This window comes from Variovorax defluvii (assembly GCF_039541515.1).
In the GTDB taxonomy this organism is placed as follows: domain Bacteria; phylum Pseudomonadota; class Gammaproteobacteria; order Burkholderiales; family Burkholderiaceae_C; genus Variovorax; species Variovorax defluvii.
In genome coordinates this window covers 1-56431 of record NZ_BAABGJ010000058.1, presented here as the reverse complement: position 1 = coordinate 56431, position 56431 = coordinate 1, and the positions used below count along the sequence as shown (strand labels likewise).

At 68.4% G+C, this 56431-nt stretch carries 51 protein-coding genes and 1 pseudogene (1 of these 52 cut by a window edge); 32 read left to right on the top strand and 20 right to left on the bottom strand.

The window, feature by feature from the left end; all coding sequences use genetic code 11:
* From ABEA07_RS18125 to ABEA07_RS18070, 12 genes are all read left to right on the top strand, one after another.
* A protein-coding gene (locus tag ABEA07_RS18125; RefSeq protein ID WP_345539590.1) for a GntR family transcriptional regulator crosses the window boundary here: on the top strand, window positions 1-28 show its 3' end. 875 nt of this gene lie to the left of the window's left edge; the window shows 28 of its 903 coding nt (coding positions 876-903); its start codon lies beyond the left edge, outside the window; the stop codon is at window positions 26-28.
* Between the two features lie 99 nt (window positions 29-127).
* Window positions 128-1495 carry an MmgE/PrpD family protein gene (locus ABEA07_RS18120; protein ID WP_345539588.1) on the top strand — a complete coding sequence of 456 codons (1368 nt, stop codon included), beginning with the start codon at window positions 128-130 and terminating at the stop codon, window positions 1493-1495.
* A gap of 5 nt (window positions 1496-1500) precedes the next feature.
* Window positions 1501-2046, top strand: coding sequence for an acetyl-CoA carboxylase biotin carboxyl carrier protein (locus tag ABEA07_RS18115; protein ID WP_345539586.1), 546 nt, complete (start codon window positions 1501-1503; stop codon window positions 2044-2046).
* Entirely contained in the window at window positions 2043-3518 is a 1476-nt protein-coding gene (locus tag ABEA07_RS18110) for a carboxylase (protein ID WP_345539585.1), read from the top strand. The genes ABEA07_RS18115 and ABEA07_RS18110 overlap by 4 nt, the downstream gene beginning before the upstream one ends.
* A gap of 22 nt (window positions 3519-3540) precedes the next feature.
* Complete coding sequence (locus ABEA07_RS18105) at window positions 3541-3837, top strand: hypothetical protein (protein ID WP_345539584.1); 297 nt, start codon at window positions 3541-3543, stop codon at window positions 3835-3837.
* A 13-nt stretch (window positions 3838-3850) separates the two neighbouring features.
* Window positions 3851-4714, top strand: coding sequence for an amidohydrolase family protein (locus tag ABEA07_RS18100; RefSeq protein WP_345539583.1), 864 nt, complete (start codon window positions 3851-3853; stop codon window positions 4712-4714).
* Between the two features lie 8 nt (window positions 4715-4722).
* Window positions 4723-5784 (top strand): SDR family oxidoreductase, encoded by a 1062-nt coding sequence (locus ABEA07_RS18095; RefSeq protein WP_345539582.1) that lies wholly within the window; start codon window positions 4723-4725, stop codon window positions 5782-5784.
* A gap of 8 nt (window positions 5785-5792) precedes the next feature.
* Window positions 5793-7163 (top strand): acetyl-CoA carboxylase biotin carboxylase subunit, encoded by a 1371-nt coding sequence (accC, locus tag ABEA07_RS18090; RefSeq protein ID WP_345539580.1) that lies wholly within the window; start codon window positions 5793-5795, stop codon window positions 7161-7163.
* A 9-nt stretch (window positions 7164-7172) separates the two neighbouring features.
* Window positions 7173-8708 carry an acyl-CoA carboxylase subunit beta gene (locus tag ABEA07_RS18085; RefSeq protein ID WP_345539578.1) on the top strand — a complete coding sequence of 512 codons (1536 nt, stop codon included), beginning with the start codon at window positions 7173-7175 and terminating at the stop codon, window positions 8706-8708.
* A 15-nt stretch (window positions 8709-8723) separates the two neighbouring features.
* Complete coding sequence (locus tag ABEA07_RS18080) at window positions 8724-8945, top strand: biotin/lipoyl-binding carrier protein (protein WP_345539577.1); 222 nt, start codon at window positions 8724-8726, stop codon at window positions 8943-8945.
* A complete protein-coding gene (locus tag ABEA07_RS18075; RefSeq protein ID WP_345539576.1) occupies window positions 8945-9670 on the top strand; it encodes an acetate--CoA ligase family protein in 726 nt (241 codons plus the stop codon). Before ABEA07_RS18080 ends, ABEA07_RS18075 begins: the two co-directional genes overlap by 1 nt.
* A gap of 3 nt (window positions 9671-9673) precedes the next feature.
* The gene (locus tag ABEA07_RS18070) at window positions 9674-11119 is read left to right on the top strand and encodes a CoA-binding protein (RefSeq protein ID WP_345539575.1); all 1446 of its coding nucleotides are present in this window, start codon (window positions 9674-9676) and stop codon (window positions 11117-11119) included.
* 2 nt (window positions 11120-11121) lie between these two features.
* Here ABEA07_RS18070 and ABEA07_RS18065 read toward each other — a convergent pair whose 3' ends face one another.
* Genes ABEA07_RS18065 through ABEA07_RS18025 form a run of 9 tightly spaced genes read right to left on the bottom strand, consistent with a single transcriptional unit; the run spans window position 11122 to window position 22188 of the window.
* A complete protein-coding gene (locus ABEA07_RS18065; protein WP_345539574.1) occupies window positions 11122-11856 on the bottom strand; it encodes an N-acyl homoserine lactonase family protein in 735 nt (244 codons plus the stop codon).
* The gene (locus tag ABEA07_RS18060; RefSeq protein ID WP_345539573.1) at window positions 11853-13073 is read right to left on the bottom strand and encodes an MFS transporter; all 1221 of its coding nucleotides are present in this window, start codon (window positions 13071-13073) and stop codon (window positions 11853-11855) included. Before ABEA07_RS18060 ends, ABEA07_RS18065 begins: the two co-directional genes overlap by 4 nt.
* A 14-nt stretch (window positions 13074-13087) precedes the next feature.
* Complete coding sequence (locus tag ABEA07_RS18055; RefSeq protein WP_345539572.1) at window positions 13088-13831, bottom strand: SDR family NAD(P)-dependent oxidoreductase; 744 nt, start codon at window positions 13829-13831, stop codon at window positions 13088-13090.
* A gap of 24 nt (window positions 13832-13855) precedes the next feature.
* Window positions 13856-15898, bottom strand: a complete 2043-nt coding sequence (locus ABEA07_RS18050; RefSeq protein WP_345539571.1) for a hydantoinase/oxoprolinase family protein — start codon at window positions 15896-15898, stop codon at window positions 13856-13858.
* Window positions 15895-17907 carry a hydantoinase B/oxoprolinase family protein gene (locus ABEA07_RS18045; RefSeq protein WP_345539570.1) on the bottom strand — a complete coding sequence of 671 codons (2013 nt, stop codon included), beginning with the start codon at window positions 17905-17907 and terminating at the stop codon, window positions 15895-15897. Before ABEA07_RS18045 ends, ABEA07_RS18050 begins: the two co-directional genes overlap by 4 nt.
* A gap of 43 nt (window positions 17908-17950) precedes the next feature.
* On the bottom strand, window positions 17951-19285 hold the full coding sequence (locus ABEA07_RS18040; protein WP_345539569.1) for an aspartate aminotransferase family protein: 1335 nt from the start codon (window positions 19283-19285) through the stop codon (window positions 17951-17953).
* A gap of 22 nt (window positions 19286-19307) precedes the next feature.
* Window positions 19308-20594: a TRAP transporter large permease gene (locus ABEA07_RS18035; protein ID WP_345539568.1), complete on the bottom strand. Its 1287-nt coding sequence runs from the start codon at window positions 20592-20594 to the stop codon at window positions 19308-19310.
* A 13-nt stretch (window positions 20595-20607) separates the two neighbouring features.
* Complete coding sequence (locus ABEA07_RS18030; protein WP_345539567.1) at window positions 20608-21162, bottom strand: TRAP transporter small permease; 555 nt, start codon at window positions 21160-21162, stop codon at window positions 20608-20610.
* A 21-nt stretch (window positions 21163-21183) separates the two neighbouring features.
* The gene (locus ABEA07_RS18025; RefSeq protein ID WP_345539566.1) at window positions 21184-22188 is read right to left on the bottom strand and encodes a TRAP transporter substrate-binding protein; all 1005 of its coding nucleotides are present in this window, start codon (window positions 22186-22188) and stop codon (window positions 21184-21186) included.
* Window positions 22189-22432: 244 nt separating this feature from the next.
* On the opposite strand from ABEA07_RS18025, the gene ABEA07_RS18020 reads away from it, so the two are divergent.
* The 6 genes from ABEA07_RS18020 to ABEA07_RS17995 all read left to right on the top strand — a co-directional run bounded on the left by ABEA07_RS18020 (window position 22433) and on the right by ABEA07_RS17995 (window position 28680).
* Window positions 22433-23161 (top strand): GntR family transcriptional regulator, encoded by a 729-nt coding sequence (locus ABEA07_RS18020; RefSeq protein ID WP_345539565.1) that lies wholly within the window; start codon window positions 22433-22435, stop codon window positions 23159-23161.
* A 101-nt stretch (window positions 23162-23262) separates the two neighbouring features.
* Window positions 23263-24234, top strand: coding sequence for a tripartite tricarboxylate transporter substrate binding protein (locus ABEA07_RS18015; protein ID WP_345539563.1), 972 nt, complete (start codon window positions 23263-23265; stop codon window positions 24232-24234).
* A gap of 13 nt (window positions 24235-24247) precedes the next feature.
* Window positions 24248-24982 carry a GntR family transcriptional regulator gene (locus tag ABEA07_RS18010; RefSeq protein ID WP_345539562.1) on the top strand — a complete coding sequence of 245 codons (735 nt, stop codon included), beginning with the start codon at window positions 24248-24250 and terminating at the stop codon, window positions 24980-24982.
* Complete coding sequence (locus tag ABEA07_RS18005; RefSeq protein WP_345539561.1) at window positions 24979-26679, top strand: thiamine pyrophosphate-binding protein; 1701 nt, start codon at window positions 24979-24981, stop codon at window positions 26677-26679. The genes ABEA07_RS18010 and ABEA07_RS18005 overlap by 4 nt, the downstream gene beginning before the upstream one ends.
* A 1-nt stretch (window position 26680) precedes the next feature.
* Window positions 26681-28297, top strand: coding sequence for a GMC family oxidoreductase (locus ABEA07_RS18000; protein ID WP_345539560.1), 1617 nt, complete (start codon window positions 26681-26683; stop codon window positions 28295-28297).
* Window positions 28294-28680 carry a carboxymuconolactone decarboxylase family protein gene (locus tag ABEA07_RS17995; RefSeq protein WP_345539559.1) on the top strand — a complete coding sequence of 129 codons (387 nt, stop codon included), beginning with the start codon at window positions 28294-28296 and terminating at the stop codon, window positions 28678-28680. Before ABEA07_RS18000 ends, ABEA07_RS17995 begins: the two co-directional genes overlap by 4 nt.
* Window positions 28681-28743: 63 nt before the next feature.
* Here ABEA07_RS17995 and ABEA07_RS17990 read toward each other — a convergent pair whose 3' ends face one another.
* Window positions 28744-29475, bottom strand: a complete 732-nt coding sequence (locus tag ABEA07_RS17990; protein WP_345539557.1) for a GntR family transcriptional regulator — start codon at window positions 29473-29475, stop codon at window positions 28744-28746.
* Window positions 29476-29752: 277 nt separating this feature from the next.
* On the opposite strand from ABEA07_RS17990, the gene ABEA07_RS17985 reads away from it, so the two are divergent.
* The 11 genes from ABEA07_RS17985 (at window position 29753) to ABEA07_RS17935 (ending at window position 40866) form a co-directional block, all read left to right on the top strand.
* Window positions 29753-31078: an aromatic ring-hydroxylating dioxygenase subunit alpha gene (locus tag ABEA07_RS17985; protein ID WP_345539556.1), complete on the top strand. Its 1326-nt coding sequence runs from the start codon at window positions 29753-29755 to the stop codon at window positions 31076-31078.
* Between the two features lie 11 nt (window positions 31079-31089).
* Entirely contained in the window at window positions 31090-32532 is a 1443-nt protein-coding gene (locus tag ABEA07_RS17980) for a glutamine synthetase family protein (RefSeq protein ID WP_345539555.1), read from the top strand.
* 2 nt (window positions 32533-32534) lie between these two features.
* Window positions 32535-32858, top strand: coding sequence for a 2Fe-2S iron-sulfur cluster-binding protein (locus ABEA07_RS17975; protein WP_345539553.1), 324 nt, complete (start codon window positions 32535-32537; stop codon window positions 32856-32858).
* On the top strand, window positions 32858-34123 hold the full coding sequence (locus tag ABEA07_RS17970; RefSeq protein WP_345539551.1) for an NAD(P)/FAD-dependent oxidoreductase: 1266 nt from the start codon (window positions 32858-32860) through the stop codon (window positions 34121-34123). The genes ABEA07_RS17975 and ABEA07_RS17970 overlap by 1 nt, the downstream gene beginning before the upstream one ends.
* Window positions 34124-34144: 21 nt before the next feature.
* Window positions 34145-35329, top strand: coding sequence for an ABC transporter substrate-binding protein (locus tag ABEA07_RS17965; protein WP_345539550.1), 1185 nt, complete (start codon window positions 34145-34147; stop codon window positions 35327-35329).
* Window positions 35330-35374: 45 nt separating this feature from the next.
* Complete coding sequence (locus ABEA07_RS17960) at window positions 35375-36235, top strand: branched-chain amino acid ABC transporter permease (protein WP_345539548.1); 861 nt, start codon at window positions 35375-35377, stop codon at window positions 36233-36235.
* The gene (locus ABEA07_RS17955; protein WP_345539546.1) at window positions 36232-37197 is read left to right on the top strand and encodes a branched-chain amino acid ABC transporter permease; all 966 of its coding nucleotides are present in this window, start codon (window positions 36232-36234) and stop codon (window positions 37195-37197) included. Before ABEA07_RS17960 ends, ABEA07_RS17955 begins: the two co-directional genes overlap by 4 nt.
* Window positions 37194-37967, top strand: a complete 774-nt coding sequence (locus ABEA07_RS17950) for an ABC transporter ATP-binding protein (RefSeq protein WP_345539544.1) — start codon at window positions 37194-37196, stop codon at window positions 37965-37967. Before ABEA07_RS17955 ends, ABEA07_RS17950 begins: the two co-directional genes overlap by 4 nt.
* Window positions 37960-38679 (top strand): ABC transporter ATP-binding protein, encoded by a 720-nt coding sequence (locus ABEA07_RS17945; RefSeq protein WP_345539543.1) that lies wholly within the window; start codon window positions 37960-37962, stop codon window positions 38677-38679. The genes ABEA07_RS17950 and ABEA07_RS17945 overlap by 8 nt, the downstream gene beginning before the upstream one ends.
* Window positions 38680-38780: 101 nt before the next feature.
* On the top strand, window positions 38781-40451 hold the full coding sequence (locus tag ABEA07_RS17940) for an amidohydrolase (RefSeq protein WP_345539542.1): 1671 nt from the start codon (window positions 38781-38783) through the stop codon (window positions 40449-40451).
* 34 nt (window positions 40452-40485) lie between these two features.
* Window positions 40486-40866: a 5-carboxymethyl-2-hydroxymuconate Delta-isomerase gene (locus ABEA07_RS17935; protein ID WP_345539540.1), complete on the top strand. Its 381-nt coding sequence runs from the start codon at window positions 40486-40488 to the stop codon at window positions 40864-40866.
* Between the two features lie 15 nt (window positions 40867-40881).
* On the opposite strand, the gene ABEA07_RS17930 is transcribed toward ABEA07_RS17935, so the two are convergent.
* Window positions 40882-43236 carry a cytochrome P450/oxidoreductase gene (locus tag ABEA07_RS17930; RefSeq protein WP_345539538.1) on the bottom strand — a complete coding sequence of 785 codons (2355 nt, stop codon included), beginning with the start codon at window positions 43234-43236 and terminating at the stop codon, window positions 40882-40884.
* Window positions 43237-43322: 86 nt separating this feature from the next.
* On the bottom strand, window positions 43323-44291 hold the full coding sequence (locus tag ABEA07_RS17925) for a Bug family tripartite tricarboxylate transporter substrate binding protein (RefSeq protein ID WP_425584152.1): 969 nt from the start codon (window positions 44289-44291) through the stop codon (window positions 43323-43325).
* 111 nt (window positions 44292-44402) lie between these two features.
* On the opposite strand from ABEA07_RS17925, the gene ABEA07_RS17920 reads away from it, so the two are divergent.
* A complete protein-coding gene (locus ABEA07_RS17920) occupies window positions 44403-45227 on the top strand; it encodes an IclR family transcriptional regulator (protein ID WP_345539537.1) in 825 nt (274 codons plus the stop codon).
* Between the two features lie 25 nt (window positions 45228-45252).
* Here the strand turns inward: ABEA07_RS17920 and ABEA07_RS17915 are convergent, their stop codons facing one another.
* Window positions 45253-45420: a hypothetical protein gene (locus ABEA07_RS17915; protein WP_345539536.1), complete on the bottom strand. Its 168-nt coding sequence runs from the start codon at window positions 45418-45420 to the stop codon at window positions 45253-45255.
* A 242-nt stretch (window positions 45421-45662) separates the two neighbouring features.
* Here ABEA07_RS17915 and ABEA07_RS28660 point away from each other — a divergent pair.
* Window positions 45663-45836, top strand: a pseudogene (locus tag ABEA07_RS28660) (VWA domain-containing protein); the annotation flags it as partial.
* Window positions 45837-45876: 40 nt separating this feature from the next.
* Here the strand turns inward: ABEA07_RS28660 and ABEA07_RS17910 are convergent.
* The 7 genes from ABEA07_RS17910 to ABEA07_RS17880 all read right to left on the bottom strand — a co-directional run bounded on the left by ABEA07_RS17910 (window position 45877) and on the right by ABEA07_RS17880 (window position 52040).
* Window positions 45877-46872, bottom strand: coding sequence for an ABC transporter substrate-binding protein (locus ABEA07_RS17910; protein ID WP_345539534.1), 996 nt, complete (start codon window positions 46870-46872; stop codon window positions 45877-45879).
* Window positions 46869-48074, bottom strand: a complete 1206-nt coding sequence (locus ABEA07_RS17905; RefSeq protein ID WP_345539533.1) for a PP2C family protein-serine/threonine phosphatase — start codon at window positions 48072-48074, stop codon at window positions 46869-46871. The genes ABEA07_RS17910 and ABEA07_RS17905 overlap by 4 nt, the downstream gene beginning before the upstream one ends.
* Window positions 48075-48078: 4 nt before the next feature.
* The gene (locus ABEA07_RS17900) at window positions 48079-48573 is read right to left on the bottom strand and encodes a Rab family GTPase (protein WP_345539532.1); all 495 of its coding nucleotides are present in this window, start codon (window positions 48571-48573) and stop codon (window positions 48079-48081) included.
* 43 nt (window positions 48574-48616) lie between these two features.
* On the bottom strand, window positions 48617-50497 hold the full coding sequence (locus tag ABEA07_RS17895) for an OmpA family protein (RefSeq protein WP_345539531.1): 1881 nt from the start codon (window positions 50495-50497) through the stop codon (window positions 48617-48619).
* Window positions 50498-50534: 37 nt separating this feature from the next.
* Window positions 50535-51152 carry a hypothetical protein gene (locus tag ABEA07_RS17890; protein ID WP_345539529.1) on the bottom strand — a complete coding sequence of 206 codons (618 nt, stop codon included), beginning with the start codon at window positions 51150-51152 and terminating at the stop codon, window positions 50535-50537.
* Between the two features lie 91 nt (window positions 51153-51243).
* Entirely contained in the window at window positions 51244-51687 is a 444-nt protein-coding gene (locus ABEA07_RS17885) for an ATP-binding protein (RefSeq protein WP_345539528.1), read from the bottom strand.
* On the bottom strand, window positions 51687-52040 hold the full coding sequence (locus ABEA07_RS17880) for an STAS domain-containing protein (RefSeq protein ID WP_345539527.1): 354 nt from the start codon (window positions 52038-52040) through the stop codon (window positions 51687-51689). The genes ABEA07_RS17885 and ABEA07_RS17880 overlap by 1 nt, the downstream gene beginning before the upstream one ends.
* A 241-nt stretch (window positions 52041-52281) precedes the next feature.
* Between ABEA07_RS17880 and ABEA07_RS17875 the strand changes: the two genes are divergently transcribed.
* A complete protein-coding gene (locus tag ABEA07_RS17875; RefSeq protein WP_345539525.1) occupies window positions 52282-56097 on the top strand; it encodes a GAF domain-containing protein in 3816 nt (1271 codons plus the stop codon).
* The last annotated feature ends 334 nt before the right edge of the window (window positions 56098-56431 follow it).

The following is a 56431-nucleotide window of genomic DNA, read 5'->3' as shown; positions in this document are numbered from 1 at the left end:
GGACGAGACCGGCGGTTCGCGCAGCTAAGCCGGGCCCCACCTCGGCACGAACGTTCGCCGGGTTATCCCTTGCTATTTTCAAACATATATATGAGTCATACTATTCCGAAATCATGCAGGAGACAGCGTGCGAATCACTGAAGGAATAGCGGAGCGCGTCGCGGCCACGCGCATCGAGAACTTGCCCAAGGAGGCCGTCGACTACTCGGCGACCCTGGCCATGAGTGCACTGGGCGCGATGGTGTCCGGCCACCGCTGCACCGGCGGAGCGGAGGCCATCCGCTATGTCAGGCGCCAGGGCGGCGAGCCGCAGGCCACGGTGTTGGGCGCCGGCCTGCGGACGTCGGTCGAACTCGCGGGCTTTGCCAACGGCACGTTCGCGCATGCCACGGAGTACGAGGACGACAGCTTCCCCGAGGCGGTTTCGAGCTACACGCTCTTCCCACCGATCTTCGCGCTCGCCGAGCACCTGCACTCGCCGGGCTCGCGGGTGATCGAAGCCTTCGTCGCCGGCTATGAAGCGCAGGCGCGCATCGGGCTGGCCTGCCGCGAAGCCCGCAGGATCGGCTACATGGTGCTCAGCCTTGCGGGCTCCATCGGCGTGGCGGTCGCGGCGGCAAAGCTGCTCGGCCTCGACGCGAAGCAGACGGCCGACGCGATCAGCATCGCGGCCTCGCAAGGCGGCGGTATCGGCTACCAGACGGGCACCGCCGCGCACATCGTCGAGATGGGCTTCTCGGCGCGCAACGGCATTGCCGCGGCCTTCATGGCCAAAGAGGGCATGAACGGGCAGTCCGACGTGCTCGAAGCGCCGCGCGGGCTGATGAACATGATCACCGGCGGCAAGGTCCAGGCACCGGAGAAGATCCTCTCGGAGTGGGGCAAGCCCTACCGCATCTTTGAAGTCGGGATCAAGTCGTACCCGTGCTGCTACCACCTGCAGCGCATGATCGAAAGCGCGCAGGATCTCACGCGCGAGCGCCGCCTGGGCGCCGATGACATCGCGAAGGTCGAAGTGGAGGTGAACGCCTTCTTCCCCACCGTCGTGCAGCACCCCGAGCCGCGCAACGAGATCGAGGCGCAGTTTAGCCTGCCGCACGCGGTGGCGCTGGGCGTACTCGAAGCGCACATCGGCCCCGCGAGCTTCTCGCGCGAACGCATCGAGGACGAGCGCTTCCGCCGCTTCCGCCCGAAGGTCAAGACGATCGTGCGCGAGGAGTGGGGCTGGACGCCGACCGGTTGGGATCCGCGCATCACCTACACGCTGGCCAGCGGTGAAGTGATCGTGCGCGAGCCGAAAACGGCCAAGGGCCAGCCGCCCGCGCTCTACAGCTTCGACGAGTGCGCGCCGAAGTACCACGGCTGCGTGGACGACCTGCTGACCCCCGACCGGGTCGCAAGCTCCATCGAGATGCTGCGCCATCTTGCAACCCTGCCCGACGCGGCGGCGCTCGTCGCCGAAGTGGCGGCGATCACCCCCTACAAGCAAAGCTGATCCCCGTGAAGTCCATAGCCGATCTCAGCCAGACCGAAGTCGAGCGCATCCTCGACATCGTCGACCGCCTGAACGACATCGAAGTGCGCCTCGAAGTGGGCGACATGAAACTGCACGTGCGCAAGTTCGGCGACCCCTCGCTGGCGTGCGCCGGCACGTCGCACTTCTCGCCCGCGCAAGCGCCGCAACCCGCGCAACCCGCACCGATGCCGGCCCCGCAAGCGGCCGCGTCGGCACCGCCTGAGCAAGCGGCTCCCGCGCGGCCGGCCGCGAAGCCCGCGGCGGCATCCGGTACATCTGCCGAGGCCGGCCTGGTCGACGTGCGCGCGCCCATGCTGGGCCGCTTCTACCGTGCGTCCTCGCCCAGCGAACCGGCGTACGTCGATGTCGGCTCGAAGGTGCGCGCCGAAGACACGATCGGCGTGATGGAAGTGATGAAGCTGTTCAACACCGTGCCCGCCGGTGTGAACGGCACCGTCGTGGAGATCGTCGCCGAGAACGGCTCGATGGTGGAACATGACGCGGTCCTGGTCCGCGTGAGGCCGGAATGACGCGCCCCATCGGCATCATCGACACCACGCTGCGCGACGCGCAGCAATGCCTGTGGACGACGCGCATGACGGCGGCCATGATGGACCCGATCGCCGACCAGCTGGACAACGCGGGCTTCGACATGATCGACTTCATGGCGCCCGTGCAGTTCGACGTGTGCGTGCGCTACCTGCGCGAAGACCCGTTCGAGAAGGGCCGCTACTTCCGCTCGCGATTCAGAAACACGCCGCTGCGCGGCTACTGCCGCAGCAAGAGCCTGGTCGGCTTCAGCATGGCGCCCGACGACATGGTGGAGCTGTGGATCGAGCGGCTGGCGGCCAACGGCTTCCGCGTGGTCGGCACGCTCGACTCGCTGCTCGACACGGACAACATGTCCGTGAGCATCCGCCACGCCAAGAAGGTGGGCATCCAGTCGATCGGCGCGCTGGTGTTCTGCGAAAGCCCGCTGCACACCGATGAACTGTACGCACGGTCGGCGAAGAAGCTCGTGGAGCTGGGCGTGGACGGCATCATGCTGAAGGACTCGGGCGCGCTGCTCACGCCCGACCGCATCCGCACGATCGTGCCCGCGCTCAAGGCGGTGATCGGCAAGGTCCCGCTGGAGGTGCACACGCACTGCAACACCGGGCTCGCGCAGCTCGTGTGCCTCGAAGCGGCGCGCCTGGGCGCCGACCAGATCCACACCTCGATCGCGCCGCTCGCCAGTGGCCCCGCCCAGCCGTCGACGCAGGGCATGGTGAAGAACCTTGCGCACGCCGGCTTCGCCACGCGCCTCGACATGGCCCTCATCGACGAAGTCAGCGGCTACCTCGAACAGCTCGCCGAGCGCGAGGGCTTCCCGCGCGGCGAGCCGATGGAGTACGACCTCTTCCACTACAAACACCAGATGCCCGGCGGGATGATGGCCAACTGGCGCTTCCAGCTGAAGCAGTCGGGCCTGGAGGACCGCTTCGACGAGATCCTCGAGGAGATCGCGCGGGTCCGCCAGGACCTCGCGTGGCCGATCATGGTCACGCCGTTCTCGCAGATCATCGCCGTGCAGGCCATGCTGAACGTGGTCAACGGAGAGCGCTACCGCGTCGTGCCCGACGAGGTGAAGATGTATGCGCTGGGCCACTTCGGCAAACTGCTCGGGCCGGTGGACCCGCAGGCGCTGGACCGCATCGTCGCCAACGGTTCGCCGAAGATCCCGCTCGAGCGAGAGCCGATGGCCCCGGCCTTGCCGGGTCTGCGCAAGGCGTACCCGAACGCGAGCGACGACGAGCGCCTGCTGCGCTACATGTTCCCCGCCGACGACGTCGACAAGACCTTCGCGGCCAAGCCTCTGAAGGTCTCCGTGCCCCCGAACGGCGCCGTGCCGCGTCTCGTGGAAGAACTCGCCAGGCGGCCGGGGCTTGCGATTTTCGAGCTGGAGCGCGGCAACTCGCGCCTGAGCATCACGCGCCACGCGCCCGCGCGCGCGGCGATCTGAACACCCACCCGAAGAGACCTGCATGCGCAACAAAGGCACCGTGATCGTCATGTACGACGCCCCGTCCGAGGCCGACGCCTGGATGCACGGACCGCACTATGACGAGGTCCTGCGCACGCCGGGCGTGACCGAAGTGCGTCGCTACGAAGCGGTTGCGGGGCCCGAAGGCTGCAGAAAGTACATCGCGCTCATCGACAGCGACGACATCGACGCGACGCTCGCATGGCGCGACAGCGCCGAAGGGCAGAGGTCGCAGGCCGAAGCCAATGAGCGAGGCGTCGACAACCGCTACGCGATCGTCGCGAAACGCATCTACTGAAGGAGAGAGATCCATGCAGATCATCGACATGCGCTTGCGCCCGCCCGTCGAGGCGTGGACGAAGGGCTCCGTCTTCCGCACCGCCATGCACTACCCGCGCAAGTGCATATCCTTCAAGGGTGCGCGCTCGGCGTGGCTCGAAGACGTCGACATCCTCTTCGAGGAAATGGATTCGGCCGGCGTGAAGTGGGGGGTGGCCATGGGTCGTGCCTCCAGCGGTGCGGGCAACCTTGGCGGCGTCTCGAACAAGGAGATCGTGGACCTGCTTGAAACGTATCCGAAGCGCTTCGTCGGCTTCCTCGGCGTGGATATGGAAGCCATTCCCGAAAGCCTCGCCGAGATCCGCGAACTGGCGCATTCGCGCGGCGTGAAGGGCATCTCGATCGAGCCTGGCTCGGGCAAGGTGCCGCGCTGGTCGAACGATCCATCGCTCGATCCGGTGTACGAGCTGGCGCTGGAGCTGAACCTGCCGGTGTCCATCTCGCTGTCGGGCCTGCTCTGCGCGCTCGCGGGCCACGAGATCACCTGGTCGCGCCCCACGTCGATCCAGATGGTGGCGCAGCGCTATAAGGCGCTGAAGATCATCGTGTCGCACGCCGCATGGCCGTACGCCGATGAGATGGTCGTGGTGGCGCTCGCTTGCCCGAACATCTATGTGTCCCCCGACCTGTACGCGAGCACGGCCGGAATGATCTGCGCCGAGAGCTACGTGAAGGGGGCGAACCTGTTCCTGGAAGACCGCACGCTTTTCGGCACGGCCTACCCGGTGCGCGACATACAGGATTCGGTGCGCGACTTCCTCGACCTGGGCTGGCGCAAGGACATCATCGACAAGGTGCTGTTCGACAACGCGGCCAAGCTGCTCGGCCTGGCCTGAGGCGCGCGGTGGCCACGAAGACCGCAGTCATCGCGGGCGCACTGGGCATCGTCGGGCGCGCGCTGGTCGACCAACTGCGCGCCAGCGGCGGGTGGGACATCGTCGCGCTGTCGCGGCGCACGCTCGACCTCGGGCCCGGCGTTCGCCAGGTGCAGGTGGACCTTCTCGATGCGGACAACACCCGCAAGGCTCTGCGTGAACTCGATGGCGCCACGCACGTCTTCTACGCCGCCTATGCGGCGCGTGCGGCGGCTGCGGAAGAAGTGGCCCCCAATCTGGCGATGGTGGTGCACCTCGTCGAGGCGCTGGAAGCGGCAGCCCCGCGTCTGGCGCACGTGCAACTGATGCAGGGCAGCAAGTGGTACGGCAATCACCTCGGTCCTTACCGCACGCCAGCCCGCGAGGATGATGCGCGCCACATGCCGCCCAACTTCTACTACGACCAGCAGGACTGGCTGGCCGCACGGCAGCGCGGCAAGCGCTGGAGCTGGTCGGCGCTGCGTCCGCACTGCATCTGCGGCTTTTCCGTCGGCAGCCCGATGAACCACCTGATGGCGCTGTCGATCTACGCGACGATCTCACGCGAGCTCGGCCTGCCCCTGCGCTTCGCCGGCAACGCGCAGGCGTTCTGCGCCCTTTACCAGTTCACCGACGCGCGCCTGCTGGCCCGCGCAATGGAGTGGGCTGCGACCACGCAGGCGTGCGAGAACGAAGCGTTCAACATGACCAACGGCGAGCCCGAGCGCTGGAAGAACATCTGGCCGGCCATCGCGCAGACCTTCGGCATGGAGCCCGGCGAGCCGCAGCAGGTCAACCTGGTGCGCACCATGGCGGACAAGGAGCCGCTGTGGGCCCGGATGCGCGAAGAGTACGGGCTGAAGCCCTACACGCTCGACCAGCTCGTCGGGTGGCCATTCGCCGACTGGGCCTATTCGGCGCCCTACGACCAGGTGTCGAGCCTTGCGAAAGCCCGGCGCGCGGGCTGGACCGAGGTGCTCGATGCCTCCGACATGTTCCGTGACCTCATCGGCGGCCTCGTGCAGCAGCGCGTGATTCCGCCACCTCCATGAGCAGACCCATGACCTTGAAAAGTGTCCTCGTCGCCAACCGTGGCGAAATCGCCCTGCGAGTCATCCGCGCCTGCCGCGAGCTTGGCATCGAAGCCGTGCAGGTGTATTCCAGCGCCGACAAGGATTCGCTGCCGGTGCGCCTGGCCGACCGGTCCATCTGCATCGGTGGCGCGACGCCCGCCGAGAGCTACCTCAATCGCAACGCGCTGATCCAGGCTGCGCAGATGGCGAAGGTCGATGCCGTGCATCCCGGCTACGGCTTCCTGTCGGAGAACGCCGAGTTCGCCGAAGCGGTGATCGCCGCGGGCCTCACCTACGTCGGGCCCGATCCGCAGGCGATCCGCCTGATGGGCGACAAGGCCGCCGCGCGCAAGCTCGCGATGGAAGCGGGCGTGCCGGTGGCGCAGGGCTCGCCCGACCCGGTGGCCGACGTGGAAGAAGCGGTGCGCCTTGCCAATGGCATCGGCTACCCGGTGCTCGTGAAGGCGTCGGCCGGCGGCGGCGGCCGCGGCATGCGCGTGATGGAAAGCGAGAAACAACTGCGCGAAGGACTGGAGCGCGCGTCGTCCGAAGCGGCCGCGGCTTTCGGCAGCGGCGCGGTCTACATCGAGCGCTACATCTCGCCCGTGCGCCACGTGGAAGTCCAGGTGGTCGGCGACGGCAAGGACGTCGTCCACTTCGGCGAGCGCGATTGCACCATCCAGCGCCGCCACCAAAAGCTGCTGGAGGAAAGCCCCTCGCCCATCGTGACGCCGCAGCTGCGCGAGCGAATGACGAAGGCAGCCTGCGACCTGGCGCGCTCCGTGAACTACCGCAGCGCCGGCACGCTGGAATTCATCGTCGATGCGGCGCGCCAGGAGTTCTTCTTCATCGAGATGAACACCCGCATCCAGGTCGAGCACCCGGTGACCGAGGCGGTCACGGGCGTGGACCTCGTGAAGCTGCAACTTCGCATCGCGGCCGGTGAGCCGCTGCCGATGAAGCAGGCCGACGTGAGGTTCCACGGCCACGCGATCGAATGCCGCATCAATGCAGAGGATTCCGAGAAAGGGTTCCTGCCGCGCCCCGGAAAGATCACCGAACTGGTGTGGCCCGCCGGCCCGGGCGTGCGCGTGGACTCGCACGCTTTCGCCTCGTACGAGCTGCCGCCGTACTACGACTCGCTCGTCGCGAAGCTCGTCGTTTGGGACGACAACCGTGACGCGGCCATCGCCCGCATGCGTCGCGCGCTGGCCGAGCTGCAGCTGTCGGGCGTCAAGACCACGCGTGAATTCCACCAGCGCCTGCTGGACGAACCTGCCTTCGCGGCGGCCGACGTCAGCACGCAATTCGTCAAGGACAAAATGTACGCGCAGCATCCGATGCGCCACATGCTCTAGGAAACAGATATGGCACACGAGAAGATGCTCGCCGCGTTCGAGCAGGCGAAGCAGAAGGCGCTGGGCATGGGGGGCCCCGAAAAGCTCGCCAGGCGCAAGGCCGAGGGGCACATGAACGCGCGCGAGCGCCTGGGCGCGCTGCTCGATGCGGACAGCTGGATCGAAAGCGGCCTGTTCGCCACCTCGCATCGCCCCGAGATGCGCGAGCGCACGCCCGCCGATTCGAAGATCGCGGGCTTCGGCGAGGTGGAAGGCCGCCCCGTCGCGGTGGTGTCGAACGACTTCACCGTGCTCGGCGCATCCAGCTCGGTGGTCAACGGCAAGAAGATCCGCCACATGCGCGAGGTCGCGTCGAAGTCCGGCATGCCGCTCGTGATGCTCGGCGAGTCGACTGGCGCGCGCATGCCGGACCGCATGGGCGCCGAAGGCCGCGCCATTCTCGGGCAGGACCCGCACGAATACCGCCGTCTGCGCGAATCGCCGTGGGTGAGCGCGCTGCTCGGCGCGTGCTACGGCTCGTCCACCTGGTATGCCTGCCTGTCCGATTTCGTCGTGATGCGGCGCGGCGCGACGATGGCCGTGGCCAGTGGCCGCGTGACGTCGGCGGCCATCCGCCAGGAGATCGATTCGGAAGAACTCGGCGGCTGGAAGATGCATGCGGAGACCTCGGGCCTGGTCGACGCCGTGGTCGAGACGGATGACGAGGCGCTCGCCCTGATCCGCAGATGGCTCGGCTACCTGCCGAGCCACCACAACGAGGCGCCGCCCGTGCACGAGGTGCCCGCGGGCAGCGAAGGCCGTGGCAGCCGCATCCTGGAGCTGATGCCCGAGGATTCGTCGAAGGTCTACGACGTGCGCAAGATCATCGAGACGGTGGTCGACGTGGGCAGCATGATGGAGCTGAAGCCGAAGTTCGGCCGCTCGATCTGCACGGCGTTCGCGCGCATCGAGGGCCGCTCCGTCGGCATCCTGGCGAACAACCCGCTCTTCAAGGGCGGCGCCATCGACGTCGATGCGTGCAACAAGGCCATCGGATTCCTCGTGCTGTGCGACTCGTTCAACATCCCCATCGTCTTCATGGTGGACCAGCCCGGCTTCCTGATCGGCGTGGAAGGCGAGCGGCGTGCGGCGCCCGGGCGCATCATGAACTGGATGAATGCGCTGGCGCTCATCACGGTGCCCAAGATTTCGCTGATCATGCGCAAGAGCTACGGGCAGGCCTACCTGAACATGGGCGGCGGCCGCAATTCCGACGAGGTGATCTGCTGGCCGACGGCCGACCTGGGCTTCATGGCGCCGAACGTGGGTGCGAACGTGCTCTTCGGCGTGAAGGAGGAAGACGATCCCCAGCGGTACCGTGCGCTCGTCGAGGAGCTGTCGCGCGACACCTCCGGGTACCGGCTCGCGTCGCTGTACGAGACGCAGGCCGTCATCGACCCGCGCGACACGCGGCAGACGCTCGCGCGCCTGCTCGAAGTGCACCGCACGCGGCTGGGCAGCGGCGTCGGCAAGCATCTGCTGGCCAACTGGCCCACGACATATTGAGAAGGAGGTACTGGAATGGCGCAGACGAACGTGCTTTCGGACATGAACGGGTCCGTGTGGAAGATCATGGTGAGCGAGGGCGATTCGGTCGCCGAGGATGACACGCTCGCGGTGCTCGAATCGATGAAGATGGAAATCCCGGTGCTTGCGCCGGTGAGCGGGACGGTCGAGAAGATCCTCGTCACCGAAGGGCAGCCGATCGCGGAAGGCGCGCCGATCATGAGCCTGAGCAGCTGATGGCCAGCCCGATGCAGGATGAATACGTCGCCACGCTGCGCGCGGCGCGCGCGCAGGGCGCGCATGCGCTCGACGAGCCCGCCGGCAAGACGATCCTGGAGGCAGCGGGCATCCGCGTGCCGCGCTCGGTGGTCGTGAAGGCGGGTGAGGACGTCCGCGCCGCCGCCGCGACGCTGCAGGCGCCGCTGGTGCTCAAGCTGGTGGCCGAGGGCGTTTCGCACAAGAGCGACGTGGGCGGCGTGCGGCTGAACCTGCGTTCGCCCGACGAGGCCGCCTCGACGGCACGGGAGCTCGCGGCCACGCTGCGCTCGCGCGGCATCGAGCCGCAGGCATGGCTGGTGGAGGAGATGGCGCCGCGCGGCACGGAGGTGGTCGTCGGCGGCACGATGGACCCGGAGTTCGGCCCGCTCGTCATGGTGGGCCTGGGCGGCATCTTCGTCGAAGTGCTGAGGGATGTCGCCTTCCGCATCTGCCCGATCACGCGCAGCGATGCGCGTGACATGCTCCAGGAGCTCAAGGGCTCGGCCCTCCTGCACGGCGCGCGCGGCGGTGAAGCCGCGAACGTGGACGCCATCGTCGACGTGCTGATGCGCGTCGGCGGCGAATGCGGCCTTCTCATGCGCGGCGAGGGCGAACTCGCCGAGATCGACATCAACCCGCTGATCGTCTCGCCGGCCGCCGCAGTGGCGGTCGACGCGCGCTTCATCCTGAACGCCAACACCTGACGCATGGCCATCCTCGAAGAATTCGGGCATTTGTTCCGCCCCTCCTGCATCGCCGTCGTCGGCGCATCGGCCACGTCGGTGAGCGGGGGCAACCGCTTCATCCGCCATCTGCGCAACTTCGGCTATGCCGGGCGCGTCGTCCCGATCCACCCCACCGCACCCGAGGTCGAGGGCCTGTCTGCCTGCAAGTCGCTTGCCGACGTGCCGGAGGCCGTCGACTACGCGTATGTGGCGGTGGCCGCCCGCAACGCCCCCGATGTGCTGCGCAGCGGGCGCGGCAAGGTGCGCTTTGCGCAAGTGATGTCCAGCGGCTTCGGCGAGACCGGGGGCGGCGCCTCGCTGGAGCGCGAGCTCGCAGCCGCCGCGCGCGAAGCAGGCGTGCGCCTGATCGGCCCCAATTGCCTGGGTGTGTATTCACCCGCGGGGCGCGTCACCTTCACGGAAAAGACGCAGCCGGAAGCCGGCCCCGTGGGCATCGTGTGCCAGAGCGGCGGGTTGGGCATCGACATCATCCGGCGCGGCCAGAGCCGCGGCCTGCGCTACAGCGGGCTCGTGACCATCGGCAATGCCGCCGACGTGGCCGCTTCGGAGCTGATCGAGTATTTCCTCGAAGACGACAACACGCGCGTGATCGGCCTGTACCTGGAAAGCACGCGCGAGGGCCGCAGGCTGTTCGATGTGCTGCGCCGCGCGAAGGCGCGCAAGCCGGTGGTGCTGCTCAAGGGCGGTCGCACGAGCCAGGGGCAGCGCGCGGCCGCGTCGCACACCGGTGCGCTCGCGGGCAGCCAGCGGGCGTGGGATGCCCTCGGCCGGCAGACCGGCACCCCCATGGTCGACACGCTCGATGAATTCCTCGACGCGCTGGCGACGCTGCAATGTCTTGCGCCGCGCGCCACCGCATCGACTCGCGCCGTGCTCTTCGGCAACGGCGGCGGCACCAGCGTGCTGGGCAGCGACGCGTTCGACCGCGCGGGCTTTTCCATCGCCGCCTTCGATGCGGCGACCTTGCAGCAGCTGGAGGCCTTCGAGCTGCCGGCGGGCTCGTCCGTCGCCAACCCCATCGACGTGCCCGCGGGCGCATTGCAGCAGGACGAAGGCCGCGTGGCCGAACGCATCATCGCCACCGTGGCCGCGAGCAGCCATGCGGACGCGTTGGTGATCCACGTCAACATGACCGTGATCCTGGGCTTCCGACACGTGGACATGCTGGGCAACATCATCCGCGCCGTGCTGCGCGTGCGCGAGTCCGACCGCTCGGGCCTGCACGTCGCGCTGGTGCTTCGCTCCGATGGCGACGCCGAAACGGAGCAGCGCAAGCGCGACTACTGCGCGCAGGCGATGGCCAGCGGCGTGCCCGTCTTCGACGAACTCGCGCAGGCCGCGCGAGGCCTGGCCGCGCTGCGCACGATCGAAGCGCATCGCGCCAGGCTGGCGGCGCCGGCGCATTGATGTCATGCGGGCCGCAGGCTGGGTTCGAGGTCGTGGCCCGTGTAGATCTCCACCGGCTTCAGTTCGCGCACCACCTTGAGCGCGGCGACGGCATCGACCACGTTCACCAGGATGCCGTTGGGCACGAAGTCGGTGAAGTTGCGGTTGAGCGGGATGGCATCGGCGGCGATCACCGCCAGACCGTCCTCGCGCTGCACGGTGACGATCTGCGAGCCCGGCGTATGGCCGCCCACGTGGCGCAGGCGCACGCCGTCGCGAAGGTCGCGCTCGCCGTCGACCGGGTCCACGCGCCCCGAGTCGAGCAGCGCCGTGAGCATCTGCCGATGGCTGAAGAAGCGCGACGTGGCGGGGTGATCGTGCGCCTGCCCTCGGAAGAAGTCGATCTCGCTGCGCTGCACATGGAAGCGCGCATGCTCGAACAGGTCGGCCGATGCCGCATGGTCCCAGTGCAGGTGGCTCAGAACGACGTCGCGAACCTGTTCCACCTCCACCCCTTGTTGGCGCAGCGCGGCGTCGACTCGCACCGTGTCGCGCAAGCCGCGCTTTCGCGCTTCGTCCAGCGGCGGGCCGGTGTCCACCAGGATGCAATCGTCTGCGCGGCGTACCAGCCACGCGCGGTACGCGATCTCCTGCGGGCCCGAGTCTTCGGAGAGATAGAAGAACCACGCCCGGTGCGCGGTGCGGCGGCCCAGCGCGAGCGGTTCGATGCGCCAGTGCGCGCTGGTGCCATTGGTCATTGCGATGTCCTCACGGGGGCGAAATCACGGCGCCGCGCCAGCAGGATGGCGGGCCCCACTGCCGCCAGCGATGCCATCACGAGAAAGGAGGCGTCCCATTGTCCGCCGCGCCAGTCGCGCAGCGCGCCCACGAGCCAAGAGCCCGTGCCCGCGCCGAAGAAGCCCAGCAGGTACAGCTCGGAAAGGCGGCGGCCGGCCTCCCGCGCCGGAAAGATGCCGCGCACCAGCGAGCCGAACGCGGGCAGGTAGCCGCCGAAGCCCAGCCCCATCGCCAGCAGGCCGACCACCAGCGTGGCGGGAGAACCCGACGAAAAAACGATCCATGTGCCGGCCATGTGCAGCAGCGACATGGCGACGATGACGCGGAACACGCCGCCGCGCGCCAGGAACGCGCCGACGCCCAGCCGCGAGAACAGGGTGATGCCGAACAGCGCAGACATCAGCGCGCCCGCCGCGGCAGGCCCCATCCCGACGCCTTCGCCGTACGCGACCATGTGGCTCGCGATGCCGAAGAGCGCGGTGTTCGAGCAGTAGAGCGCCGCGCCCAGCAGGAAGGTGATGCCGCTGCGGTGCGTGGGCCTGGCAGGGCCGTGGCCTCCGTCGGGTGCGGCATGTGAAGGCGGATGCGACGGCAGATAGAACGCGGCAGCGGCGAGCATGCAGCCGGAGCAGATCAGGCCATAGCCTTGCAGCGCGCTGCGCCAGCCGTGGTGCTCCGCCGCGACGCGCAGAAGGGGCGGGATCACGAGGCCGCCCACGCTCTGGCCGCACAGCGCGATGGACACCGCCACGCCGCGATGCTTGTCGAACCAGTGCGAGACCGCTGCGGCCAGCGGGCTGAAGAACGCACCTTGCCCGAGGCCTCCCACGAGCAGGCCGAAGGCGAGCGCCATCTGCCAGAACGAGCTCGCGTGGCTGGCCAGCACCAGGCCTGTCCCCGTCGCGATCGCCGCGGACACCGCGATCGGGAAGAACCCGCGCCGGTCGAGCAGGCGCCCGAGCACGATGGAGCCCAGCCCCGCGCAGGCCATCGCGGCGGTGTGCACCAGCGCCACGCGGCCATGCTCCCAGCCGAAGTCCTGCGCGATCAGGCCGAAGAGGATCGGTACCGACGTGACTGCGCCGAAGCTGAGCGACGCCATCGCCAGCGTGGCGAGCGCCACGGCCCAGCTGTAGGCGGAGTCGACCTGGCGCGCGTTCGGGATCGATGCGAGCAAGCCTGGCGTCCTTCCTAAAGCGCGCGGTGCATGCCGCCGTCGACGTACAGACGCTGCCCGGTCACGTAGCGCGCGCGCTCGGAGGCGAGGAACGTGACGACGTTCGCCACGTCCTCGGGCTCGCCGAAGTAGCCGGCGGGCACACTCGCGCGGATGAAGGCCTCGCGGGCCTCCTCGGTGGGGTACATGCGCTCGTCGATCTGCTCGCTGTGGATGCGCCCCGGCATGATGCAGTTCACCGTCACGCACTGCGCCGCCACTTCGCGCGAAAGGCCCTTGGCCCACGCATGCACGCCGGCCTTCGCGATGTTGGCGCCATTGACCGTAGGCGGCTCGAACGAGCCGGTGATATTGATGATGCGGCCCCAGCGCTGCTGCAGCATCGACGGCAGCACCGCGTGGCCCAGCCGCCGCAGCGACGTGAGGTTCAGCGTGATGGCCTCGTCCCATTCCTCCTCGGTCGACGAGATCGTCAGCGGGCGTGAGCCGCCCGCGTTGTTCACGAGGATGTCCACGCGGCCGAAGGCGTCGAGCACGCGTCCGGCCAGCCCGGCGGGCGCATCGGGCTGCGTGAGATCGGTACAGATGACCATCGGCGCCGCCGCGCCGGTTTCCTCGATCTCGCGGCTCAGGCTCTCCAGAAGCTCCTTGCGGCGCGCGACCACCACCGTCGTGGCGCCTTCCCTGGCCAGTGCCTTCGCAGTGCCGCGTCCGATGCCGGCGCTGGCGCCGGTCACGAGCGCGACCTTCCCCTGCAATCCAAGATCCACCTTGCTTTCCCTTCAATCGTTGTCCAGGCGTGTGTACGTGCACAGCATCGACCCGCTTTCATGCACGCGAATGTCCCAACCCGGCGGCACCACCGAAGTGCCGCCCGCTTCCGTCACCACCGCCGGCCCGCTGAAGCAATGGCCGGCGGGCATGCGTTCGCGCTCGTGGATCGTGCAGTCGACCCATCCGTCGAACCACACCGGCCGGTTGCCGGTGCGCGGCCCGCCCGCCGCTTCCTGCGTGAACCGCAGCTGCGGCTTGTCCACGAGGCCCAGCGATACCAGGCGCAGGTTCACGATCTCCACGTCGGTGTCGCGCGCGGCATAGCCGAAGGTTTCCTCGTGGCGCCTGTCGAATGCTTCGCGCAGCAACGTCCAGTCCTGCGCCGGTTCGTAAGGGACCTGCAGCGTGAACGACTGGCCGCGGTAACGCATGTCGAGGCGGGCGGCGTGCCGCTGCCGCTGGGGCGGCATGCCATCGCGCTCCAGCTGCGCGGCGGCTTCGGCCCGCATCGCACCGATCTGTTCGTCGAGCAACGCCGGCTGCAGCTGCGAAAGACGACCGCCCCACACGCGCACCGAATCGCGGCGCAGATCGGCCAGCATCTGGCCCAGCGCCGAGAGGTGCCCCGGAAAGCGCGGGATCACCACGGTGGAGATTGCGAGCTCCTGCGCCACTTCGAACACGTGCATCGGCCCCGCGCCGCCATAACCCAGGAGCACGAAGTCGCGCGGATCGAAGCCGCGGTGGACCGACACCTCGCGCACCGCGCCGGCCATCTTCGCTGTCGCGACCCGCAGCGCGCGTGCCGCGAGTTCATGCAGGTCGGTCTCGCCGAGCTTGTCAGCCACGGCGCGGAAAGCCTGCTCCGCGAGGTCCAGCCTCAGGCGCAGCCCGCCGCTCAGCAGGTGGTCGGCGGGCAGGCGGCCCAGCAGCAGGTTCGCGTCGGAGATCGTGGGCTCGGTGCCGCCGCGGCCATAGCAGGCCGGCCCGGGCAGTGCGCCCGCGCTGCCCGGGCCGATCTGCAGCGTGCCGTCGGGGCCCACCCACACGAGCGAGCCGCCGCCTGCGCCGATGGCGTGGATATCCAGCTGCGGCATCAGCAGCGGATACGCGTCGACCTGGTTGTCGTAGGACATGCGCGGCTCGAGCTGGTGCACCAGCGCGACGTCGGTGCTGGTGCCGCCCATGTCGAGCGTGATCACGTCCTCGATGCCGAGCATGCGCGCGATCTGCACGGCGCCGTTGACGCCGCCCACGGGCCCGGACAGGAAGGTCCCCGACACGCGGCGCGCGGCCGCGGCCAGCGTCATGGCGCCGCCGTTGGAGCCCATGATGTTCACCGGCGCGGCGACGCCGCGCGCGCGCAGCTCGCCCTGAAGGCGCTCGAGGTACTGCGCCATCATCGGCGTGAGGTACGCATTGAGCACGGCCGTCGATGTGCGTTCGAACTCGCCGCGGGCGCTCACCAGCTGCGCGGACGTGGTGACCGGCATGCCGGGCAGCAGCTGGCGCAGCGCCTGCGCCGCGTGCGCTTCGTTGGCCGCGTTCACGTAGCTGTTCACGAAGGCGATCGCGAGCGTCTCGATGCCGGCCTCACGCAGTGCGCGGGCCAGGGGCGCCGCATCGAAGCCTTCCAGCGAGCGCAGCACCGTGCCGTCGGCCGCCACGCGCTCGGGTGCCTCGAAGCGCAGTTCGCGCGCCACGATCGGCGCGGGCTTCTGCCAATCGAGTTCGAAGAGGCCGCCGATGAGCCGGCGCGCCTTGCCGATCTCCAGCAGGTCGCGAAAGCCCTCGGTGACCAAGAGCGCGGTCGCGGAGCCCTTGCGTTCGAGCAGCCCGTTGGTCGCGATCGTCGTGCCGTGCACGAACGCGCGAATGTCGGCAGGCGAGATGCCCAGCTCCTGCAGCGCATCGAGCACGCCGCGCCATTGCGCGCCGGGCATCGACGGCACCTTCGCCGACATCAGCTTGCAGTCGGTGGGTTCGTAGGCGAGCACGTCGGTGAACGTGCCGCCCACGTCGATGCCGATCAGGTAGCGGGCGCGGCTCATCGGTCAACCTCCTGCGCGGCGGCGCGCACTTCGACGGAATCGCCGTCGCGCAGGCCGAGGATGGCAGTGGCAATGGGGCCGAGCGCGAGCTTGTGCTCCTGCGTATCCTGCGTGCCGACCCACGCGCGCAGGGCGCTGCCCGCGGCGGCGGTGTTCAGCTCGACCAGGTCGCCGGGCGCGATGCGCAGCCGCCTTCGCACGTCGGCCGGCAGGTTGATCGTGCGCCGCGGGCCTTCGAAGGTGTCGGTGCCCGGGGCCACGGCCAGGCGCGTGCGGCCGTCGCGCAGGCCCGCCCGCGTCTCCCGCGTGGCGTCCCGGTCGGGCGTGCCGTCGGCCGCGAGCTCCACGCCGTACCGCGCACGCGCCTGCTGCGGCGAGAGGTAGCCCCGATGCACGTCCGCGGCGACGAGGGCGGCGTCGCGCCCGAGCGGGTCGCCCCAGCCGCCACCGCCTGCGGATTCGATGCGCACGATGTCGCCGGCCTGCAGGATGAAGCCGCCGACCTTGCCGGGAATCGACGAAGGCTCGATGACTTCGGTTCCGCGGAGGACGACGAAGCGGTTGCACGCGCCGCTGCCGCCGCCGGCCACGCCGTAGGGCGGGATGATGTTCTTGTCCGACAGCACCGAGAGGCTCGCACCGCCCGCCAGCACCTTCAGGTCGCGGCGGATGCCGCAGCCGCCGCGGTGTTCGCCCACGCCGCCCGAGCCTTCGCGGATGCCGTAGGCAGCCACCTGCACGGGAGCCTGCGCTTCGAGCACCTCGGCGCCCCATACCGCGTTGAAGTCGCCGTCGGGCCAGGCGCGGGTGCCGTGGTTGCCGTCGGTGTTCGCCGTCGCGCCCGTGCCGCCGGCCGGGTATTCGTAGAGCAGGAACATGTCGCCCGCGTCGGTGCGGCCGGAGATGTACACGTGATTGGCGCCGCCCTTGAGATCGCCGGCGCGCCGCTGCGGCATCGCCTGGCCGAGAGCGGAAACGAGCACCGACACCATCACGGCGCGGCACTCCACCATCCCGCCGCAGGGCGCGGGCAGCGTCGCGTTGAGGAAGCTTCCGGGCGGGTTGATGATCTGGAGCGGCTCGAACGAGCCGTGGTTCACCGGCGAATGCGGGTCGAGGAAAGACTTGACGGTCAGCGCGAGCGCGTTGAAGGCCATCGCAGGGCCCACGTTGGTCGGGCCCGCCGTCTGCGGCGACGAACCGCTGAAGTCCGCGATCACGCGGTCCTCCTCGATGGTGAGCTTCAGCCGCGCGATGAGCGGCTCGTTCTCGTGGCCGTTGTTGTCGAGGTAACCCTCGGCGTAATAAATGCCGTCGGGCACGGCCGCGATGCGCTCGCGCATCACCCGCTCGGCGCGCTTCATCAGCTCGCCGATCGAGCCTTCGATCGCTGCCGCGCCGAAGCGGCGGTACAGGCGCTGCACGTGCTCGGCCGCCTTGCGCGACGTGCCGAGCATGGTGCGGAAATCGCCCTCGCGCTCCTGGCGGATGCGCATGTTCGCGAACAGCAGCTCGAGGAAGGCCTCGTTCATGCGGCCGCGCTCGCAGATGCGCGTGGGCACGATGCGCATGCCTTCCTGGTAGATGTCGCGCACACGGCCCGAAAGGCTGCCCGGCGTCATGCCGCCGACGTCGCCCCAGTGGCAGCGCGCGGCGGCGAACATCACGAGCCGGCCTTCATGGAAGACGGGATACAGCATCAGCACGTCGTTCAGGTGCGTGCCGCCCGTATACGGGTCGTTGTGCAGGAAGATGTCCCCTTCCTGGATGTCGCCCGCGAAGGCCTCCAGCACGCGCGCGGTGGAGTAGGGCACCGCGAAGATGTGCAGGGGGTTGTCGTCCAGCCCCTGCGCCACCAGCTTCCCGTCGGCGCTCAGCAGCGCGCAGGAGAAGTCGTGGCCCTCGTAGATGATCGACGAGTACGAGCTGTGGATGATGTTCGCGCGCATCTCGTTGACGACGGCGACCAGCGACTCGCGCACCAGTTCCACATGCTTGTTCGTGCTCATGGCGATGAGCCCGGCGCGAAAGCCGGGCGGTGGTGGGTTGGCGTCAGGTGCACACGATGCGGCCCGCGTCGAGCAGGTCCTGCACCGCGCCCTCGAAGGCTTCGAGCGTCGGCGGAACGTCCTCGTCGCGATGCGCGAGCGAGGTCATGCCGCCTGTGAAGGACATGTTGTCCACGCCGCGCCTGCGCAGGCCGTTCGTGTAAATGTCCAACGAATCGCGGTTCAGACTGCCGCGAATCGCGGCCGGGGAAATCGACGCGAGCGAACCGCGCCGCGCACCCTTGGCGAAGTACACCGTGAAGGTGGACGACTCACCGTACACCAGCGCGTCCACGCCGAGTTCATCGATCATCTGCTGCATGCCGGCGCGCAGCTGCTTCGCGACGCTGTCGGCCTGCCGCTGCGGCTCGCCGGTGCGGATCACCTTCAGCGCCGCGACGGCGGCGGCGCTCACGATCGGGCTGGCGTTGTACGTGCCCTTGTGCGCGACGGCGGGCTTGTAGCGCTTGTACTCGACGTTCGGGTCCAGCAGCCGCATGATCTCCGCCTTGCCGCCGACAGCGCCGCCGGGCATGCCGCCGGCAACGATCTTGGCCATGGTCGTCATGTCGGGCGTGATGCCCAGAAGCTTCTGCTTGCCGCCGGGGCTCCAGCGGAAACCGGTGATCACCTCGTCGAAGATCAGCACGCAGCCGTAGCGGTCGGCCAGCTTGCGCAGGTCCCGCAGAAAGTCGTCGCTGATCGGGACGCTCCCCCAGTTCGCGCCGGACACCTCGCAGATGATCGTGCCGATGGCGGGGTCGGCCTTGAGCATTTCCTCGACGCGGTTGGCGTCCTGCGGGGCGACGGCGGCCGTCGAGCGCAGTTCATCCGGGATGCCCAGGCTAGGCCATTCGTCGAAGGGCGCCTTCATCCCGAGCAGCACGCCGTCGTGCCAGCCGTGGAAGTGGCCCTCGAAGCGCAGGAGCTTGGGCTTGCCGGTGTAGGCGCGCGCGGTGCGGATGGCGAGCAACGTCGATTCCGTGCCGGACGCGGTGAAGCGCACGCGCTCGGCGGAAGGAATGAGTTCCTGTACGAGCTCGGCCCATTCGATCTCCAGCGGATGCACGGTGGCAAAGAAGGTGCCCAGTTCCATCTGCGCCTGCACGGCCTTCACGACGTCGGGATGCGAATGCCCGAGCATCATCGCGCCGCTGCCCACCGCGTAGTCGATGTACTCGCGGCCTTCCACGTCCCACTTGCGCGCGCCCTTGGCCCGCGCGAAGTAGGTGGGATGCGGCGGCAGGAAGCGACCATCGTGCGACACGCCGCCGGGCATGGCCTTGAGCGCGCGTTCCCAGAGTTGGGCGGAGCCGGAAGAGGCCAGTTCGCCATTCATGCCTGCTACTCCTGGACGAAGGTCAGTATGTGAGTTCCATCGCCTGCGGAAGGGCGGTGGAGAACCACGGGACGAAGATGACCACCGCGAGCCCCGCGAGCAGCAGGAGCAGGAAGGGGATCAGCGGCTTGATCATCTGGTCCATGCGCACCTTGCCGACGCTGCAGGCAACGAGCACCGCGAGGCCGGTGGGCGGCACGAAAAGGCCGATGCCCGATGCGAGCACGACGACCGTGAGCCAGTGGACGATGTCGATGCCCAGCGAGCGCACGACGGGCAGCAGGATGGGCACGAAGATCAGCACGGCCGGCGCGCCTTCGAGCACGGCGCCGACGAACACGAAGATGATGGCCGTGATGACGAGCACGCCCCAGGCGGGAATCTCGGCCGCCTTCATCCAGCTCGCGACGGCCTGCGGCACGCCTTCGGTCGCCAGCAGGTAGCCGAAGATCATCGCGAAGCCCATCAGCATGGTGATGACGCCCGTGGACACGCAGGTTTCCACCAGCGCGTCGTAGATGCGCCGCCAGCTCAGGCGCCGGTAGACGAGGCCGCCCACGACCAGCGAATAGAGGACGGCGATCGCGGCCATCTCGGTGACCGTTGCCACGCCGGCACGGATGCCGCCGAAGATGAGGATCGGCACGCCCAGCGCGAGCAGCGCGTTCCAAAAGCCCTTGGCGACTTCGGCGAACGAGGCCTTCTCGCCGGCGGGCCGATTGTGGATGCGCGCCTGGACGTGCAGGAACGCCAGCATCATCGCGCCGATCAGGATGGACGGAACGATCCCCGCAGCGAACACGGCGACGACCGAGGTGTTGGCCACTGCGGCGACGATGACCATCAGGATGCAGGGCGGGATCAGGATCGCGAAGGCGCACGACGAGCCGATGACCGAGAGGCTGTACGGACGCGAATAGCCTTCCTTCTCCAGCGGCTCGAGCGTCATCGCGGACATCGCCGACACGTCGGCGACGGTGGAGCCGGAGATGCCCGACTGCAGCATCGTCGAGCCCACGACCACCATGGGCAGGCCGCCGCGGAAGCGCCCCAGCAGCGTCTGCGCGAAGCGGACCAGCTTTTCGGAGATGCCGCCTTGCTCCATGATCGTTCCCGCGAAGATGAACAGCGGGATGGCCAGGAGCACGAACGAGTCGACGCCCATCAACGTGCGGTGCACGATGAGGTTGTAGGGCAGCTGCCCGTGGAAGAACAGCGCCACGAGCGACGAGATGCCCATGGCGAAGCTGATCGGGATGCCGACCAGCACGAGCAGGATGAAGGCGAGGGTGAGGACGATGATGGTCATGCGGGACGCTCCGTCACTCGGCCCGCATCATTTCCGCCTCGATGTGGGAGACGGGAATGCGCCCTTGGAGGGTGTCGATGAAGTTGGCGAGCGCGTAGATGATCATCAGCACGCCGCCCGCGAGGGCGCTGCCGTACATCCACGCGATGGTGATGTCGAGCGCCGGCATGCGCTGCATCATGGAAAAGCCCACCGTGACCCACGCTTCCCAGGTGAAGAACATCGAGAAGGCAAGCACGATGAAGTCCTGGACCATCGCCACGGCAAGCCGCCCGCGCCGCGGCAGCTTGTTGACGAGCCAGTCCACGCCCACGTTCGCGCGATGGCGCACGGCGATCGCGAAACCCACGAGCACGATCCATGCGAAGAGCAGGCGCGCGAGTTCGTCCGACCATGGCAGGCCCACGTCGATGGCGTAGCGGCTGACGACCGAGATCACGAGGAAGAGCACGAGCAGCCCCAGTGTCGCCGCGCTCAGGCACTCGGGGATGAAGAGGGCGAGCTTGAGGATGCGGGAAGGCCGGCGCGCCTCGCGCGCCGGCTGCATCTCTCCGATCGGGATGGCCATGTCAGTCGATTGCACCGTGGGTCAACCCTTCGACTGGCTGTCCAGGACCATCTTCAGCAGGTCCTTGTCGACCTTGCCTTCGAATTCCTTCCACACGGCGCGGCCCGTCTCGCGCCACTGCTTCATTTCCTGCTCGTCCGGCGCGTACGTCTGCACGCCCAGCTTCGCGGCATACGCACGGGCCTTGTCGGTCAGCTCCTGATCGATCTTGTTGCCGTAGTCCTCGGCTTCCTTCGCGGAATCCATGACCGCCTTCTGCACGTTCGGCGGCAGCTTGTCGAAGCGGTCCTTGCGCATGGCGAGCGTCTGGATGCCGATGACCGCGCGGTTGCGCGTGGCGTACTTCAGCACCTCGTAGTGCTTGGCGGTGGCCAGCCACGTGGGCATCACGAATTCGCCGTCGACCACGCCCGAACTGAGGGCGTTGTAGACCTCGGCCCAGTCGATGGCGGTGGGGATCGCGCCCCAGTGGCGGAACATCGCGATCTCGACCGGCGACGCCGTCGTTCGGAACTTCAGGCCCTTCAGGTCGGCGGGCGTCTTGATGGCGCGACGGTTGTTCACGATGTCGCGGAAGCCGCCGTTGTCCAGGATCATGAGCAGCTTGAAGCCGTCCTTCTCGAAGCGCTTGCGGATCTCTTCGCCCACCTGGCCGTGCATCACGCGCTTGAACGCGGCCTCGTCGTTGATGACGTAGGGCAGGTCCATGAAGATCAGCGTGCGCGTGAAGGCCGCCCAATTGGCGTTGGATGCGCCGCCGAAGTCGATGGCACCGTTCACGACGGCCTCCAGCGAGGTGCGCTCGTTGTAGAGCGAGCCCGCCAGGTGGACTTCGACCTTCGCCGCGCCGTTGCTCTTCTGTTCGACAAGCTGGCCGAATTTCTGCATCGCCATGCCGATCGCCTGGTCGGCCGTCGCGCCATGAGCGAGCTTGAGGGTCATGCCCTGTGCGAACGCGGGCGCGCTCATGGCGAGGCTCGCCGCGGCCGCCGCGGAGAGCACGAGTTTCAGGAATCCAGCTTTCATGTGATGTCTCCAGGGGAAAGCGCGTTTGACAAGGCCTGCGGGTCGCACCCGTTTCGCGGACGCGGCGAGCCTGCCGGCGAAAAGCCAAACCCTTGCTGCCCGCGTCGCCCGCTGGGTATGATCCGCGCCGTTCGGCGGGAATGCGGGCCCAGGGCCGCAGGCATCTGGTTTTTGACTAACTGTCGACATTTTGAAGATTCGCGCACGCCGCGGCATACAGGGTTTTCCTTGAGGGAGATCGTTCTTGCGTGACCGTTTTTCACCCGCACCGCTGACTTTGACCCTGCCCCTGCAGATAGCCGACCGCATGGCCGAGGCGATCGTGGACGAGCGATTCGCGCCGGGCGAGCGGCTGAAGGAAGTCGAATTGGCCGCCAGCTTCGACGTCAGCCGCGCGACGATCCGCGAGGCTTTGCGGATCCTGGAGCGGCGCGGTCTGGTCGTCATCGTCCCGCAGCACGGCGCGCAGGTCGCCAAGCTGTCGCGCCAGGAGCTGGAGGACATGTTCGACATCCGCGTGATGCTGCTGGGCCTTGCGTCGCGCACGCTCGCGCGGCGCATCACGCCCGAGAAGGAAAGGCAACTTCAGGCGGGCCTCGCGCGGCTTGTCGCTGCGAAGGAGAACGCCGACGCCTACTTCCACGTGAGCGCGGAAATGGCCCTGCTCGTCGCCGACCTGGCCGGCAATGCGCTGCTGAGCGAGCAGCTTCGCTCGTTCGCGCAGCACATCGGCCGCTACGCGCGGCTGGGCTTCATCACGTCTGCGCGGCGCGAGCAGTCGCTTCGCAATTGGCGCAAGCTGATCAAGGCCATCGCCTCGGGCGACGACGCGACCGCCGAGGCGCTGCACCGGACCATGTCCCAGGAGAACCGGGTCGCTGCGCTGGCGGCCCTCGACCAGCGGGCGGCCGAGGAGGCGGTGGCGCGCGAGAGCCAGGCGCCGGCAGGCCCGCCATCCGCGCGGCGCGCCTGAGGCAGTCCTTCATAGCATCCAATCCCGCGGCGAGTGCTTGACGTCCCGCGGCGTGCGTCGCTAGAATTTGTCGACATTTCGTCAATCAGACAAACTAGCTCGTGAACAATCGACGCAGAACCCTGCTGCTGGCCGCGGCCGCCGCGGCCTTGCCCGCGCCTTTCCTCCATGCCCAGCCGTCCGGCGGCAAAACAGTGCGCATCGTGGTGCCTTTCTCCGCCGGTGCGCTGACGGACATCATTGCCCGCATCTACGCCGAGAAGCTCACGCCGCTGGTCGGCGAGCCGGTCATCGTGGACAACAAGCCCGGCGGTGGCGGCGTCACCGCGTCGCAGTACCTGCTCACGCAGCCGGCGGACGGCAAGACACTCCTCTTCGTCTCGTCCGCGCACGCGGTGAACCCGGCGCTGCGCAGCAAGCTGCCTTACGACACCGAAAAGGACTTCGCGGGTCTTGCGCTGATCGCCAAGTCGCCGAGCGTCGTGGCGGTGCCCGGCGACCACCCCGCCCAGACGCTGGAGGACCTGATCCGCATGGGCAAGCAGAAGCCCGGCTCGCTCACCTACGGCAGCGCGGGCGTGGGCGCCGCCACGCACCTGGCCGGCGAATACTTCCGCACCGAGGCGGGCCTGCAGATGGTGCACGTGCCTTACAAGGGCGTGCAGGAGGCGGTGAGCGCGGTGGCGGGCAAGCAGCTCGACCTGGCTTTCCCGCCGATCGCCCTTGCGCTCCCGCTCATCAGGGCGGGCCGCATCCGCGCGCTGGCGGTGACGAGCCCGCAACGCGTTCCCACGATGGCCGATACGCCCACCGTGGCCGAGAAGGGCTACCCTGGTTTCGACTCGAGCATCTGGTATGCGCTCGTCGCGCACGGCGCCACGCCGAAGCCCGCGATGGAGTCGCTCGCGCAGGCCGTGCTCAAGGTGTCCGCGATGCCCGATGTGGCCGAAAAGCTTCGCTCCCAGGGCCTTGTGCAGGAAAAGCTGACGCTCGCCGAGTTCGACCGGTTCATCGCCACGGAGGTCCGCACGCTTGGCAAGCTGGTGCGGGACAGCGGCATCACCCCCGAGTGACGCGGTTGCCCCGATGCCACTGACGACGCCCCAGCCGCTCCTGCACACGCTGCCTCTTCAGGTGGCGGAGCATCTCGGGGCGCGCATCATCGAAGGCGCGCATGCGCCGGGCAGCCGCCTGCGCGAGATCGAGCTGGCCGAGTCTTTCGACGTGAGCCGCGCGACGATCCGCGAGGCGCTGCGCCTGTTGGAGCAGCGTGGCCTCGTGCGCATCCTGCCGCAGCGCGGCGCGCACGTGACGCAGCTTTCGGCCAAGGAGCTGGACGACCTTTTCGAGGTGCGGGCCTCGCTGCTGGCCACCGGCTCGCGCATCGTCGCGGAGCGTTGCACCGCGGCGGAGGCGGCCACGTTGCGTTCCGTGCTCGAACGCCTGCGCCAGTGCGTGGACGACGTGAACAGCTACTCCCGCACCAGTGCGGAGCTCGTGCACATCCTCGTCCACATGTCCGGCAACGAGGTGCTCGCCAGTTATTGCGACGACTTCGCGCTGCGCATCGGCCGCTACGCGCGCATGGGCCTGATGACGGCCGCGCGCAGGCGCCGCTCCATCTCGATCTGGTCGAAGCTCATCTCGGCGATCACGCACCGCGACGGCGCAGCCGCCGCGGCGCTGCATGCGCAGCTGTCGCTCGAGAACCGCACGGCGGCGCTCGACGAATTCAAGAAATCCCAGGCCGGCGGGCAGCAACCCCCCAGCCCCCCTGTTCGGGGCCCGAGAAAGCCCCTTTCCACGGAGTACGCAACATGACAAGAATGACTGGTGGCCAGGCCGTCGTCGAATCCCTGAAGGCGGAGGGCGTGTCGCACGTTTTCGGCCTCATCGGCTCGGCCGGCATGGAGATCTTCGATGCGCTGTTCGACGCGAAGTCGGTGCGCTTCATCGGCGTGCGCGACGAGCGCACCGGCGTGCACATGGCCGACGGGTATGCACGCGCATCGGGCCAGGCCGGAGTGTTCCTCGCAGGCCAGAACGGCCCCGGCGCGACCAACCTGGTGACCGGCCTCGCGCAGGCCTACGCGGCCTATTCGCCCGTGGTGGCGCTCGCGGGCTCGCTGTCTTCCGCGCACATCCACCGCGACGCTTTCCAGGAGGTAGACCAGCAGTCGCTCTTCAAGCCGATCACCAAGCGCACGATGATGCTCACGCAGACGGCGCGCGTCCCCGAGATGGTGCGCGAGGCCTTCCGCGTCGCGATGAGTCCGCGCCGCGGGCCCGTGCTGGTCAACCTGCCGCGCGACCTGCTCGCCGACACCGCCGAATTCGCAGAGATGCCGTCCACGCGCGGCCGGCAGTTCGAAGGCGGCTTCACCGGATCGCGCGATCTGCTGGAGCAGGCCGCGAAGCTGCTCAAGGGCGCGAAGCGCCCGCTGATCCTCGCCGGCGGCGGCGTGAAGAATTCGCGCGTGCACGAAACCGTGATCGCGCTGGCCGAGGCGCTGCAGGCGCCGATCGCGATGTCGCCGGGCCACGGCGATGCGATCCCGTGCACGCACCGCCTTTACGCGGGCCAGGTCGGGCCCCGCGGCAATGCCGTGGCCTCCGACCTGGCGAAGCGCGCCGATGTGATCCTCGCGCTCGGCACGCGCCTGGGCTTCAACACGACGTTCTATTCGTACGACAACCTGAACAAGGACGCGAAGATCATCCAGGTCGAAGCCGAGCCGACCGCGATCGGCCGCTTCTTCCCCGTGGAGGTGGGCGTCGTCGGCATGGCCGGCGAAGTCTCGACGGACCTGCGCGTGCTGCTGCAGGGCCACGCGCCTGGCAATGAAACGCGCGACTGGTGCGAAGCCTTCGTTCAGGCGCGCAAGGCCTTCCTCGAAAAGCGGGATGCCGACGCGGGCGAAGGCAGCGATCCGCTGCAGCCGGGTTTTCTCTTCAAGACGCTGCGTGACGTTCTGCCGGACGACGCGATGTACACGATGGATGCCGGCACGCTGTGCCTGCAGGCCACCGACAACATGCGCTATGCGCAGACGCCCGCGCTCTTCACGCCGCTCGATTTCGGGCTGGTCGGTTTCTCCTATGCGTGCGGCCTGGGGGTGAAGCTCGCGCAGCCGAACCGCACCGTGATCAGCTTGATGGGCGACGGCGGCTTCGGCATGGCGCACAGCGAGATCGGCACGGCCGTGGAAAACGGCATCAACACCGTGTGCATCGTGATGAACAACGGCTGCTGGGGCGCGGAGAAGGCCTACCAGCGCGACTTCTTCGGCCAGCGCTACATCGGCGCGGACGTGCCGAACCCGCCGTACGACAAGCTGGCCGAGCTCTGGGGCGCGCGCGGTTTCCGCGTGGACCGCGCGGCTGATCTCGCGAAGACGGTCGCCGAGGCGGTCGCTTGCGGCAAGCCGGCGGTCGTCGACGTGAAGGTGGACCCGGCGGCGCTCTACAGCTTCCGTCGCGATTCGTTCAAGCACAGGGCACAGGACAACAAGGGTTGAAGTGGAGCAATTCGATTTCATCGTGGTCGGCGCAGGCTCGGCCGGATGCGCGGCGGCCAGCCGCCTGACCGAGAACGGGCGCCACCGCGTGCTGCTGCTGGAGGGCGGCGGGCCGGACCGCAACGTGTGGATTCACGTGCCGCTGGGCGTGGGCAAGCTGCTCACGAACGACCGCTATGCGTGGAGGTTCGAGACCGAGCCGCAGACCACGCTGCAGGGCCAGCGCGTCTACTGGCCGCGCGGCAAGGTGCTGGGCGGATCGAGCGCGCTCAATGGCATGGCGTACGTCTGGGGCGATCCCGAAGAATACGACCGCTGGGCGCGGATGGGCGTCACCGGCTGGTCGTTCAGGGAACTGCTGCCGTACTTCAAGCGCCTCGAAAGCAACGTGTTCACGCACAACCCGCTGCGCGGGCGGGACGGGCCGGTGCGCATCACCGACCGCGGCGTGGCCGACAGGGACCGCATCTCCGATGCGTGGGTCGAGGCGTGCCGCGAACTCGGCATCGCCGAGACGCCCGACTACAACGCCGTGAAGTACGAAGGGGTGCGCTACCTGGAGCAGACGGCGTGGAAGGGGCGGCGCTGGAGCGCGGCCGTCGCTTACCTGCGCGAGGCGCGCAAGCGCCCGAACCTCGACATCCGCACGGGCGCGCTGGTGCGGCGCGTCGTGCTGGAAGGCACTCGCTGCGTGGGCGTGGAATACGAGCTGGACGGACAGGTGCGCGTGGCGCGCGCCGGGCGCGAAACGGTACTGTGCGCGGGCGCGGTGCAGTCGCCGCAGCTGCTGGAGCTCTCTGGCATCGGCGATCCCGGCGTGTTGCAGGCTGCGGGCATCCAGCCGCGGCATGCGCTGCGGCATGTGGGCGAGAACATCAGCGACCACCTGCAGGTGCGCTGCACTTACCGCAGCCGCATCCCGGGCACCATCAACGACATCATGCGAAGCCCGCTCTACAGGATGCGGGTGGGGCTGCAATACATCTTCACGCGCAAGGGCCTGATGGCCGGCACGTCGTCGACCGCGCACGCGATCACGCGCGCGCAGCCGGGCGCGCAGCGCCCCGACGTGATGGTGCGCATCTACCACATCAGCGGCAAAGACCGCTACTCGCGAAGCCCCGGCGCGGGGATCGACCCGTGGTCCGGCTTTTCCATCGGCGGCTTCATGCTGTACCCGCAGTCGCGCGGCAGCATCCACGCGGTGTCGGCGGACCCGCGCGCTTTTCCGAGCATCCAGCCGAACTACCTGGCGGAAGAGGAAGACAGGCAGACGGCCGTGAACATGCTGCGCCTGATCCGCGACATCGCGAAGCAGCCCGCGTTGCACGACGTGATCGCCGAGGAGCACCGGCCGGGCCCCGCGACGGATGGCTACGAGGAACTGCTCGACTACGCGCGCGGATCCGGCCAGACCGCCTGGCATACCGTGGGGTCGTGCCGCATGGGGCGGTCCGCCGACGATTCCGTTCTCGACTCGAAGTTGCGCGTGCACGGCATCGCGGGACTGCGCGTGGCGGATGCATCGGTGATGCCCACCATCGCATCGTCGAACACCAATGCGCCCGCGATCATGATCGGCGAGCGCGCCGCCGACTTCCTTCAGGAGGAACAATGAAAGAGCAGATCCCCACGCCGAATTGCGAAGACCACATCGCGCGAGGCGACTGGAATCCGTTGTGGGACCAACTGCGCGAACTGGACCCGCAGTTCATGGAGGCCTACCTCGCCTTCCGGAGCGTGCCGCACAAGACGGGCCCACTGCCGCAGAAGACGAAGGAGTTGATCATGATCGCCATCAATGCGGCCACGACGCACCTTTATGGCCCGGGTGTGCGGCGACACATGAAGAACGCGCTGCGCGCCGGGGCCACGCGCGACGAGATCCTCGAGACGATCCAGCTGACGACCGTCATGGGCATTCACTCGTGCAATCTCGCCGTGCCGATTCTCATGGAGGAGGTGGCGAGCTTCGAGAACGAGCAGGCGGCCCTGCCGTAGCGGCCGCCCGTCGTCCAGATTGCTGCTCGACGGCAGCGGCAGACACCGACGTTCGCGCCTTCTTCAGCGCGCCCGGGCGGCGACGAGCTTCATCCCGGGCATCAATTCAGTCGCCAGCTCGGGCCGTTCCAGCGCGTAGTCCAGGTTCATGCGCGCGATTTCCACGTGCTCCTCGCCCAGGGCCTGGGCCCGGTAACCCTGGCCTTTTTCGATGGCCTGCACCATCGCGTGATGCGTGCGGTGGGCATGCTGCATCCATTGATGGCCTTCCTTCATCGAAGACTGCATGGGCAGCATGGCGCTCGGCGCCGCAAAGGGCTTGCTGTCCAGCAGGACCATCATGCGTTGCACCGTCGAATTGCCACACCCTTCCACCACCAGGCTGTGGAAGCGGTCGTTCATCTCGACATAGGCCGCGTAGTCGTCCAGTTCCATCGTCGCCTTGTTGACGACCTGGTCGCCCGCATCCAGGCAGTCGTGCAGCTCCCGCAGCAGCTGGCGAGGCGCGCCGTCTTCGGCCAGCAGGCGCAATGCCAGGCCTTCGATCACGCCCCGCACACGAATCGCGTCGGCGATCTCCTGTGCGGTGAAACGCCGCATCTGATAGCCGCCGGCGGAAGAGGGCTCGATCAGGCCTTCGTGTTCCAGGCTGGTCAAAGCCAGGCGCACCGGCGTGCGTGACGCACCCAGTCTTTCTGCCAGCGGGATCTCGGCCAAGCGTTCTCCGGGGCCGAATCCGCCTTTGAGGATCAAGTCACGCAACTGAACCAGCACGCGAGATTGTTGGGAGTCCATGGAGGCTTTGTATGCAACGAACGTCCGAGGATTTTAGAGCCGGACCTTTCTGCACACATGCGCGGCACTGTGGCCTGCTTATTGCATACATGAATTCAAGCGGGTCGCACCGATGGGGCGCCTGCACCAAAAGGGTCCCTGGTACCGAACGTCGTTTCATTCAAATTCTGCGTCAAAAATACGCGTAAACCCCTAGTTGCGAATGGGACGCGGGAGGTTACGGTATGCCATTGCATGCAATTGCACTCCACCCACCTCGTCAACCTGGATTCTCAAAATGATCAGCGCCGAGCAAAACGAATTGATCACCCGTGTCGGACGCGGCACACCCGCCGGCACGCTGCTGCGCCACTACTGGCAGCCCGTGGCCCTGGCCGAGGAACTGCGGGGCCCGCGCCCGCTCCGGCCCGTCCAGCTCATGGGCCAGCACTTCGTGCTCTTCCGTGACGAGACCGGCCGCCTCGGCCTGCTCGATCGCGACTGCCCGCACCGCGGAGCCGACCTGGCCTACGGCCGGCTGGAAGGCGGCGGCCTTCGCTGCGCCTTCCACGGCTGGCTGTTCGACGCCTCCGGCCAATGCCTGGAAACGCCGGCAGAGCCCGCGGGCAGCAAGCTGTGCACACGCATCCGGCAGGGCGCCTACCCGGTGGTGGAGAAAAGCGGGATCGTGTTCGCATACATCGGGGAAGGCGAGCCGCCGGCATTTCCGGCGTTCGACTGCTTCGTCGCGCCCGACAGTCACACCTTCGCCTTCAAGGGCCTGTGGGAATGCAACTGGCTGCAGGCCCTGGAAGTGGGCATGGACCCTGCCCACGCCTCCTTCCTGCACCGCTTCTACGAAGACGAGGACACCTCCGAGAGCTACGGGAAGCAGTTCCGTGGTGCTTCCGCCGATTCCGACATGGCCATCACGCAGGTGCTGCGCGAGTACGACCGGCCGGAGATCCGTGCCGAAGCCGCGCCCTACGGCATGCGCCTGACCACCTTGCGCACGCTCTCGCCCGAACAGACCCACGTGCGCGTCACCAACGTGGTGTTCCCGCAAGCCTTCGTGATCCCGATGAGCACAGAGATGACCATCTCCCAGTGGCATGTGCCGATCGATGACCACAGCTGCTACTGGTATGCCATCTTCACCAGCTTCACCGGCCCGGTCGACAAGGCCCAGATGCGCGAGCAGCGCCTCAAGACCATCGAGCTGCCCGACTACACCTCGCGCAAGAACAAGCGCAACCAGTACGGCTACAACGTCGAGGAGCAGCTGAACAGGACCTACACGGGGATGGGCGAAGACATCAACGTGCACGACCAGTGGGCCTGCGAGTCCATGGGCAGCATCCAGGACCGCACGCGCGAGCATCTGGGCACCACCGACAAGGGCATCATGATGTACCGCCGCCAGCTGGTGAAGGCCATCGAGGCCGCCCAGGCCGGCCAGCCCGTGCCCATGCGGCCGACCGCCGAAGAAGCCGGTGCGCTGACGGGGCCGCCCTCCGTCGATGGCGTCGCCGCCGCCGACAAGGCCGACAGCTACTGCGCGGATGCCGACCTGGTGCGCCGCCAGGGATCCGACTGGGCCGGCGCGCGCCTGACGGCGGCCTGAAGGAGCGCACGGTGAGCACTTTCGCCGAACGCTTCGGTCTCTGGAGCGCAGAACAGAAGGCACAGGCCGCCGAGATCGCGGGCCGCATCGATGCGGGCGAGATCGACGTGCTGCGCTTCGCCTGGCCCGATCAGCATGGCGTGCTGCGCGGCAAGACGCTGGTGGCCGAGGCCGCGCGCGGCGCGTTGTCACGCGGCGTCAATCTCACGACCACGCTGCTGGCCAAGGACACCTCGCACCGCTCCGTGTTTCCGGTGTTCTCGGCGGGTGGTGGCTTTGCGCTGGAAGGGCTGCAGGGCGGGGCCGACTTCGTGGTCCTGCCGGACCCGTCCACCTTCCGCACGTTGCCCTGGGCGCCACGCACCGGCTGGGTGCTGTGCGATGCCTACATGAAGGACGGCCGGCCTTGCCCCTTCGCCACCCGCCCCATTCTGCAGCGCGCGTTGGCTCGACTCGGCGCGCGAGGGCTGGAGTTCGTGGCCGGCCTGGAAGTGGAATTCCACGTTTTCAGGCTGGACCAGGAAGCCCTGGCCCTCGGCGATGCGGGTCAGCCCGGCACGCCGCCCGCCGTCTCGCTGCTCACGCAGGGTCACCAGTACCTGACCGAGCTGCGCTACGACCGCGTGGACGGGCTGATGGAACTGCTTCGGCACGATCTGCTCGCGCTGGGCCTGCCGCTGCATTCGCTTGAAATCGAGTTCGGTCCCAGCCAGTTCGAACTGGTCTTCGGCCCGACCGCGGGCCTGGTTCCGGCCGACACCATGGTGCTGCTGCGCAGCGCGATCAAGCAGATCTGCCAGCGAAACGGCCTGCATGCCACCTTCATGTGCCGTCCTCGCATTCCCAGCGTGATGTCCAGCGGATGGCATCTGCATCAGTCGCTGCGCCATGCCGAAGGTGGCGACAACGCCTTCATGCCCGAGGCTGGCAGCGCAGCGCCGCTGAGTCCGCTCGGCATGCATTACCTGGCCGGCCTGAAGGCCCATGCCTGCGGTGCCGCCGCGCTGGCCAGCCCGACCATCAACGGCTACCGGCGCTACCGGCCGTTCTCGCTCGCCCCGGACCGGGCGATCTGGGCGCAGGACAACCGCGGCGCCATGTTGCGCGTGCTGGGTGCGCCGGGCGACAGTGCCTCGCGCATCGAGAACCGCATCGGCGAGCCCACGGCCAATCCTTACCTCTACCTGGCATCCCAGATCTTCTCCGGGCTGCACGGCATCACCGGGGCGATGGACCCGGGCGCCTCGGCGGACGTCCCCTACGAGACGCCGGCCGAACACCTGCCGCGCTCGCTCGAGGCGGCGCTCGCGACGCTCCAGGCCGACGCCGTGCTGGTCGACGGCCTGGGACGCGATTTCGTCGACTACTACTGCCACATCAAGCAAGCCGAGATCGCCCGCTTCCAGCTCGAGGTGACCGAATGGGAACACCGCGAGTACTTCGACATGTTCTGACCATGCCCACGATCCACTACATCCTCAAGGACAGCACGACCCGCAGTGTCGAGGCCAAGGCCGGCGACAGCGTGATGGAGACGGCCATCCGTCACAACATCCGCGGGATCGACGCCGAGTGCGGGGGCAGCTGCTCCTGCGCGACCTGCCACGTCTACGTGGCCGACGAGTTCCTGGCCAAGCTCAGCCCCGCCGACGACATGGAGGACGAACTGCTCGACGGAACGGCCAGCGAGCGCGCAGCCAACAGCAGGCTCAGCTGCCAGATCATCGTCACGCCCGAGCTGGACGGCCTGACGGTTCGCGTGCCGGAGACGCAGGTCTGATGGCGGACGCGCTCGTCATCGTCGGCGCCTCCTACGCGGGCGTGCAACTCGCGGCTTCGGCGCGCGACATGGGTTTTGCCGCCCCCATCGTGCTGCTGGGCGACGAGCTGCATGCGCCCTATCAGCGCCCGCCGCTGTCCAAGGGGCTGCTGAGCGGCAAGACGTCTGCGGACCAGCTCGCGCTGCGCGGCCCGGACTTCTATGCCGAACAGCAGATCGAATTGCGCCTGGGCGTGCGCGCCACGGCCATCGATCCGGCGGCCCGGCGCGTCCAGCTCGACGATGGCAGCCACCTGGACTACGGCTGGCTGGCCCTGGCCACGGGCGCGCGTTGCCGGCCACTGCCCCTTCCCGGCGCACAACTGAAGGGCGTGCACGAACTGCGTACCTTGGACGATGCGCTCGCCGTGCATGCGGCCCTCGATGCCTGCGGCCCCGGCAAACGAGCGTGCGTCATCGGTGGCGGCTTCATCGGCCTGGAAGTGGCCGCCGCGCTGACGGCGTCCGGCACGCAGGTCACCGTCATCGAGGGCCAGCCCCGCCTCCTGGCGCGCAGCTTCCCGCCGATGATGTCCGCGTATGTGGCCGCCGCACACAGAAAGCGCGGCGTGACGCTGGAACTGGGATGCGGCGTGCAGGCGCTGCAGGGCGACGACGGCGGCCAGGTCCGGTCCGTGCGGCTGGCCAACGGGCAGGTGCTGCCCTGCGACAGGGTGGTCCTGGGCATCGGCGTCGTGCCCAACGTGGAGCTCGCCCAAGCCGCAGGCATCGAGTGCGCGGACGGCATCCTGGTCGATGGGCTGGGCCGCACGAGTGCGCCGCATGTGCTGGCCATGGGGGATGTGGCCAACATGGTGCTGCCGGCCGTGCCCGGCGGGCCGGAGCGCATGCGGCTCGAATCGATCCAGGCGGCCAACGATGGCGCGCGCGCCGCGGCCTCGCTCATCGCCGGCCAGCCGCAGCCGCTGTCCGCCGTGCCTTGGTTCTGGAGCGAACAGCATGACCTCAAGTTCCAGATGGCTGGCATCCCTGCGCCCGGGGACCAGGTCGTCACGCGCGGCGATATGGGAAGCGACCGCTTCACGCAGTTCTATGTCCGAGGCGGCGCGGTGGCGGCGGCGCACTCCGTCAACCGGCCGGCCGAGCACATGCTGGCACGAAAGCTGATCGCGAATCGCGCGGTGATCCCCGCCGAAGTCCTGGCCGACCCCGAAGCAGATCTCAAACCGTTTTCAACCATCCCAAACTTTCGGCCCGCAGGCTGAAGCTCACCCACGGAGTTCACGATGAAGATAAACAAGCGCACCCTCATGCTGGCCACCGCCGCCGCACTGGCCTGCATCGCCGGTGCCGCGCAGGCGCAGGACGCGCTCAAGATCGGCCTGATCGGCACCTACTCCGGCCCCTATGCCGACTACGGCCGGCAGTTCGACGCGGGCGTGGCGCTGTACCTGAAGGAGCATGGCGGCAAGATTGCCGGCCGCACCGTCGAGATCGTCAAGAAGGACACGGCCGGGCCCAATCCCGACGCCTCGAAGCGCATCGCGCAGGAACTGATCGTGCGCGACAAGGTGCAGATCCTCACGGGCCTGGACTTCAGCCCGAACGCCTATGCCGTGGGCGCGGTGGCCACCCAGGCCAAAATTCCCACGGTGGTGATGAATGCCTCGTCCTCGGCCATCACCACCAGCTCGCCCTACGTGGCGCGGCTGTCCTTCACGGTGCAGCAGGTGTCGGACCCGATGGCGCGCTGGATGCTCAAGAACGGCACCAAGGAAGCCTATGTGGTCGTGGCCGACTACGCGCCGGGCACCGACTCCCTGACGGCCTTCAAGAAGGCCTTCGAGCAGGGCGGCGGAAAGGTCGTGGGTGAGCTGCGCACGCCCATGAACAACCCCGACTTCTCGGCCTACGTCCAGCGCATCAAGGACGCCAAGCCCCCGGCCGTGTTCTTCTTCTTCCCCTCGGGCGTGATGCCGCCGGCCTTCCTCAAGGTCTGGAAGGAGCGCGGCATGGAAGAAGCCGGCATCAAGCTCTACGCCACCGGCGAAGCCACCGACGACAGCTACCTGGACGCCACCGGCGACGTGGCGCTGGGCCTCGTCACCAGCCACCACTATTCCTATGCCCACCCGTCGGCGAAGAACCAGGGCTTCGTGAAGGCCTTCGAAGCCCAGTTCGGCACCGGCATGCGGCCCAGCTACTTTGCGGTGACGGCCTACGACGCCATGGAAGCCATTGCCCTGGCCCTCAAGAAGACCGGTGGCGACGTCAGCGGCGACAAGGTGATGGAGGCCCTCAAGGGCCTGCGTTTCGAAAGCCCGCGCGGCCCGGTCGAGATCGACTCCGCCACGCGCGACATCGTGCAAACCGTCTACATCCGCAAGGTGGAAAAAGTGGGCGGCAAGCTCGTCAACGTCGAGTTCGACAAGTTCGACCGGGTCAAGGATCCGGCCAAGGAAGCCCAGTAAGAAGGCGCCAGGATGCTCCCGCGTCCGCGCAGCATTGGAGACTCCATGGGAGTTGTTCTATTCGACGGGGTCGCCTACGGCATGCTCCTGTTCCTCATGGCGGTGGGCCTGTCCATCACCATGGGCTTGATGAATTTCGTGAACCTCGCGCACGGCAGCTTCGCGGTGCTGGGCGGGTACGCCGCCGCGGTGCTGATGAATCAAGCCGGTCTGCCGTTCTGGGCGGCGCTGGCGGCGGCCTTCGCGATCGCGGCCCTGATTGGCGCCTTGCTCGAGTTCGTGTTCATTCGCCGGCTCTACCGCGCCCATCCGCTGGACCAGGTGTTGCTTTCCATCGGCGTCGTGTTCGTGTCCATTGCGGCGCTGACCTACTTCTTCGGTCCGTCCATGCTTCCGTTCCATCTGCCGCCTGAACTTCAGGGACAGTTCTCGGTGGGCGATGTCCAGCTGAGCCGGTACCGCGGCTTCCTGATCGTGGCCGGCGTCCTGGTGCTGGCGCTCCTGCTGCTGGCCTTGGGACGCACGCGCTACGGCGCCATGGTGCGCGCCGCGGTGGACAACCAGCGCGTGGCCGGTGGCACCGGCATCCACGTGCAGCGTCTGTTCTTCCTGACCTTCTCGCTGGGCTGCGGCCTGGCGGGCCTGGGCGGCGCACTGAGCCTGGGGATGCTCGGGCTGGAGCCCTCGTTCCCGCTCAAGTACATGGTCTATTTCCTCATCGTCGTTTGCGTCGGCGGGGCCGGCACCGTCACCGGGCCCTTCGCCGCGGCCTTGCTGGTGGGCATCGTCGATGTGGCCGGCAAGTACTACCTTCCCGAGACCGGCGCCTTTCTGATCTACGTGTTCATGATCGCCATGCTGCTGCTGCGGCCCAACGGCATCGTCCCGAAGAAGGGCATCGCATGAAAGCCATCGTTCTGTCGCCGGCGCAGTTGCGCCTGGCCGAGATCGCCTTCTGGCTGGCGATCGCATCGAGCTTCTTCCTGGCACCCGATCACCTCACGCTGCTGTCGCAGATCCTGATCTTCGGCCTCTTCGCCGTGGCACTGGACATGGCACTGGGCTATGCCGGCATCCTCACCCTCGGCCATGCAGCCTTCTTCGGCGCGGGTGCGTACACGGCGGGCCTGCTGGCCAGGCACGGCTGGGGCGAACCCTTCAGCGGCCTGCTGGCCGCGCTGGTGGTGGCCGGCCTGCTGGGCTATGTGCTGAGCTATCTGATCGTGCGCGGCGCCGACCTCACGCGGCTGATGATCACCATCGGCGTGTGCGTGCTGTCGTACGAACTGGCCAACCGCCTGTCCGGCATCACGGGCGGCACCGACGGCCTGCAGGGCATGTCGGTTTCGCCGGTGTTCGGCGTGTTCGAGTTCGACCTCTTCGGCAGGACGGCGTTCTGCTATGCGCTGGGCGTGGTGCTGCTGATGTTCCTGCTCGTGCGGCTGGCGCTGCGTTCGCCCTTCGGGCTGGCGCTGCGCGGCATTCACGACAACCGCAAGCGCATGATGGCGATCGGCACGCCGGTGGCATCGCGGCTGCGCATGGCCTACGCTTTCTCGGCCGCGGTGGCGGGCGTGGCCGGCGCGTTGATGGCGCAGACCACGCAGTTCGTGGGCATCGAATCCATCGGCTTCAACCGATCCGCCGAGATCCTGATCATCCTGGTGCTGGGCGGCACGGGGCGGCTGTACGGCGGCCTCGTCGGCGCCATCGTCTACATGGTGGTGCACGACGGGTTCGCCGACATGAACCCGCAGTACTGGATGTTCTGGCTGGGCATCTTCCTGATCACCGCCGTCATGCTGGGCCGCGGCGGCATCATGGGCGCGCTGTCGCGCCGCATCCGGATCAAGGAGCAGGCACGATGACCGCCTTGCAGACACAGGGCCTGGGCATTCGCTTCGGCAACTTCCAGGCCGTGGCCGATGTCGATCTTGCACTGGAGCCCGGCGCACGTCAGGCCCTCATAGGACCCAACGGCGCCGGCAAGACCACGCTGATCAACCTCCTCACGGGCATCTACCAGCCCAGCGCGGGCAGCATACGCATGGATGGCCGGGACATCACGGCCTGGCCGGCCGACAGGCGGGCGCGCAGTGGCCTGGCCCGAACCTTCCAGATCAACACGCTGTTCCCCGGCCTCACGCCGCTGCTGTCGGTGGTGCTGGCCATCCATGAGCGCGAAGGGCAGGGCGCGACCTGGTGGCGGCCCTACAGCCGGAGCACGGCCGCCTTCGACGAGGCCCATGCGCTGCTCGGGCGTCTGCGGCTGGATGCGCTGGCCAACGTGCCGGTGGCCGAGCTGGCCTACGGCAAGCAGCGCCTGCTGGAGATCGCGCTGGCCCTGGCCGCGCGGCCGCGGATCCTGCTGCTGGACGAGCCGGCAGCCGGCGTGCCCGAGGACGAAAGCGGCGAGCTGTTCGACGTGATCGCCGAACTGCCCGAGGACATCAGCGTCCTCTTCATCGAGCACGACATGAAGCTGGTGTTCCGCTTCGCGCGGCGCATCTCGGTGCTGGTGGCCGGCCGCATCCTGGTCGAAGGCAGCCCGGCCGAGATCGGGCACGACCCGCGCGTGCGCGAGGTGTACCTGGGCAAGACGCACATCCACCTGCGAAGGGAAGCGGCCCATGTCTGAACTGCTGGCCTTCGACGCCGTCACGGCCGGCTACGGCAATGCCGTGGTGCTGGACCGTCTCGGCTTTTCGATCCGCGAGGGCGAAAGCCTGGCCATTCTGGGCCGCAACGGTGTGGGCAAGACCACCACGATCGAAACCCTGATGGGCAACACACGCGTCAGCGGCGGGCGCATCCGCTGGCGTGGGCGGAACATCACGCATGTGCCGGCCCACCATCGCGCGCGTGCCGGATTGGGCTGGGTGCCGCAGGAGCGCGAAGTCTTCCCGTCGCTCACGGTGGAGGAGAACCTGACCGTGGTGGCGCGGCCCGGCGCGTGGAAGCTGGACCGCGTTTATGGACTCTTCCCGCGCCTGCGCGAGCGCCGCGGCAACTACGGCAACCAGCTCTCGGGCGGCGAGCAGCAGATGCTGGCCATCGGCCGTGCGCTCATGACCAATCCGCAGCTGCTGCTCCTGGACGAGCCGATGGAGGGCCTGGCGCCCATCGTCGTCGAGGAGCTGGCCGCGGCCATCCGCCGTCTGTGCGAACAGGAGGGGCTGGCTTCCATCGTGGTGGAGCAACACCCCGTGCTGGCGCTGGAGATGACGCACCAGGCCATCGTGCTGGAGCGCGGCACCCTGGTCTACGCGGGGCCCAGCCAGACATTGGCCGCGGACGCGGAAACGCTCGATCGGCTGCTCGGCGTCGGCATGCGCACCGAAGAAGCATGAGACATCCTGCGTCAACTTTTCATGACCCCTCCACCCTCGTTCATCCAATGAAAAAATCAACGAACCCGCCCCGTGCCCGACTGTCCCGCGCAGCCGGCCTCGTGCTTGCCGCGAGCACTTTCATGTTCGCCGGGTGTGCCCACGACGTGGCGTCCAACCCCGATGTGGTCTACCTGAACGGAAAGATCATCACCGCCGACAAGGACTTCTCCATCGCGCAAGCCGTGGCCATCAGGAACGGACAGTTCGTGGCCGTCGGCACGAACGACGCCGTCCGGCGCCTGGCGGCGGCGCAGACCCCGGTCGTGGACCTGCAAGGGCGCACCGTCGTGCCTGGCCTTCTGGATTCGCACACGCACATGGATGGCGCGGGCACCGTTGAAACCACGGCGCAGGTCATCAAGGCGAACACCGTTGCGCAAGCCCAGTCGATCATCGCGGAATTCATCCGGGCCAAGAAGATTCCCGCGGGCCAGTGGGTCCAGACCAGCCGCTGGCACCCGCCTTCGCAACTGAAGGAGCAACGCTACCTCACCCGGCAGGAGCTCGATGCGGTGGCGCCCGACCATCCTGTCTACGTGCAGACCGTGGGTCATTTCGCCATGGCCAACAGCAAGGCTCTCGCTGCCGCCGGGATCACGAAGCAGACCCCGGACCCGGTCGGCGGACGCATCCACCGCGATGCCGACGGCGAACCGACCGGTGTGCTCGAATCGGCGGCCACGGCCTTGGTGGAGAAGATCATCCCGCCGCCTTCGTTCGAGCAGCGCGTCACCCAGAACATCGCGGCGCAACGTGTGTACAACCGCTCGGGCATCACCAGCACGGTGGTCGCAGGCCTGGACGAAGAGCAGATCCGGGCCTACTTCACCGTCGCCGAGCGCGGGCAGTCCACCGTGCGTGCAGGCATGTTCTGGCGCTTCCAGGCCGCCGACTCGAAGGAGTTCGAATCCAGGCTCAAGGCGGCGAAGTTCAAGGACAACCAAGGCAACGACTGGGCACGCCTGGCCGGGATCAAGCTCATCTCGGACGGTGGCATGACGCTGAAGTCGGCCTATATCCGCAGCAACTACGCGAACGAGCCCAACAATCACGGGATGGTGGCCGTGGATCCCGACACCTACGTGCGGAACGTCCGATTGGCCAACCAATACGGCTGGCGTGTCCACACCCACGCGGTGGGCGACGCCGCGGTGGACTTGACGCTGAAGGCCTACGCGGCCGCAGACGCGGACCGATCCCTGCGCGGCCGCCGCTTCAGCGTGGTCCACGGCAGTCTGATCGCGCCCGATCAGATCGAGAAGGCCAAGTCGCTGAGCGTGCGCGTGGATGCGCAGAACGCGTTCATGTGGGACAAGGCCGGAACGGTCGAGCGGTACATGGGGCGCCTGCTGGCCCATCGCGCGGTGCCCACGCGTCGGCTGGTGGATGTGCTCGGCATCGAAGGCACCGCTGCCGGCACCGACAACGAGGTCAACCTGCTGAACCCGTTCGTGGGCATGTACCTGATGGTGACGCGCAAGGACCCCCGCGGGGTCGTGTACGGCGCCGATCAGAAGGTGTCCCGCGAAGAAGCACTTCGCCTCTACACCCATGCCGGTGCCTACCTGACCTTCGAGGAGAAGCGGAAGGGGTCGATCGAGGTCGGCAAGCTGGCGGACATGGTCGTCCTGAGCGACGACTATCTCTCCGTGGCGGAAGAAAAGATCAAGGACATCACCGTGCTGGAGACGATCGTCGGCGGGAACTCGGTCTATCGGGCAGTGCAATAGATCAATAAAGCCTTGAACGGAACGCCCTTCGAAGATGCCTCACTTCATCATCGAGTACACGCCCAATCTGCGGGACCTGCCGCTGGATGCCATGCTGAGCGCGGTGGCGCATCGATTGGCCGGGAGCCCGCATGTCCAGGACGAGGCAGATCTGAAAGGGCGCGCCGTCCGTGCCGACGCATTCCGGGTGGGCCTCTCGGATCAGCGCGGATTCATTCATGTCACCGTCAGAATACTGGCGGGCCGTTCGAGCGCCGCGAAGCAGGACTTCAGCCAGCGTGTCGTCGAGGGCATGCTCGAGCACATGCCCGCCTTCGACGCGAGCCTGACGGTGCATCTGAGCGTCGAGGTCGTCGACATGGATCGTGAGAGCTATCGCAAGGTCAGACTGTCTCCCGCGGCGAAGGACCGCTGAGCAAGGTCGCTTCCGTCAAAGCTCCAGGACCATCTTCGTCCCGCGCGCACGCGAGCAGCAGCTCATCATGCGCTGGCCCGCTTCGCGCTCGGCGCGGGTCAGCACCATGTCGCGATGGTCGATGTCGCCGGAGATGACGCGCACTTCGCAGGAGCCGCACAGGCCCTCTTCGCAGTCGCTTTGCACGTCGATGTTGGCCGCCCGCAATGCCGCGAGCAAGGTCTGGTCGGCGCGCACCGGCAGCGTGAGGCCGGAATCCTTGAGCTCCACTTCGAACGCGTGCTCCCGGGTGGGATCGAGCGTGCCGAGCATGGATTCGAAGTGCTCCATCCTCAGGGAGTCCTCGGGCCAATGGGCGCAGGCGGCCTCGAGGGCGTCGAGCATCCGCAGCGGTCCGCAGGCATGGACCCGGGCACCTTCGACGGGCTTCTGCAGCAAGGCAGGCAGGTCCAGCCGCGTGCCTTCGCTGCTGACGCACAGCGTCAGGCGGTCGCCGTGCAGGGCCGCCAGCTCGTCGACGAAGGCCATGGCGCCGCGGCTGCGTCCGCAATAGAACAGCTGGTAGTCGATGTTCAAGGCGCGCGCGCGGCGTGCCATGGCCATGATCGGCGTGATGCCGATGCCGCCGGCAATGAAGATCAGGCGCCGGGCCTCTTCGTCCAGGCGGAAGTGGTTGCGCGGGCCGCGAATATGCAGTCGGTCCCCGACCTTGACCTGCCCATGCATCCAGGCCGAGCCGCCGCGGCTGCGAGGGTCGCGCAGGACGCCGATCTCCAGCGTGCCGGTGTCGTCGGGGTCGCCGCACAGTGAATACTGGCGCGAGAGGCCCGTGTCGCCGCACTCGACGTCGATGTGCGAGCCTGGTGCCCAGCGCGGCAGGGGCCGGCCGTCCGGTGCCACGAGGCGCAGGCGCACGATGTCCTGCGCCACCGTTTCGATGCGTTGGACTACCACGGGCCGGGTGATCGCATGGTTCGACGGCTCGCCGATGCGGACCGCCGCGCGCGCCGCGGTGCGCAGGGACGCATCGCGCCGCTCCGGGTTCTGCGCAGGGTCCCATTCGACGATGAGATGCTCCGGACCGCGGAACGAGGTGTTGGGCACGTACGTGAAGGTCTGCTCGGCCAGCCGCATGTGCGGCAGCCGGCGCGTGAACTCCTCCAGGAAGACCTGCATCTCCATCCGCGCAAGGTTCTTGCCCATGCACTGGTGCGAGCCGTAGCCGAAGGTCAGGTGATCGCTGGCGTTGTCGCGGCGGATATCGAAGAGGTCGGCATCCGCGAAGTGGCGCTCGTCGTGGTTGGCCGAGGAGGTCACGATCAGCAGCTTGGCACCCGCCGGGATGTCGATGCCGCCGATGGTGACGTCCCGGGTGGCCAGGCGGCGCCAGGCCGCCACGGAGCCGTTGTGGCGCAGGCATTCCTCGACGGCATTGGGAATGAGCGCCGGGTCTTCGCAGATGTCGCGCCAGGCCGAGGGATGCTGCAGCAGCAGCTTCATCGCGTTGGCGGTGGCGTTGGCGGTGGTCTCGTGGGCCGCCACGATGCCCGCCATCATCATCGAATGCAGGTAGGAGTCGGTCACGATCTCGGGATGTTCCCGCTGCTTGCGGATGCCGTACTGCATCCAGCCGGGGGCGTCCGGGTCCTGGCGCATCTTGTCCAGCACCTTGCCGGCGAACTGCCAGAAGTTGCCCACCGCGTGCGCCACTTCGACCTGCTCCTCGGGCCTGGGCCGGCCCCAGGTGTTGACCGTGTGGGCGATGCTGTACTTGCGCAGCGTGTCCATGTCCTCTTCCGGCACGCCCAGGAAATGCAGGGCCACGGTCAAAGGCACTTCCCAGAGCATCTGGTCGACCAGGTCCGCGCGGCCGTCGTCGATGAAGCGGTCGACGTACTCGCGCGCCAGCTGGCGCACCAGCGGCTCATGCGGCCTGAGGTGCTCGGGCGTGAAGGGCTCCATGAGCAGGCGCCGGCGCGGCATATGCGCCGGCTCGTCCTCGTTGACGAGGGTCCGGTTCAGGGCGAAGCCGTAGCGCTCGAGCACGGCATTGGCCTCGGGCCCGGTCGGCGTGATCTTCTCGAGCGCAATGGAGGGGCTGAACGTCAGGTTGTCGCGGAAGATGGCCTTGATGTCGTCGAAGCGCGTCACCACCCAGTAGCCCAGCTGCGGGCTGTAGAACACCGGCTCCTGTTCACGCGCCCACCGCACGTACTCGGGCGGGTCCTGCTGGTAGCCGTCGCTGAAGGGATCGAAGGCCGCCGCGGCGTCGCTGACGGGGCATCCGTTGGGGGCGCGCATCGGCGGCTGCGCGCCGTGGGCGAAGGGGCAGGCGCTGCTTGCCGGGGCTGTCGTGGACACGGGATTCATCGAAGGAACTCCAACGGAGGAGGAGGGCACCGGCGGCGAACGCCGGCGCGGCACCCCCGCTGCCTTGCGGCAGCGGGAGGGGACGGTCAGTCCAGCGTGATGTTCAGATCACGGATGAGCTTGTGCCAGCGCGTGGTCTCGCTCTTGAGCAGCTCGGCGAACTGGGCGGGGCTGTTGCCCACCGGCTCGACGCCGAAGTCGACCAGTTTCTTGTGGACCTCGGGTGCGTTGATGGCGGCCACCACCTGCTTGTTGAGGGAAGCCACGACCTCCGCCGGCGTGGCGGCCGGCACGACCATGCCGACGAGCGCGGCGGCTTCCACGTTCTTGTAGCCCAGCTCGGCGAAGGTCGGCACGTCGGGCAACTGCGGCAGGCGCTTGGCGTTGGCCACGGCCAGCGGACGGACCTTGCCGCCCTTGATGAAGCCGGCGCCGGCCGCCAGGTCGACCATCATGGCCGGCACCTGCCCGCCGGCCACGTCGGCCAGCGCCGGTGCGGCGCCGCGGTAGGGGGCGTGCGTCATCTTGAGGCCGGCCTCGGTCTTGAGCAGCTCCATGGCCAGGTGATGCGGGCTGCCCGCGCCGGCCGATGCGTAGTTGATGCCCTCCGGCCTGGCCTTGATCTCGGCGATGAATTCCTTCGCGCCCTTGGCCGCGACGCCGGGGCTCACGACCAGGATCATCGGAAAGCGGCCCATGAGCGTGACCGGCGCCAGGTCCTTGGTCGGGCTGTAGCTCAGGCTCTTGTACAGCGCGGGGTTGAATACCAGGGTGCCGTTGTCGGCCGAGAGGACGGTGTGCCCGTCCGCCGCGGAGCGCGCCACGTCGGACGCGGCGATGGCGGTGTTGCCGCCGGGCTTGTTGTCCACGACCACGGGCTGGCCGATCTGCGTGGACAGCTGCTGGCCGATCGTGCGGGCCAGGAAGTCGGAACCGCCGCCGGCCGGGTAAGGCACCAGCCAGCGCACAGGCTTCGAAGGCCACGACTGGGCCTGGGCCTCCATCGCGCCGAGCAGCGGCAATGCAAGCAGGCAGGTGGCGAAAAACTTCTTCATCGAGGTCTCCGGGTTATGAGAAGATCATGCATTGCGTAATTGTCATCCGCATTGCGTAATCATTCAAGCCCTGGGCAAACCCTCAGAATGCGGGAGCGATTCCGAGCCGCCATGACGACGACCATCGAACCCATGCCCACCGAGCGCCCTCGCGAGCGCCGCCAGCGCGTCCAGGCCGCGGAGACCGGCATGGCGGTCCTCAAGGGCCTGGCCGACCTGGGTGGGCGCGCCACGCTCACGGCCTTGTCGGCCCACGTGGGCGAGCCCTCGTCGAAGGTGCATCGCTACCTGGTCAGCCTGGGTGAAGAAGGGCTGGTGTCCCAGGATGCGGCGACGCAGCAGTACTTTCTGGGGCCGGAGGCGATCCGCATCGGCATGGCGGCGATGCGGCAGGCCGATCCCATCCGTGCCGCGGAACCCGCGCTCGTGCGGCTGCGGGAGGCGCTGGAGGTCACCTGCTTCGTGGCGGTGATGGGCAACAAGGGACCGACCATCGTGCGCTTCGAGGAGCCGGGATTGCCCGTCACCGTCAACGTCAGGGTGGGGTCCGTGCTGTCGCTGCTGTGGTCGGCGACGGGGCGCGCGTTTCTCGGTTATCTGGACGAACGTGCGGTCCACGCGATGGCGAAGGAGGAGCTGGCGAGCGCCTTGCCCGAGCAGCGTGGCCTGCTGGACGCGAAGCGCCCCATCGACTCGCTGCGCGAGGCGGTGCGCGCCGCCGGCTGCGCGTGCGTGCGCGACGTGTACCTGCGCGGCATCAGTGCCGTCGCCGCCCCGATCCGCGATCACACAGGGCGGGTCTGCGCGGTGCTGACCGCGCTGGGTGCCACGGGCGGCTTCGATGCGCTGGAGACCGGGCCGATCGCTGCGGCCGTTCGAAGAGAAGCGGCGGCGATCAGCGCGACGCTGGGGTGTACCGAGCCGGCGAGGGGCTGAGGACCAGCGCGGGCGCGAACGCCACCTAGAAGCGGTTGGCGGCGCGCCGGACCACGCCCGGCACCGTGGCCGGCGGCTTCTCGCCCGGCGCCACCGGCTTGCGTGAAGCGCGCCGGGCGGGCTTGCGCCGGCCCTTGAGGGACTCGATCAGCGAAAGCGCTTCCTTGTCGAACTTCGCGTTGTCGTCGGGCATGGCGGCCTCCGGAGGGTGCGAATGCCGCATGGTACGACCGGGCGTCCGGTTGCGGAACAGCACCATCCCAGGCACGATGGCGAGCCACTGCGGACACGCTCGCGGCCGCGTGCCGGCGGCATCGCGGCGGCGATCACGCCCGAGCCGTAGCAAGCCGCACGACCGATGTCCTCGAGCTGGCCGACCTGGGCGCCGGCAGCAAGCCGCAGGGGCGCAGCCTGGACGACAAGGTCAAGCCCCCGCCCAAGCCCTTCACGCCGGTGGCGCCGGGCTCGTACGACTCGGCGGCGATCATCCTGCTGAGCGACGGCCGGCGCACCACCGGTGTGGACACGCTGGAAGCCGCGAAGATGGCCGCAGACCGGGGCGTGCGCATCGACGTGGTGGGCCTCGGCACGGTCGACGGCGACGCTGTCGCTGCTGGGGTTCGGGCGCATCGGCTGAGCCCGCCGACGCTCACTGAATCACCTTGTCCGCCCGGTTCAGCACCGACCTCGGAATCGTGTAGCCCAGCCTCTTGGCGGTGCGCAGGTTGATCAGCAGCTCGAAGTTGGTCGGCTGCTCGATCGGCAGGTCGGCCGGCCTGGCGCCCTTGAGGATGCGGTCGACGAAGCGGGCGCCGTCCTTGCCCTCGGCGCGGTAGCTGGGGCCGTAGGCCATCAGGCAGCCGTTTTCCGCGTAGTCGCTGCGCGCGCAGATCGACGGCAGGTGGTTCTCGATCGCCAGCTCGGCGATGAGCGTCTGGTTGGAGTTCGCGATGGGATTGAGCGTTACCCACACTGCATGGCTGCCCGCTTTCACGGCTTCCTTGAAAGCGGCCGCGTAGGCGGCGGGGCTGCTGGCCTCCATCGAGTAGAGCTCGAGGCCGAGCTGCCGCGCGGGTTGCTGGCTGGCCTCCCACTGCGGGATGGAGCCGGGCGCCTTCGGGTCCCAGAGCACCGCCACGCGCCTGACCTTCGGCTGGGTCTCCTTCAGGATTTCCAGCCGCTTGCCGGTCAGGATGGCCGCGACGTTGGTGACGCCGGTGGCGTTGCTGCCGGGTCGCGCGAGGCTCTGGGCGAGGCCGGTCGTGATCGGGTCCGTCACGCCCATGAAGACGATGGGCACGGTCGACGTCGCCTTCTTCGCCGCCTGCGCCGCGTTCGAGGTCACGGCCACGAGCAGGTCGACGTCCATCGCGATCAGCTCGGCGGCGTGGCCCTGCAGCCGGGCCAGGTCCTGGCTCTCGTGGCGGTACTCGACCAGGATGCTCTGCCCCTCGACGTAGCCCAGGTCCCGCAGGCCCTGGCGGAAGGCCTGCAGGCGCGGCGCATCGGCCGCCGCGGAGACCGCCGCCAGGTAGCCGATGCGCGGCACCTTCCTGGCCTGGGCGAGCGCGGGCGCGTGCGCATGGGCCAGGGCCAGCGCGGCGCTGCAGAGAAGAAGTCGCAGGAAGGGCCGTGCTCCGATCACAGCGCCACCTTGATGATCGTGAAGTCGTCCTCCAGCACGCCCGGGCCATGCACCTCGCGCACCTGCGCGAGCAGGCCGTCCAGTTCGGACAGGCCCTCGCCGGCCGGCCGGGCCAGGATCTTCGCGATGGCGGGGAAGCCGAGCAGGTCACCATCGGGTCCGGCGACTTCGTAGGTCCCGTCGCTGAAGACGTACAGCCGCGCGGGCGCCGCGAGGGCGCATCGCTCTTCCTCGTAGCGCGCCGCCGGCGAGAGGCCGATGCACGGGCCGCCGGCCTGCAGGGTCCGGCCCTCCGGCCACGGGCCGCCGGCCACGAAGGCGGGCGGATGGCCGGCGGAGGCATAGCGCAACTCGGCGCGCGCGCGGACGTAGACGCCGTACCAGACAGTGGAGAACAGCTCGCCGTGGCGCTCCATCTGGTAGGCCTGGTTGAGGGCGCCGAGCACCTGCGCGGGGCTGCGGAAGTCGGTACGCGGCAGGGCCTGCGAACGCAGCGTGTCGGCGATCGCCACCGACAGCAACGCCGAACCGACGCCATGCCCGCAGACGTCGATCAGGTAGATCGCGAAGTGCGCGTCGTCGATCCAGTGGTAGCCGAAGCAGTCGCCGCCCAGCTCGGTGGAGGGCACGAAGCGCCAGTCCACTGTCCAGGGTTCGGCCAGCGGCGCCGGCAGGATGGCGCGCACGTAGTGCTCGGCTTCGCGCAGCTCCTGCTGCAGCCGGTCGTGGGCTCGCTGCAGGGCCTCGCGGGAGTCGGCGAGTTCGCGGTGGGCCTGCGTCAGCGCCCGGTTGGTCGATTCCAGCTGCGCGATCAGCCGGGCCTCGCGCTGGCTCAGCAGGGTCATGTCGTACGCCTTCTGCTGCACCAGGCGGGTCTCCTCGTACTCGGCCGTGACGTCCAGCAGCAGGATCCAGACCGCGTCCTCGTCGGCGAAGAAATGAACGTCCGCCACGCGCTTGCTGGGCATTTCCATCGAGCGGATGAGGAAGGGCGTCTCGGCCAGCGGAAGCAGTCCTTCGAGGAAGAGCACCTGCTGCGAGGCGGGAACGCCCGCTTCGAGTTCCGCCAGCCCATAGTGCGCGAGGTGCCCTCCGAAGCGCACCAGGTTCTGCGCGTCGTCGGCGACGAGGTAGGCCAGGGCGCGCTGCGCATGGACCAGCGCCAGCAGCGAGTCGGAGATGCGCGGCGGCAGGTCCAGCATGGTGCTACCCCGCCAGCCTGGCGGCCAGTTCGCCGAAGGTCTCGTCGACCCCGATGCCGGTCTTGGCGCTGGTGCGGCGGAACAGCCAGCCGTCCGCCGCCAGCGCTTCGATGCGTTCGGGCGGCAGGGCCCAGTCTTCCACCAGGTCCGACTTGTTGAGCAGCACGAAGAACGGGACGGCCCCCAGCTCCGCGCGGATGCGGCCCTGGATCGACTCGGCCGTCGCCAGCGTCTCCGGCCGCGTGCCGTCCACCACCAGCAGGTAGCCGGCGGCGCCGCGCAGGTAGCTCACGCGCACCGCAGACACCTCGTCCTCGCCGGCGATGTCCCAGAGGATCAGCGCGACGTCATCGGCGCCGGTCCGGACCACCTTCTTGTCGATCTTGACGCCGACCGTGGTCAGGTAGCTGTCCGAGAAGATGGTGTCGACGAAGCGGCGCACCAGGCTGGTCTTTCCGACGCCGAAGGCACCGAGCAGGCAGATCTTCTTTTGCAGCATCGACGGGGTTTCTCCTCGGTCGTCTCGTTTGTTCCGGTCGTGGTCAGTCGCCCGTGCTCACGCCGAAGGAGACGCGGCGGTTCATGGACATCTCGTCCTCGCTGGCCCCCGGCCGCAGCGGCTCGAGCGGGCCGGCGCCGCGCACGAAGAGCACCGACGGATCGACCCCGCGCGCTCGCAGCATCGAGCGCACGACCTCGGCCCGGCCGATGCTCAGCGCGAGGTTGGAGGTGTCCTTGCCGGTCGCGTCGGCGTGGCCGACGATGGTCACCTTCACCGGGAAGCCCTGGGTGCGCGCCACCTGGACCAGCTCGCGCATGTCTTCGGCGGAGGCGTCGAGCTTGCTCTCCTGGTCGGCCGCGGGCCGCGGCATGCTGAAGTCGAAATGGATCAGGCGGGCCTGGATGGCATCGCGCAGGCGGATGAAGTCCGGGTCCTGCAGGTCCTTGAGCTCGCTGAGGTCGACCGCCGGCGCGCCGGCCGGCAGGCTCAGCGCAAAGGCGCGGGCCTTGTCCAGCCAACGTTGCGAGGCGTTGCCGGTGACGCGGATGCCGCCGCCTGCCAGCACCATGCTCACCGACGCCGGCGGGTCGAGGGTCGCCTTCAGGCGCTTGAGCATGATGGCCGGGTGCAGCGCCTGGTAGGGCTCCCAGCGCCCGGCCACGCGCGAGGTGTCGAGGCGGGCCGGCGCCAGGAGGGATTCGGGCGGCACCGCGAGAGGATCGCGCAGGCCCGACACCAGCCACTTGCCGTCGCGCCGCTCGAAGCCCGTCACGACGATGCCCGGCTGCTCCTGCAGGGCTGCGACATAGCTGCTGACGCGCTGGCGCTCCACGAGGCGCTCGCCGACCCACCAGGCCAGCACCGCGAGCAGCGCCAGGGGCACGATCCACAGCAGCGGGCTGTAACGCCGCTTCGTTTCGGCCTCCTGCGACATCAGGCAGGCACGCAGGCGCTCGCCGGCCTCCTCGAAGGGCGCCGTGTCGCCCTCGAACTCCTGCAGTGCCGTGCCCCATCGCTCGTGGACCGCGCCCAGCGTTTCGCCCAGCCGGGCCCGCAGCATGGGCGGCGGGTTGCCGTGGATCACCGCGGCCAGAAAGGCGAAGGGCCCTTCCTCGCACCACAGCAGCAGGTCGCCCAGGCGCAGGCTGTCGATGCTGCGGCTGCCGCCGGCCTCGCCATCGCCGGTGCTGCCGCCGGATTCGTCGAAGGAGTCGCGCACGAAATCCTGGATCGCCGACAGCATGGCCGAGACCAGCTGCGGGTCCCGGCTGGTCGCATCGTCGCGGGCCTGGTGCGCCAGCAGCAGCCCCGTCTTGCGGTGGACCAGGAAGAGGTGCTCGACGCGGAACACGGCCGTGTGCCGCAGCACCACGTCGGCGAAGGTGCTGCCGCTGCGCCAGGCCTCGATGCGCCACTTCAGGCCGCGCCAGGACAGGCTGTAGCGCAGCGCCTGGTTGAGCGACTGCAGCGTGCCGTCCAGCGTCTCGGCGATCGCCTTGCGGATCGCCGGCCCCATGACCGGGTACAGGATGTCGACCATGGTGCGCGGGTTCTTCCGGATCGAGGCCTGCGCGGCCCGCTCGACGCTGGGCGCCAGCGCCTGGCCGAGCTCGTCATGCTGTGCCGAGGCGCGTGCGAAGGCAGCCGGTAGCACGCCGCTCACCGCCTCGGCGAATTCCTTCGGATCGTCCAGCTTTTTTTCCAGCCGTGCCAGGGCCGCCTGCTCGCGCTCCATCAGCACGTCGCGCATCGCCTCCAGCCGCGGATCGATGTCCAGGCGGCGTGGCGGGAGGGTGGCCACCACGCTCGGGTCGATGCAGCGGGCCAGTTCGAGGAGCAGCTCGGCCAGCCGGTCCCGGGATTCGCCCTGCGGCAGATGGCCGGGTTCGTTGGCGGCGGGGAGCGACAGGCGGGCGTTCATCGCATCCCCATCCAAGCGGGAGAGCCTGGGCGAGGGTTCACCCCCGCTCGGCCACCGTGCCCGGCTTGGGGGCAACGTCCTGGTTCAGGCATTTGGCGATTTCGACGAACAGGCCCGCCAGCAGGTTGCGATCCGTCTTGACGTTGCTGAGCTCGGCGAACATCCGCTCCATCGTGGCGCGGGCGTCGTCCTGGCGGCGCCGCATCTCGTCGCGCAGACCCTGGACGTCGTGGCTCAGTCGCTCGGTGAACTCGCGCTCCTGCCGGGCGAGCTGGTCCGACATCTGGGCCAGGCGCTTCTCCAGCGCCTGCGTGTGTTCGCGCTGGCTGCGCTCCAGCTCCTTGTCGCCGTCGGTGCGCAGCTCCTTTTCCTCGCGGAACTGGTTGGCGACCGATTCGAGCTGCTTCTTCATCGTGGCCTCGAGGCTGGCGAGGTTGCGGGCGGCCTCCGCCTCCACGTCGCGCAGCCGCAGCTGGAAGCGCTCTTCCATCACGGCAAAGCGCTTGTCGTAGTCCTGCATCTGGTTGCCGAACAGCAACTCGCGCATCTTGTCGACGCCGGAAGCTTCGCCGTTGCCATTGCTGGCAAGGCTCGCCTGCGCTGCGAGCGCGCTCTGGGCATCGATGCTGGGTGAAACCTTTGCTGCTGTTCCCATTTGAATGACTCCTCGGTTGTGTTCCTGGGGGTGGCGCCGGCGCTGCGTGGCGTCTTCGTTCGGGTCGGGCTTCGGCGACGGGCCCTGCGTTTCAGGGCGGCTGCTGCGCCGCCGCGCGGAACAGCAGGGTGAGACAGTTGCGCCCGTCCTGGTGGCGGTAGTGCAGGCCGTCGGAGAAGCGCCGCACGATGGGGATGCCCCACCCGCCGATGCGTGCGTCGTGGATGCTGGTGACCGGCGCGGGGGGCGGCACCAGCCGCGGATCGAACTCGCCGCCTTCGTCCTCTACCTCCAGCGCCACGTCCTCGCCCTGCCAGCCCAGGCGCAGCAGGATGTGCTGTTCGCCATCGCTTCGGGCATGGTTCATGATGTTGGTCACCACCTCCGTGGAGCAGAGGTCGAGGTTGGAGACCACGCGCGACGGGAGGTGCTCGCGTTCGGCCCAGTGGTGGACCCAGGCCGTCACCCGCGACAGGTCACGCAATTCACGCCCGACGGTCAGGCAATCACGCCGCTCGCCGCCGCCGCCGGCCATCACCGGCCTCCCGGCGCCGTCAGGGCGCTGAAGGCCGAGTCGACATCGGGATACACCGGGATGATGGTGTCGATGCCTGCCATCTTGAGCACCTCCGCCACGACGGGTTGGGGATTCGCCAGGGCCATCGCCCCGCCGCGCTGCGACTGGGTCCTGGCATTCACGACCAGGGTGCGAATGCCGATGGAGGCCAGGAACGAGACCTCCGACAGGTCCACCACCGCGCGAAGCTTGCGGCTTCCCACGAGCGCCGAAAGACGCTGGTTGATGTCGTGCCCGCCGATGCTGTCCATGCGTCCGACCAGGCTGATCTTTTCGACGCCGTCGGCGAGCTGTTCACTCCTCAGGTCCATATGTTCTCCGGACTCGATGTCGATCTCGATGCCTTCTGAACAGGTCTTCCCTCACGGGATGTCCTGCCTTGGACATGTCGCCTTGTTCACTGAAAAGAACAAGATCCTCCCGGGTTTGATAGGTAGAACCTTTTTCTAGCTTACGCCCAAATCGCAGCAACGTCGATAAGCCTTTGTCCGTAGACTCCTCACCGTGCGCGCCATCGCGCACGGCTCGTTGATCGCTGGAGGCCCATTGCCCATGGCGGAGTTACGGACTCGCACTTCATCGAAGCGTGCGCCGCGCGCCGGCGGGCAGCCGCGCACCCGGCGCCCGGACGAACTCGCCATCGTCAACGGCATCCAGCAGGGCATGCTCGCCCGGCTGGACTTCCAGGCCATCATCGACCTGGTGGGCGACAAGCTGCGCGAGCTGTTCGGCTCGGGCGACGTGAACATCGTGTGGTGGGACGCCGCGACCAACCGGGTCCAGGTGCTGTACCGCTACGAGCACGATCGGCCGCTGCCGCTGCCGCCGGCGCGGCCGCTGGAGCCGGACGAGTCGCTCAATCGCATCCTGCGCGATCGCCAGGTCGGCGTGTGCAACACCCGCGAAGAACAGACCCGGATCGGCCTGGCGCCCTCGCCCGGCACCGACTGGGCACATTCGATCGTGGCCGTGCCGATCGTGGGCAGCGAGCGCGTGCTCGGCGCGATCGCACTGCAGGACCACGACCGGGAATACGCCTTCGGGCCGCACCAGGTCCGCCTGCTCGAGAACGTGGCGGCGAGCATGGGCCTGGCCCTGGAAAACGCACGCCTGCTGGACGAGACGCGGCGCCACGACCGCGAACTGCAGGAGTCGCTGGCGCACCAGACCGCCGCGGCCGAGGTGCTTCAGATCATCGCCGGCTCGGTGGCGGACCCGGGGCCGGTTTTCGACAAGATCATCGAATGCTGCGAGCGCCTGTTCGACGGCAGCTCCTTCGCCTTGCTGCTGGTCGACGACGAGGGCCGGCTCGTGCTGAAGCGCTGGAAGATGACCGCGGCCGGCCGTGCCGCAGTCGGCGAAGAGCGCGCCGACGCACATGCCGCCGTCCTGCAGTCGCACTATCCGAGGCCGGTGGCCGACACCCCGGCGGAGGCTGCCTTCCGCACCGGCGAGCTGCAGGAGATCGCCGACGTGCTGAGCGACCCGGCGGCACCGTCGGTGCTGCGCCTGAACGCCGAGCGCGCCGGCCTGAACTTCGCCAACCTGGCGGCGCCCCTGATGTGGGAGGGCCGCGGCATCGGCATCCTGAGCATGCAGCGCACCCAGGTCGGCCCCTTCTCGCCCGCCGAGCGCGCGCTCCTCAAGACCTTCGCCGAACAGGCCGTCATCGCGATCCAGAACGAGCGGCTCTTCAGCGAGGCGCAGACGGCGCTGCGCAAGGTCGAGGAGCGCACGGCCGAGCTGACCGAATCCCTCGAATACCAGACGGCCGTCAGCGACGTGTTGCGCGCCATCAGCGAATCGCCCACGGACGTGATGCCGGTCTTCGAAGCCATCCTGGACTGCACCATGTGGCTGTTCGAGGGGCCGACGGCCGCGGTCTTCACTTACGACGGGCGCCTGGTCCAGCTGGCGGCGACGCGCAATTGGTCTTCCGAGGCGCTGGAGGCCGCGCGCACGGTCTGGCCGGCCCCGCCGGACCGGCGGCAGATGAACGGCCGCGCGATCCTCGAACGCAAGGCCCAGAGCCACGAAGACGCCTGGTCCGACCCGGACTACGACCGCGTCCTGGCCAACAGCGGCAACCGGCGACGCATCATCGCTGCGCCCATGCTCAAGGACGGCGTGCCCATCGGCGCGATCACCGCGGCCTGGCCGGACCCGGGGCCCACGCCGCAGCGCCAGATCGATCTGCTGCAGCTGTTCGCCGACCAGGCCGTGCTGGCGATCGAGAACGTGCGGCTGATCAGCGAGACCCGCGAGGCGCTCGAGCGCCAGACCGCCACCGCCGAGGTGCTGCAGGTGATCGGCGAATCGATGGAGGACCCGCAGCCCGTGTTCGAGAAGATCCTCGAGCGCTGCAAGCGCCTCTTTTCCAGCACCGAGATGGGCATCTCGCTGGTGCGCGATGGCATGGTGCACCTGGCGGCGCACAGCGGGGAGGTCGCGCGCGACGCCCTGGCGAAGTTCTATCCGCGGCCGGTCGATGCCGATTCCGGCGTGGACTGGAACGAGGTCGTCCACATCCCGGACGTGCTGGCGCAGCCCGGCCTGCCGCATTTCATGCGCGCCATGGCCGAGCAGGTGGGCAACTACGCGGTGATGGTCGCGCCCCTCATCTGGGAGGGCGAGAACATCGGCTCGATCCACGTCAACCGCCAGCCGCCGGGGCCCTTTGCCGACAAGGAGATCCGGCTGCTGCGGACCTTCGCCGACCAGGCCGTGATCGCCATCCAGAACGCGCGCCTGTTCAACGAGGCCAAGGAGGCGCGCGCCGCCGCCGAGGCCGCCAACGAGGCCAAGAGCGCCTTCCTTGCCACCATGAGCCACGAGATCCGCACGCCGATGAACGCGGTCATCGGCATGAGCGGCCTGCTGCTGGACACGCCGCTCGACGCGGACCAGCAGGACTACGTGGCCACCATCCGCGAATCCGGCGATGCGCTGCTGACGATCATCAACGACATCCTCGACTACTCGAAGATCGAGGCCGGGCGGATGGACATCGAAGCGCACCCCTTCGACCTGCGCGAATGCGTGGAGTCGGCGCTGGACCTGGTTTCCACGCGCGCGAGCGAGAAGCACCTGGACCTGGCCTACGTCTTCGAGGGCGAGGTGCCGCTGGGCGTGAAGGGCGACCTCACGCGGCTGCGGCAGGTCATGCTGAACCTGCTGAGCAATGCGGTGAAGTTCACCGAGGCCGGCGAAGTGGTGCTGACCGTCACGGCGAAGCCGCTGCCCGAGGGCCGTGTGACCCTGACCTTCGCGGTGCGCGACACCGGCATCGGCCTGTCGGCGCAGGGCATGGGCCGGCTGTTCCAGTCCTTCTCGCAGGCCGACTCCAGCACCACGCGCAAGTACGGCGGCACCGGCCTGGGCCTGGCCATCAGCAAGCGCCTGGCCGAGCTGATGGGTGGGACCATGTGGGTCGAGAGCCAGGGGCCGGGCACCGGCTCGACCTTCTACTTCACCATCGAGGCGCCGGTGGCCGACTCGCCGCCGAGTCGGCGCCGCATCGAGCCCGGCCTGCACCTGGAACTGCGGGGCAAGCGCGCGCTGATCGTCGACGACAACGAGACCAACCGGCGCGTGCTCTCGGTCCAGCTCGCCAGGTGGGGCCTGGAACCGCGCGAGACCGGATCGCCGCTGCAGGCGCTGGAGTGGCTGGCGCAGGGCGCGCGCTTCGACCTGGCCATCTTGGACATGCACATGCCGCAGATGGACGGTGTCGACCTGGCCCGGCGCATCCGCGCGGGGCAGGGCGATGCGCTGCCGCTGGCCCTGTTCAGCTCGGCGGGAGGGCGCGAGGGCGGCGACGCGGCCTCGCTGTTCAACGCGCGCCTGGCCAAGCCCATCCACCAGTCGCAGCTCTTCGACACCGTGGTCGGACTGCTGGCGCAGACGCCGGTGCAGGCTCCCAGGCCGGCACCCGCGCCGGGCGACCCGGCGGGCAAGCCGCAGATCGACCCGACCATGGCGCAGCGCCATCCGCTGCGCATCCTGCTGGCGGAAGACAACGCGGTGAACCAGAAGCTGGCGATGCGCCTGCTGCAGCAGATGGGCTACCGCGCGGACCTGGCTTCCAACGGCATCGAGGCCGTCGAGTCGGTGCAGCGCCAGAGCTACGACGTGGTGCTGATGGACGTGCAGATGCCCGAGCTCGACGGGCTCGACGCCACCCGCCGGATCTGCGAGCTGATGGCGCCGGCACGGCGCCCCCGCATCGTGGCGATGACGGCCAACGCGATGCAGGGCGATCGGGAGATGTGCATCGATGCCGGCATGGACGACTACCTGACCAAGCCGATCCGCGTCGACAGCCTGGTCGCTGCACTGAGCGGTGTCTCCCCGCGCAGGGACCGCTGACGACCCATGAGACATCCTGTGTCGAACACTGGCTTTCCCTCTTTCCCTCTCTCTATCCCTCGGGGAGGCGGTGGGGGTTCGCTCATGCAGCCTTTGTTTTTGCCTTGCTGGTTGTTTGGCGCAGGAGCCTTCAATTTGGCTCTTGGGCCTTTGTTTTGGCCTTGCTGGTTGGGTGGCGCAGGAGCCTTGAATTCGCCTCTTGGGCCTTTGTTTTGGCCTTGCTGGTTGTGTGGGGCAGGAGCCGGGAATTCGCCCCGGCGGGCGAGTCACTTTCTTTGTCTCGCCAAAGAAAGTAACCAAAGAAAGGCGACCCCACTGTGCGCGTCCCTCCGCT

Excerpts from the sequence above, each read along its gene's own strand:
- ABEA07_RS18110 (WP_345539585.1), top strand. The coding sequence starts at position 2,043 with ATGACGCGCCCCATCGGCATCATCGACACCACGCTGCGCGACGCGCAG.
- ABEA07_RS18105 (WP_345539584.1), top strand. The coding sequence starts at position 3,541 with ATGCGCAACAAAGGCACCGTGATCGTCATGTACGACGCCCCGTCCGAG.
- ABEA07_RS18100 (WP_345539583.1), top strand. The coding sequence starts at position 3,851 with ATGCAGATCATCGACATGCGCTTGCGCCCGCCCGTCGAGGCGTGGACG.
- accC (WP_345539580.1), top strand. The coding sequence starts at position 5,793 with ATGACCTTGAAAAGTGTCCTCGTCGCCAACCGTGGCGAAATCGCCCTG.
- ABEA07_RS18085 (WP_345539578.1), top strand. The coding sequence starts at position 7,173 with ATGGCACACGAGAAGATGCTCGCCGCGTTCGAGCAGGCGAAGCAGAAG.
- ABEA07_RS18080 (WP_345539577.1), top strand. The coding sequence starts at position 8,724 with ATGGCGCAGACGAACGTGCTTTCGGACATGAACGGGTCCGTGTGGAAG.
- ABEA07_RS18075 (WP_345539576.1), top strand. The coding sequence starts at position 8,945 with ATGGCCAGCCCGATGCAGGATGAATACGTCGCCACGCTGCGCGCGGCG.
- ABEA07_RS18070 (WP_345539575.1), top strand. The coding sequence starts at position 9,674 with ATGGCCATCCTCGAAGAATTCGGGCATTTGTTCCGCCCCTCCTGCATC.
- ABEA07_RS18065 (WP_345539574.1), bottom strand. The coding sequence starts at position 11,856 with ATGACCAATGGCACCAGCGCGCACTGGCGCATCGAACCGCTCGCGCTG.
- ABEA07_RS18050 (WP_345539571.1), bottom strand. The coding sequence starts at position 15,898 with ATGAGCCGCGCCCGCTACCTGATCGGCATCGACGTGGGCGGCACGTTC.
- ABEA07_RS18045 (WP_345539570.1), bottom strand. The coding sequence starts at position 17,907 with ATGAGCACGAACAAGCATGTGGAACTGGTGCGCGAGTCGCTGGTCGCC.
- ABEA07_RS18040 (WP_345539569.1), bottom strand. The coding sequence starts at position 19,285 with ATGAATGGCGAACTGGCCTCTTCCGGCTCCGCCCAACTCTGGGAACGC.
- ABEA07_RS18035 (WP_345539568.1), bottom strand. The coding sequence starts at position 20,594 with ATGACCATCATCGTCCTCACCCTCGCCTTCATCCTGCTCGTGCTGGTC.
- ABEA07_RS18030 (WP_345539567.1), bottom strand. The coding sequence starts at position 21,162 with ATGGCCATCCCGATCGGAGAGATGCAGCCGGCGCGCGAGGCGCGCCGG.
- ABEA07_RS18025 (WP_345539566.1), bottom strand. The coding sequence starts at position 22,188 with ATGAAAGCTGGATTCCTGAAACTCGTGCTCTCCGCGGCGGCCGCGGCG.
- ABEA07_RS18010 (WP_345539562.1), top strand. The coding sequence starts at position 24,248 with ATGCCACTGACGACGCCCCAGCCGCTCCTGCACACGCTGCCTCTTCAG.
- ABEA07_RS18005 (WP_345539561.1), top strand. The coding sequence starts at position 24,979 with ATGACAAGAATGACTGGTGGCCAGGCCGTCGTCGAATCCCTGAAGGCG.
- ABEA07_RS17995 (WP_345539559.1), top strand. The coding sequence starts at position 28,294 with ATGAAAGAGCAGATCCCCACGCCGAATTGCGAAGACCACATCGCGCGA.
- ABEA07_RS17990 (WP_345539557.1), bottom strand. The coding sequence starts at position 29,475 with ATGGACTCCCAACAATCTCGCGTGCTGGTTCAGTTGCGTGACTTGATC.
- ABEA07_RS17985 (WP_345539556.1), top strand. The coding sequence starts at position 29,753 with ATGATCAGCGCCGAGCAAAACGAATTGATCACCCGTGTCGGACGCGGC.
- ABEA07_RS17975 (WP_345539553.1), top strand. The coding sequence starts at position 32,535 with ATGCCCACGATCCACTACATCCTCAAGGACAGCACGACCCGCAGTGTC.
- ABEA07_RS17970 (WP_345539551.1), top strand. The coding sequence starts at position 32,858 with ATGGCGGACGCGCTCGTCATCGTCGGCGCCTCCTACGCGGGCGTGCAA.
- ABEA07_RS17965 (WP_345539550.1), top strand. The coding sequence starts at position 34,145 with ATGAAGATAAACAAGCGCACCCTCATGCTGGCCACCGCCGCCGCACTG.
- ABEA07_RS17960 (WP_345539548.1), top strand. The coding sequence starts at position 35,375 with ATGGGAGTTGTTCTATTCGACGGGGTCGCCTACGGCATGCTCCTGTTC.
- ABEA07_RS17955 (WP_345539546.1), top strand. The coding sequence starts at position 36,232 with ATGAAAGCCATCGTTCTGTCGCCGGCGCAGTTGCGCCTGGCCGAGATC.
- ABEA07_RS17950 (WP_345539544.1), top strand. The coding sequence starts at position 37,194 with ATGACCGCCTTGCAGACACAGGGCCTGGGCATTCGCTTCGGCAACTTC.
- ABEA07_RS17945 (WP_345539543.1), top strand. The coding sequence starts at position 37,960 with ATGTCTGAACTGCTGGCCTTCGACGCCGTCACGGCCGGCTACGGCAAT.
- ABEA07_RS17935 (WP_345539540.1), top strand. The coding sequence starts at position 40,486 with ATGCCTCACTTCATCATCGAGTACACGCCCAATCTGCGGGACCTGCCG.
- ABEA07_RS17930 (WP_345539538.1), bottom strand. The coding sequence starts at position 43,236 with ATGAATCCCGTGTCCACGACAGCCCCGGCAAGCAGCGCCTGCCCCTTC.
- ABEA07_RS17925 (WP_425584152.1), bottom strand. The coding sequence starts at position 44,291 with ATGAAGAAGTTTTTCGCCACCTGCCTGCTTGCATTGCCGCTGCTCGGC.
- ABEA07_RS17920 (WP_345539537.1), top strand. The coding sequence starts at position 44,403 with ATGACGACGACCATCGAACCCATGCCCACCGAGCGCCCTCGCGAGCGC.
- ABEA07_RS17915 (WP_345539536.1), bottom strand. The coding sequence starts at position 45,420 with ATGCCCGACGACAACGCGAAGTTCGACAAGGAAGCGCTTTCGCTGATC.
- ABEA07_RS17905 (WP_345539533.1), bottom strand. The coding sequence starts at position 48,074 with ATGCTGGACCTGCCGCCGCGCATCTCCGACTCGCTGCTGGCGCTGGTC.
- ABEA07_RS17900 (WP_345539532.1), bottom strand. The coding sequence starts at position 48,573 with ATGCTGCAAAAGAAGATCTGCCTGCTCGGTGCCTTCGGCGTCGGAAAG.
- ABEA07_RS17895 (WP_345539531.1), bottom strand. The coding sequence starts at position 50,497 with ATGAACGCCCGCCTGTCGCTCCCCGCCGCCAACGAACCCGGCCATCTG.
- ABEA07_RS17890 (WP_345539529.1), bottom strand. The coding sequence starts at position 51,152 with ATGGGAACAGCAGCAAAGGTTTCACCCAGCATCGATGCCCAGAGCGCG.
- ABEA07_RS17885 (WP_345539528.1), bottom strand. The coding sequence starts at position 51,687 with ATGGCCGGCGGCGGCGGCGAGCGGCGTGATTGCCTGACCGTCGGGCGT.
- ABEA07_RS17880 (WP_345539527.1), bottom strand. The coding sequence starts at position 52,040 with ATGGACCTGAGGAGTGAACAGCTCGCCGACGGCGTCGAAAAGATCAGC.
- ABEA07_RS17875 (WP_345539525.1), top strand. The coding sequence starts at position 52,282 with ATGGCGGAGTTACGGACTCGCACTTCATCGAAGCGTGCGCCGCGCGCC.